This is a genomic window from Kitasatospora sp. NPDC001119 (assembly GCF_053598475.1).
The window spans coordinates 1-55,403 of record NZ_JBSFKI010000047.1; the positions used below are offsets into that span (position 1 = coordinate 1).

The window sequence follows — 55,403 nt, forward strand, 5'->3', positions numbered from 1 at the left end:
GGGTGTCCGTCCCGCCGGCCGCGATGCCGCGGGCGGCGGTGGCCGCGGTGCGCAGCCGGCGGCTGATCCGGTCGGCGACGAGCACGCCGGCCAGCCCTCTCGCACCGCCCGGCCCGCGCCGAACCGCCGCGTTGAGCCCGTCGACCAGCGCCAGGCCCCGGCCCAGCGTCCGGCCGAGCAGCGGCAGCCGCTCCAACCACGCCCGCAGCAGGTCCAGCAAGACCAGCAGGGACCACGCCTCCGCTGAGCGCACTGGTAGCGGCTCGCGAATGCTAGGCGATGACCCGTCAGAATCCCACTATCCTGGAGGCCATGCTGACGGTGTCCAGCATGGCGCGAATGCGCGGCTGGCACTTCGAACGTTGATAGGACGATGACGAGGCGTGCAAGAGAAGCGGGTAGTGCTGGGCCGCAATGAGTGGCTGATCGGCAGGCGCATCGGTGACCCCAGCGGCTTCGCTGAGGTCTTCGAGGCCACCGCCGAGGACGGCACCTCGGCCGCCGTGAAGTTCATCCCGAAGGGCAGGAAGATCGCCGAACGGGAGCTACTTTTCGCCGACATCGAGGCCAGCAACGTCGTCCCGGTGATCGACAAGGGCGACGTCGCTGAGTGGCAGTTCGCCAAGGACGGCCCAGCCGCTGCGTGGGTGATCGCTATGCCTCTGGCCGAGACATCGCTCGAAGCCCACCTTAAGGCGGCAGGTCGCACGGTCCCCCTTGCCGAGGCCATCTCCATCCTGCTGGACATCGCGCTGGCGCTTTCCGACCTTGCTGAAGGTGTGGTGCACCGCGACCTCAAACCGGCCAACGTCTTGCTGCTGGACGGACGCTGGTGCCTGGCAGACTTCGGCCTTGCACGCTACGCCGATGCCACAACAGGCACGATGGATACCTGGAAGGGGGCCGGGACTCCGTGGTACCAGGCCCCCGAAGTCTGGAACTACGGTCACCAGACGGTGGCCATTGATGTGTACTCCTTCGGCGTCATCGCGTTCCAGCTGTTCAGTGGCCACCTCCCTTTTCCCGGGCCGACGTTCGAAGACCTCCGCCGCCAGCACGTCCACGAGACACCGCCCGTGCTCCAGGGCGTACCGTCGATCCTGGTTGCCCTCGTCACGGAGTGCCTCCACAAGCTGCCCGAGCTCCGGCCAACCCCTGCCGAGCTTCTTGACCTGTTGACCCGGGCGGGCGGGCCGGCTGTTGAAGGCGGCAGGGCCGCGCTCGCCGCCGCGAACCTGGCTGAGGTGACTCAACGGGCCGAGCAAGGTCGACTGTCTGCCAAGTGGCACGCGGAGGCGGAACGGCGGGAGCAGATCCTCGCAGTCGGCGAAGCCGACCTGACCAGGATCTCGGAGAGCCTGCTGCGGGAGATTGCGCACCAGGCCCCGGCCGGAACGGTCCAGGACCTGGGCCAGGACGGGTGGATCTTCACCCTTGGCCGGGCGAAGCTCGGGTTCTCCGCCGCCCGCCCTGCCAGCGACTGGGCCGGCACTTCGTCCCCACCGTTCGACGTCATCGCCTACGCCGCCGTTCAGCTTAAGGTGCCCGACTTCCACCCCGGGCCCCACCCGGCGTTTGCCAACCCGGGCGGAGTAGGTGCTTACGGGTATAAGGGACGCTCCCACTCCCTGTGGTACTGCAACGCCCGTGGCGGGCGCTACCGGTGGTTCGAGACCGCCTTCATGAGCTCCCCGCTGATCAACCAGCATCCGCTGACGGAGCCGTACGCACTCCGGCCGGACGCGGACGCCCGCAGAGCTTTCGAGACCACGGACCTTCATCAGGTCGCTGTCCCGTTCAGGCCGCTGGACGCCACCGACCTAGATGCGTTCGTCGACCGCTGGGCGACGTTGCTCGCAGCAGCGTACGAGGGGACGTTGACCTTCCCCCGGCAGTTGCCCGAACCGGGCGCGGACAGCAGCTGGAAGTAGAGCGGGAGCATCAACGGCCGCAGGGGCGATTGATCACCGCGGTCGCTGATCAGCAGGTTCACCACCAGCTCGCCGGCGCGACGTCTACCGGGCCCGGGGCGGACCGGGCCGAGATCCTGCGCACCGTCGCCGCTCGGAACGGTGCGTCCTGGCTCGCCGGCCGACCGTGCCTGGACGACGCGGTGCTGGCCCAGCAGTACGTCGCCGAACACGTCAGCACGGTGTTCGCCGAGCGCCGTCAGTTCACGGCCGAGGTGGTCCAGCCCGAGCAGCCGTACGTGGAGGAGCGCCGCCAGCTGACCCTCGCCGAGTTGGCCGCGAGATCGACCGTGACCAGCTCCAGCAGCGCGGCGGACAGCCCACCCGCATCGCCCGGCCCACGCCGAACCGCCGCGCCGAGCCCGTCGACCAGGCCCAGGCCCAGTCCCCGATCCAGCGTCCGGTCGAGCAGCGGCAGCCGCTTCAACCGCGCCCGCAGCAGATCCAGCAGGACCAGAAGGGACCGCGCCTTTGGTAGCCAGCACCTACTGCTTACTCGTGGGTGGCTCGTTCGATGCGCGCAGACGCCGGTGTCAGACGCTAAAAATCCGTAGTTAGAGGCCCTTAGCATGCGTTCTGCGCGACGCACGGCGCCTTCTGCGGAGCGTTCCAGGGTAGTAACGCCGGACGGCCTTGCTTCCTTGCCATCAGGGCCCTGGGGAAGGAGGCAAGATCGATGCCCAACGAGCCCCGCCCTGACAAGGAAGACGAAGTTGAGGAACACGACAGGACCGGCCCGCGGACCGAAGAACCTTGGACTCGCCCGACTTCAGAACTGGTTGATTACTGAGCGGAATCGATCTGGCCTCACGCTTCACGCTCTGTCTCGAAGGACCGGCTACTCAGTCAGCACGCTCTCGCGTACCTGCCACGGCGACAAGGTGCCGACCATCTGGGTCGTCATGTCATTCGCTGCGGGCTGCGGCTCTGACCAGGATGAGACGTTCAGGCTCTGGGCGAGGGCAGAGGTGTACCAGGGCGGGGGGTGCCAGACTCCCAGGCCGGAACTGATCAGCACCGCCGCTGAACTTCGAGAGGGGCTGCGGCGGCTCCATCGGCTTGCCGGCAGCCCACCTCCTCGGTTCCTGGAGCTGCGGGCACAGGAGATGGGGCTCTCGCTTCCACGAAGCACGCTCAGCGACCTGCTCGGCGGCGTGAGCGCCCCGCGGGAATCTACAGTGCTTGCCTTGATCCGTGTCCTCGGTCACAGCGAGAAGCAAACCAGCAAGTGGCTGGAAGCCTGGCAGCGATCACGCCAGATCCGACGTCCCCCAAGGGCCCTACTGGACATGCCTCCCCAGATCTCAGGTCTCGCACAGTATCGAGTTGAAGATCTCTACCGAGAACTGATGACGCTGGGCGCCTCAGTTGACGAAGCGACTCGTGCTCTTGAAAGCAGCATTCGAGACGTAGGGGAGCGGTTTCACTGGGCCGTTGCTTTCGGCAGCTCCCCGCGTTGACATTCGGGTAGCTGATGTCCGCCGATATGTCTATCGGCAATGCGGCTACCGGGACGTTTCTTCGAATCTCAGGGCGCGCTCGGCCGAGTCGAGTAGATCAGCATATGTTAGTACTTGAATCCGGCTAAGGTGCGAGTTGTATGAGCGAATCGTTTGGTCGATTTGCTCCCTAGTGGCACGATCTGTCATCGCCCTCTCCTGGAAGCCGATTACGACCGTTCCGCGAGCGCGTCGATAGTCGTAGTTGAGGCCAAGCTCATTATTGTGCAGAGTTCTAAGGGCTGCCCCCATCTCGTCAATTGTGCGAAGGTAGTTCATGCACTGGCTGACCGCTTCATGGACAGCACTTGTCACGATTAGATGATTTTCCCTTGCGCGCCGAACGAGCGGGGCTTCGGGGCCCTTGAGTTCAATGATGTGCAGGCTTCCATCCGAACATACCAGAGGAAAATCATGCTCGTCCAGGTTCATTAGATCACGTCTGGCAGCCACTCCAGTGTACTGGCCTCCGAATAGCCAGTAGTGGCCTCCCATCGCCTTATGCATGGCGGTTTCATTGGCATCTGGTTGGAGGGCGAGATCGCGTAGCTCTGCGACCAGCATGCGGCGGCGACGGACTACTGCCATCTCGGCCGCTGCTAGTCCTGTTGGCGTTGAGGTGAAGCCGGTCATGACATCGGCAATGTCATCTCGATGCGAGAGGGCCTCACCAAAGGAGGCAGGGGACATGCCACCCTGATCCTGGGCGTAACTTAGCGAAGAGGCTCTGCTGACAATATCTGAAAGGAAATCTTCGACTCCCATATCCCAACAAGGCTCTTCCGGCATGGAATCGCCATCGGGCGTGGAGGTGACGTAGCATATCCCGTCGTAGATCCTATCTTTCAATAGTCGCCCGAAGAAGCCAGCAAAGCGGTCTCGGTAGGATATTCCGTTCATCTTTGATGGGAATCCGGCCATAGCTGACGTGGCCTTCATCGGCCTTCTCGACTCCGGGCAGTCCTCAAGGACAAAGAGGAGGCCGAGATGCGGCTGAAGATCCTTCAGGCCAGACCTCTCGTACTGGCGCCTGACATCCAGAGCCTGTTCGGTGATCTCCTGGATTCGGTTCCTGAAATTGTTCCCGAAGGATGGCCCTGCGGCTGATTTGATATATATGGCCGCGAGCGGGAATCCATCGCGAGAAATGATGACATCCCAGCCGCCGCTGACGCCCCCGTAGAGCCCGGGAAGGCCGAGCTTCGGTCCACTTTCGATCCATTGTGGTGGAACTCCGCGAGCCACAAGATCGGCGACGAGGCACTGCGTTATCTGCCGGAGCGCATGCCCCTGTTTCACGTAGGCATCTCGGCTCCACTCCAGGCGCCTTGCTTGCCAGACGTCCTTGAGGGCGCTTACGACCGAGTCCAGCATGAGCCGCTCCTGTGTTCTCCGAAGGCTGCTTGAAGGCTATCGCTCTGGTCGGACAGCGGTGGCCCTGGCAGTGGCCGGAGCCCGTCAGGGGTATGGCCGCACGGCCGACCATTGATGGTCTGGGCTGGCGGGCAGCTCGAAAAGCAGCAGGAAAGGCGGAGAGTGCCGACGGTCGGGATGCTGGGGACTCAACTGAAATGGCAGCATCCGCATGGGCCGAGGTCGGTCCCGCAGAGGGCGGGTGTCCGGCCGGCCTCCGGAGGGCGCTCGGCGTGGTCCGGGTAAGCCCGAGTGGTCACCCTGACGCATGGTCCACAGGAGCAGGGGCCGTCACAATCGGTTAGGAGTGTGGCGGCCCCGACTCCGCCCGGCAAGGCTGACTTGCCGTCAGCTATCGGCGTCGCCATTTCACACTTATTTCACATTGAGGGCGAGGACGAGCGAGTAGCAGCGAGAGCTTGCGATAGACGTTTTCACAGGTCAGAGGCCCTAAAATGGCCTCCTGGCCAAGTGGCCCACGGAGGCCGATCTAGAGGTCGTAGTAGAGCTCGAACTCGTGCGGTCTGCACCGCTTATCTGGCTATGCAGCGGCCATGGAGGCGCGGAGCGCCGCATGGCCCTCGTGGGCGAAGTCATCGTGGCCGGCGGCGGCAGCTGTGATGGCGATGGCGGCGGCGTCCCCGATCCCGCACCACCGGATGAGGCGTTGTTCGTCCTCCGAGGGCTGTCGGCCGTACCCGTTGTAGAAGGCGACGGAGAGGTCGGACCGAGTACGCAGGGTGCGCTGGGTGATTCGGAGGAAGTCCCGGCCGGCGGCCTCGTAACGGCTGGTCTCGAAGTCGATCACGACGATCCGCAGTCGCCCGCGTTCGTCGGTGTCGGCGAGGAGGTTGCGGGCGGTGAGGTCCAGGTGGGAGGGCTGGGACTTCTGTGGGGGCAGGGTCTCCAACTGGTCGATGGCGGCCAGGGCGAAGTCGAGTTCGTCGGTGGTGAGGGGGTGGGTCGGGCCGGTGAGCTGGGCGCGCAGGTAGGCGGCGCGCTGGCGGCCGAAGTCCGTGATCGTCTGCGGCGGGCCGGCTTCGTGGAGACGGCGCAGGAGTTGGCCGGTCTGCCGGTAGGCGTCCTGTTCCTGGGCGGTGGTGAGGGTGGCGAGGTCGAGGCGGATGCCGGGTAGCGCGGTCATGAGCAGGACTCGGGCGTCCTCGTCGGCGTCGACCAGTTGGGGTGCCGCGGTTTCGAGGGCCGGTGTCCAGGTGCGCAGCGCGTGCAGCTCGCGGGTGAAGCAGTCCGGGCTGCTGTTCGTCTTGAGGACGAGGTGCTGGCCTCCCGGGCGGCGCAGGAGGCGGACGGTTGCGGTGGTGCCGGGCCAGCTGAGGTCGGCAACGACCTCGGCTGGCCCGGTGAGGCGCGTTATCGCCTCGGAGACGGTGGTGGTCACAGGGTGCCGATGGTCTTCACCGCCTGGTCGGCGACCTGGCGGGGGGTGAGGTGGGTGGTGTCGATGACCTCGGCGTCGGCGGCGAGCCAGCCGTCGTACGCCTCGGTGTAGACCGGCAGCTTGCGGCGGCGGAAGACCCGGACCTTCTCGCTGCGCGTCTCGTCGTCGGGGAACTCGACGCTGGCGTCGATACGGGCGCTGACGGTGTCGGGGTCGGCGTGGAGCAGGAGGTGCTGGAGCGGGATGCTGGCAGCTCGGATGGCACCGTGGATCTCGGCGGCGTAGTCCTGGCGCAGCAGGGACATCGGGATGATCACCGGGTGGCCGTCGTTCTCGCGGTGGCAGTGGACGGCGAACTGGGCGACGAGGGGGCGCCAGGCCGGGTTGTCCTGGAAGTCCTTGTACTTGCCGGGGAAGACCTGGCGCAGGAGGAATCCGACCTCCTCGGCGTCGAAGAGGACGGCGCCGGGCAGTTCCTGCTGCAGGGTGGTGGCGAGGGTGGTCTTGCCGCCGCCGAAGGGGCCGTTGAGCCAGATGATCACTGGGTCTCGCTTTCGTCGCTGGGTGGTGGTGTTCGGGCCAACTGCGGGAGCTGGCCAGGGGTTACGACGTGCGGGTGCTGCTGTCAGGGTTGCACCCGGCGGGCAGGACGGGCACACGCCGCTGGAGGAGGGCGAGGCGGAACCGGTCGGCGTGGACGAGCCAGAGCCGGTCGAGCTCGGGCACCAGGTCGGTGGGGACGTCGAGGTCGACGGTCAGCGGCCCTGGCTCGAGGTCGATGGTGGCGTGGGCGTAGCTGCCGGAGCGGCTGCTGCGCGGGCGCAAGTGGACAGCGAGCAGGCCGCGTTCGGGACCGTCGACGGTGAGGGTGAAGGGCTGGCCAGGGTGGACGGCGGCGGGAGCGTGGACGGTCAGCGGGGGCTGGTCGGCAGGGTGGCTGTGGGCGGGCCCGCAGCGCGGGCAGGTGACGGTGATGCGGTCGCGGGGGCAGAGCACGCTGGTGAGGTGCTCCGCGGTCAGCGGCATCGCGCAGCGCGGGCACGGCGGAGCCGGCGTCGTGCGGAGGATTCGGTGGGTGGCGCGCAGCGCGGTGAGCTGGCGGCCGAACGCGCCGCCGCGGGTGCGGGTGAGCAGGCCGAGGGCGTGCTCGGCCCACTGGTGGGCGAGGCGTTCCAGCTCCTCGTGGTCGAGGATTCCGCTGGGGGCGGCGCGCCGCAGGAGGGTCTGGGCGCCCCTGCGCGCTTCGCTCATGGACCGTAGGCACTGTTCGAGGCCCGGGTCGGGACGGTGGGCGAGGGAGTCGCCGAGGGCGCCCTCGAACAGGGCGGCCTCGGCGGTGCGCTGCGTCCAGTCGGCGAGTTTCCGGTCCCGCTCGGGGGTGGGGACGGTGGGTGGGCGGGGGTGGCTGGTGCGGGGCGCGGGGGGTGCGGGTCGGTCGCTGTGCACCGGGTGGGGGTGGTGGTCGGGGTCGCCGAGGAGGATCGCGGCCCCTCCGGTGAGCCCGCGTTCGGCGGCGCGGCGGTTGGCGTCCATGGTGACGGTGCCGAGGTCGGCCCCGGTGTGGAGGAGGTCGGCGGCTGCGTACGGGTCCTCGGTGGTGGTGTCGGCGTCGCCGCGCAGCAGCCCGAACACGGCGGCCGGGTGTCCGTCGACGGCGTCCAGGGCGAGGTTCACGGTGGTGGGGTACTGCTCGTCGGGGCCGAGGGTGATGGCGTTGCAGATGTAGAGGCCGAGGACTTCGGTGTGCAGGTCGTGGGGGTGGTGGACGGTGATGCCGCTGGAGGGGGCGGTCTTGCACCGGGTGGGGGTGCAGCCGCCGGGGACGAGCTGGCCGCTGTGGGTGTGTTCGGCGTCGCCGGGCAGGCCGCACAGGACGGCGGTGCCGAGGTGGGCGTGGGCGGCGGAGCCGTGTGCGTCGATCAGGAGGGTGCGCCAGGGGGAGCTGATCGCGTCGGCGGTGGTGAGCCGGGGCGCGTCGGGCCGGTGGAGGTGGTGGGAGCGGCCGGTGGTGCCGTCGATCAGCGCGGATGCCCCGTCCGGGGTCGAGGCGGCGGCGAGGATCTTGGCGAGGAGGAAGACGGCGGCGGGCGTGTCGCGTCCGGTGAGCAGTCCGAGGCGGGTGCCGTTGCGGGTCCAGGTGTCGAGGGCGGGCAGCAGGTCGGCGAGGGTCAGGTGGGCGGGATCGGCGGTGAGCAGGACGCTGCCGCCGGCCGGGCCGGGGTCGGCGAGGGCCTGGGTGAGGGTCGGGTAGTGGTGGTGGGGGCGGCCGAGCGCGGTGGCGGCGAGTCGGCCCAGGCGCGGGTCCGGGCCGGTGGACACGACGCGGGCGCACGCCCGGGCCGGGCGCGGGAGCGGCCCGGCGGCGGGCCCGTAGTCCGTGAGGATGGCGGCGATCCGCTCGTCGCGCTCTCGCTCGCCGGTGGGCAGGAGGGGGACGGTCGCGTCGGTGAGCAGGGCCTGGGCGTGGTCGAGGCCGCTTGCCCAGGCGTAGCCGTCCGGCAGACGTGGAGGGGCGTTCACCGTGTCTCCAGCCGGGTGGTCAGGGCGCGCAGGCGGTAGCGGACCGGTCCTCCCGCGAGCGGGAGGGTCTGGGCGAGTTCCTCGGCGGCGGCCATCCCGGCGGCGTGCTGCTCGGTGCCGGCCAGCTGCTGGTAGGGCCAGGCCCGGGCGGCGAGCGTGGCCAGGGCCTGGGCGGGGGTGCGGTGGTCGTCGTACTCGGCGAGGAGGGTGTCGGTGGTGGCCAGACCACGGGCACCGAGGTGGGTGGTGACGAGGTGGTCGGTGCCCTTGCCGGTGATCAGCGGCGCTGGCCGGCCGTGGAAGGCCGCCGTGCGGTAGACGGCGTCCAGGTCGGCGGCCGGGTCGTCGCCGCGGGCGTGAAGGAGCAGGCGCACGAACACGCCGCCGGGGCGCAGCACCCGCAGGGCCTGGTCGGTGGCGGCGAGCGGGTCGTCGGTGAACAGCAGCGCCTCGTGCTCGACGACGACGTCGGCGCTGGCGTCCGGCAGGGGGATGGAGAGCGCCGTCCCGAGGAACAACCGCACCCGGGGCAGGTTCCGGGCCGTCAGGAGGGCGGCCATGTCCGGGGACGGTTCGAGCGCCGTGTAGGTCGAGGTCCCGGAGGCGAGGTGGGCAGTGATGCGCCCGGTGCCGGCGCCGAGTTCGAGGATGTCGCGTCCGGCGAGGTGTTCGGCGGCGAAGGCGCGCAGGGCATCGGCGAGAGCGGGCGCGACGGCGCGGTGGTCGTCGTACGCCGTGGCGAGGCCCGCGCCGTACAGCACGTCGGGTCCGGGGGCGGTGAGGGTGGCGTCGAGGAGGGGGACGAGGTGGCGTTCGAGGTCGTGCCAGGGCCAGGCGGCCTCGGCGCCGAGCAGCAGGGCCGAACTCTGGCGGAGGCGACCGAGCAGGTGGACCAGGGCGGTCACCGAGCGGGAGAGCCCGGCGGGGGTGGTCGGGTCGGCCCGCAGGGAGGCGGTGAGCAGCGTGGTGGCGGCGTGGCCGAGGTAGCGGGCGCTTGCGGCGTCGGGCCAGGGGCGCGGCTGGCGGCGGGCGAGCATCGAGGCCAGGCGGGTCAGGGCGTGGCGTGCGGTGTCCAGGTGCAGTGCCGCGGACAGCCGGTCGTCGGCGCCGTGGGCGTCTGCGGTGCGGGTGAGGGCGGCGGCGGCCTCGGTCAGCAGGGCGGTGGCGTGCCGGGCGGCCGAGGCGCGGGTGGCGGCAGTCCACGGCGGCAGGTACTCGGCGCCGGGCGGCGCGGGCTGCGGCATCCAGGCGCCGGGGTGCCCTGCCGCGTGGGCCGCCTCGGTGCCGGCCGGGACGAGCCGCCACTGGGTGACGCGCCCGTCCCGGTCGCCGGAGGCCAGGGTGTGCGCGCCGGTGGGCTGCGCCCAGGTGGCGCCGCAGGTGGTGAGACGGGTGGTAACGGCGTCGGCGGGCAGGCCGGTGGCGAGGTAGCGGGTGCGCAGGCTCTGGTGGTCGTCGTGTTCGGCGTGGCCGGGCGGCGGCGCGACGGCCTTGACCGGTTCGGGCGGTGTCGGGCGGCCCGGGCCTGCGGGCAGGGTGACGCCGAGGTCGGCGAGGTGCTGTTCGAAGGCGTCGGCGCCGCCGGGCTCGCGGAAGTGGTGGGCGTGCAGCCCGACCGTGCGGGCGGTGTCGGTGTTGATGTCGGAGTCGTCGGTGAAGGCGACCTGGTGGGGGGCGAGGCCCATGGTGGCGAGGGCGTGTTCGTAGGCGCGCGGGGACGGCTTGGTCAGGCCGGTGGCGGCCGAGTTGAGGACGTGGTCGAAGAGGTCGTCGAGCCGGTGGTGGGCGAGGTCGCTGTCGAGGATCGTGGTGTTGTTGGTGAGCAGGGCGGTGGTCAGGCCGGCGGCGCGGGCGCGGCGCAGCAGGGTGACCATCGGTGCGTTGGGCTCGCCGCGGTCGGCGTTCCACAGGGCGAAGGCCCGGTCGGCGCTCTCGGCGCCGAGGCCGGCGGCCATGCGCTCGCGCACTCCTGCGGTCCACTGCCCCCAGGTGAGCGCCCCGGTGTGGGCGGCGTCGCTGTGGCGGCTGGAGGTGTAGGCGCTGAGGGTGCGCGGCGGCAGGTCGAGTTCGGCTTCGGCGGTGTTCGCGCCCTGGCGGCGCCAGAAGCGCACGACGCCGTCGAGGTCGACGAGGATGCCGCGGATGCGGGGCTCGGCGGCGGGGCGGTTCATCGGCTCCTCCGGATGGTGCGCAGCAGGTTGGTCGCGGTGGGGTCGGCGGCGAACTGGGCGATGGTCAGGTCGGTGTCGTAGTGCTCGTTGAGGCGGGCGAGCAGGGCGAGGGCGCCCAGCGAGTCGCCGCCGGCCGCGTAGAAGTCGCCGCCGTCCGGGGCAGGGGTGCCGGTGGCGTCGTGCCACCAGGTCGCCAGCGGCTCGGGCAGCACGGCATGGGCCGTCCCCGGCGGGCTGTCGGACTCGGAGGGTTCGGTGGCGAGGGCCCGGCGGTCGATCTTGCCGCTGGCGGTGCGCGGGAGGTGGGGCCGGCAGGTGATGCGGGCGGGGACGGCGGCGGGAGGCAGGTGCTCGGCGAGGTGGCGGCGCAACGCGGCCGGGGCGAGGCCGGTGGCCGTTTCGGCGTGGAGGGCGATCTGCTGCCGGTCGCGGTCGAGGACGGCGCACGCGGCCAGGACCTCGGGGTGGTCCATGGCGCGGGCCTCGATCTCGCCGGGTTCGAATCTCACGCCGCGGAGGTTGAGCTGGTGGTCGGTGCGGCCGAGGAAGGTGTACTGGCCGTCCGCCAGGCGGCGCACGCGGTCGCCGGTGCGGTAGGCGCGCACCGCCCGGCCGGTGGCGGGGTCGGTGACGGTGAGGAACGCGGCGGCACTCTCCTCGGGCCGGTGAAGGTAGCCGTCCGCGAGTCCGGTCCCGGCGAGGTGGAGTTCGCCCGCTTCGCCGTCCGGCACCGGCCGGCCCTCGGGGTCGAGGACGATCGGGACGACGCCGGGCAGGGGCCGGCCGATCGGCACCGGGGCGGCGTGCGGGTCGACGTCGGGCGCCAGGAACGCCTCGATGCCGGCCTCGGTGGGCCCGTAGGCGTTGGCGATCCGCCGACCGGGCGCGAACCAGGCGGCGAGCGGGCGGACGTGGAGGGCTTCGCCACCCAGGACGACCAGCCGAAGGTCGGGCAGAGCGCTGGCCGGGGTGGGGGTGGCGGCGAGCTGGCTGGGGGTGCACGTCAGCGCGGTGATCCGCTGCTCGGCGAGGAACCGCACGAGGGCGGGGCCGGGGGTTCGGGCGGCGGCCGGGGCGGTCAGCAGGGTCGCGCCGGTGGCCAGGGCGCACAGTACCTCCCACAGCACGGCGTCGAACGCCGGGGAGGTGAGCTGGGCGATCCGGTCAGACTGGGTGAGTCCGGCGGCGGCCGGCATCTCCCGGGCACGCTCGGCGAGGGCGCGGTGGGAGAGGACGACGGGCTTGGGGGTGCCAGTGGAGCCGGAGGTGTGGAACAGGCACGCCGTCGCCTCGTCCGGAACGCACGGCAGGCCACCCGAGCTGCGGGCGTCGGCGGCGACGGAGGGCAGAGCGGGCGCCCAGTGCGGGCTGGTGCCGTCCGGGGTGATCACCGCGCGGGCCCGGCAGCCGGCCGCGAGACGGGCCAGGCGGGCGGGCGGGTGCCCGGCGTCGACCGGCACCGCCACCGCACCGGCCCGCCACGCCCCGAGCAGAGCGGTCACCCAGCCGGTGCCGGGGGCCACGGCGAGCAGCAGCGGCCCCCCGGCGAACCCGGTGTCCAGCAGTGCGGCGGCGACGCCACGGGTCTCGGTGTCCAGGCGCGCCCACGTCCACGAAGCGACGCCCGGGCTGTCGACGGCCACGGCGTCGGGCCGGGCCTCGGCGGCGGCGGTGATCAGGCGGGTGAGGGCGCTCATCGCTTCGCCCCCACCCGGTCGAGTTCGCGGCGGGCGGTGCGCAGCATGTCCAGGGTGCGGACGAGGTCCGGGTGCGGGACGGACAGGTTGACGCGGATGCGCGGCTCGCCGGGGTAGAGGGCGTTCCAGGAGGCGAGGGTGCCGCCGAACAGCAGGCTGGGGTTGAGCTTGAGGTCGAAGCGCCGTCCGACCGTGTTGACCCAGCCCACCAGGTCCTGAGGGGTGGGCAGGTCGACGTTCAGGCGCGGCAGGAGCGAGTACCCGGCGATGGGCCGCATGTGGGCGGCGACCTGCAGCAGCCCGGCACCGTGGTGGGTGAGCAGGCCGAATGCCTCGGCGAAATGGCCGGCCATGCGGTCCAGGTGGCCGGTGATCGCCCGGCAGGTGGACTCGGTCGGGCACGTGGACACCCGGTGGCGCTTGTACTGGGCGCGGACCCAGGCGTGGCGCCGGGCGAAGGTGCCCGGGTCGCTGTCGTGGGCGGCCTCGGCCATCAGCAGGACGGTGAGGTAGAGCAGGACGAACTGGCCGGCCATCGGGTTGGCGCTGGCGACGCGATCGAACACGTCGTCGCGCGCGGCGGCGATCAGGGCGGTGTCCCCGCTGATGAGCAGTCCGGCCCGAAGTCCGGGCAGGGACAGGTCCTTGGACGGGGTCATCAGGACGGCGGTGTCGGTGAGTCGGCCGGCCAGCGCGGTGCGGGCGTGGTCGGCGACCAGGTGCCGCCCGCTGCTGTGCCCGCCGGCCTGGAAGACCAGGTCGAGTACACGGAAATCGGCCTGGACGGCGGGCGGGCGGAAGCCGGTGCCGGTGACGCCGTTGGGAAGGATCTCGACGACGGCGGTGTGACTGGCTCCGCCGCCGGACCAGTGAACGGCGCCGTCGTCGCGGTAGCGGCCGGCGACGGCGAGCGGGTGGCGGCGCGGTGTCTGCTCGAACGCGAAGTAGCACGGCGCGGGCAGGACCATGCTGGCGCCGCACGCCGTCAGGTACCGGGAGACCAGCCCGATCCCTTCGCTCGCTCCCGCGCAGAACATCACCTGGTCCTCGTCGACCGGGACGCCGAGGTACTCGCCGGCCAGGGTGGCGGCGAGGGCGCGGTCGTGCTCGTCGTGGACGGTGCCGTACTCGTGCATCCGCCCGTCGCGCAGGCACGCCCGCAGGACCTGCTGCAGGTGCCGGGCGGTCGCCGTCGAGATCGGGTAGAGGTTGTATCCGTAGCCGATCTGCGCGCAGGAGCGGGCCACCCCGTCGCGCAGATCGCGGTACACCGCGACGCACGAGGCGTCGGCCGTTAGGTCAGGTGCGGGCAGCGCCATCACATCCCCCATTCCCCGCAGCCGAGCAGCGCGGTGACCTCGGCCAGGGCAGCGGAGGCTGACTCGTCGGGGCGGGCGGCGAACGGGTAGCGCTCGCCGGTGCGCAGGACGGCGACGTCGGCGGCGATGTCGGCAGGCTCGCGGGCACCGGTGAGGGCCTGGTCGATGAGCTGGGCGAGGAAGGGCATGTCCGCGGGCGAGAGGCCGCACCACACGGCCTCGGCCAGGCCCAGGCGCAGCGCCGGGTGGCCGAGCGGCAGGTCCTCCAGCCAGTTGACGCGGACTCCGGCCGCGTACAGGCGCTCGGCGGCGACCCGGGCGGCCAGGCGCGGGGTGGTGGTGACCCACAGCTGGTGGGTGTGCGTGTAGCCGAAGTCCGCGCCGGCGACGTCCCAGTCGGCCGAGGCGAGGTGCTCGCCGAGCGAGCGGGCACAGGCGACGACGGCGTGCGCGTAGTCGCCGGCGCGGTCGGCGAAGCCCGCGAGGGATAGGCCCAGCGCCGCGACGGAGCCGAAGTGGTGGCTGGAGATCAGCTGCGGCTGTACCTGCTGCCACGCTGCCGCGATGCCGCTCCGGTTGGTGGCCAGGATGCCCTTCTGCGGGCCCGGGAACGACTTGTGGGTGGACGCGGACAGGCTGTCCGCCCCGCAGTCGAGCGGGTTCGGGACGGCGGCGCCGAGGACCAGGCCGAGCAGGTGGGAGATGTCGGCGTGCACCAGGGTCCCGGGCGACGCCTTCTTCACCGTGTCGGTGATCGACGCGATGTCGTAGGGCACGAGGGCGTGGCACTGGTCGATGTAGAGCAGCGCCGGGCGCTGCGTGGAGCACAGCTCGGCGAGCTGCCCGAGGTCGAGGCGGTGCGGGTCGGGACCGGTGACGGTCAGGACGTGCTGGCCGAGGCGGCGGGCGATGTCGGCGGTGGCGTAGTGCCCGCCCTGACGCGGGGACAGAACCGCGACGGGCGCTCCGGCCGGGTAGCAGGCCAGCGTCATCTCCATGGCCTGCAGGCCGGACAGCGGGCGGATGTTGACGTGGGCGGCGCCGAGCATCCGCTGCAGCAGCGGGACGGCGAGTCCGGTCTCCAGCCACTGCGCGTCGCGGGCGCCCGGGAAGCGCCACTCGCCGAAGTCGGGGTGCTGGTCGAACATGTACCGGCCGGCGAGGTCGCAGGCCAGAGGCAGCCGGGCGATGGGCCACATCGCGTTCTCGGCGGGTACCAGGTTGATCACCTGACGGGCCGCGCGCTCGTGCCCGGCGAGGACGGTGAGGGCGGTGGTGAGCAGCTGCGCGCCGCTCGGGTCGCCGGTTCCGGAGCCGAGGTCCGGGCCGGTGCTGGTGGTGAGGGTCATGCCGTGCTCCAGGCGTGGGTGGCGGACGGGTCAGACGGTGGGGCGGGTGGTGAACAGGCCGCGCAGGAGCAGGCGCGGGGCGGCGGGGTCGTCGACGAAGGGGGCGCGGCCGTGGCAGAGCTTGTCGTTGGCCAGGATCAGGGCCTGCCCGGCGGCGAGGGTGAAGGTGGTGCGGTGCCAGGAGCTGTCGGCGGCGGCGTCGGCCAGCGCGGCGAGGGCGCGGTCCAGGTGCTTCTGCCGTCCCGGGGCGGTGGGGTGGTAGGAGTCGGTGGCGGTGAGGCTGTAGCGGGTGATCAGGTTGCCCGCCGGGTCGCGGCCGAACGCCGGGCCGGCAGTGGACAGGCCGTCGACGAAGGTGGAGGTGCGCACCAGAGCGCGCTCGTGGGTGAGCTGGGTAGCGGCCTCGGGGTCCGCTGCCTGCAGTTCGGCGAACGCCTGGACGGCGTTGAACAGCTGGGTCTGGCCGCCCGAGCGGCCCGGGCGCACGCAGATCATGACAGTGGTGGCGACCTGGCCGAGGTGCTGGAGGGTGGCGTCGCAGTGCAGGTTCTGCCCGGCCCGGTCCTGGAAGGGGTGGGCGGGGTCGGCGGTGGCGGTGAGGCGGCTGACCCCGCCCTGGGTGTGGGTGCTGCCCCGGTACTGGGGCGGGCTGAACGCCGCACCGAGGTTCAACGCGTCGGCCAGCGAGGAGAGGTCGGCCTCGGCCGGGACGGTGTCGGGGACGTGGACGACGGCGTAGCCGCGGGTGCGGTAGTCCTCGGCGATCCGCTGGCGGGCGACGGGCTGGGGGATGCCCCAGCTGCTGACGACGATCGGCTCGGCGGGGGCCAGGGTGAAGCCGGGCAGCTGGAGAGGGGCGGCGCTGCGGGCCGGGGTGCGGCGGGTGATGGCGGGAGCGGGCACGGTGGCCTCCGGTCGGACGCGGTGTCAGATGATGGCGGGAGCGCTGGTGGTCAGGGCCGGGGTGTCGGCGAGCAGGCGGGCCACGGCGGCATGGTGGGCCGGATCGTTGCGGTCGGGCGCGGGCCGGGCCTCGGCGATCAGGCGCAGGAGCGGCCGCAGGTGGCGTTCGAGGTCGAAGCGGGGCGCAGCCAGGTCGAGCGCGGCGAGGTGGCCGGTGCGGGCGGGGCCGTCGTCGGTGGCGGCCAGCAGCGCGAGGGCGAGCGCCTTCGGGTCGGCCGGATCGGCGACGGGGCCGATGCCGAGGGCGGCGACCACCTCGCCGGTGGCGCCGTGCGGGTCGGCGACGACCGGCAGCCGGTACAGGGCTGCATCGCGAAGGCGCAGCCGGTGGCAGGTCTGGGACTCCGCCGTGTGCGCACCGGTGATCGCGAGGCAGCGGGCGCCGTTGAGCATCCGGTCACGGCCGTGGTGCCCGAGCGGCCCATTGGGCAGCTGCACCAGGCCGTCCAGATCCATCGCGTGCACCTGGGCACGGAAGGCGGGGCCGGGCTCGTACAGCAGGCGCAGCGTCAGCTCCCGGCCGAGGCCGCGGGCGTGGTCCAGGGCGGGCAGCAGCGGGGAGGGGTGGCAGTACTCCCACGCGCCGCCGCTCCACACGACGTCCACCGGCGGCCCGGCCGGGGTTGCTGCAGCGGCTTGGGCGGAGTGCCGGTTGTGGCCGATCGGCACCAGGCTGAGCAGGTGGTTCAGGGCAGGACCGGCACGGTGGTGGGCGGCGGACAGACGGCCGGTGGCCACCAGCGCGCCGAGGGTGGAGGCGCGCTCGGCCTCGGAACGCACCAGGAGGTGGTCGGCGAGCATCAGCTGCAGCCGCCAGCGCGCGACCGTGTCCGCGTACAGGTCCTGTCCGTCCGGGCCGGCCAGCGCGTCGTAGTGCAGATGCTCGATCGGCGGGGCATTCTCCGCGACCAGGAGCAGGCCGGCGGCGTGGGCGGCGAGCAGCAGCCGGGTGTCGAGAAGGTCGGTGGTGACCAGCACCCGGTGCCCGGCGAGGAGTTCCTCCCACGGCCGGGTGGTGACCGTGACGCCAGGGTGAGTGAAGCCGGAGGGGCGCGGGACGGCGATGGTGATCCGGTGTCCGGCGTCGGCAAGGACCTGGGCCGTCTCCCACAGGCGGATACCGATCCCGCCGAGCTCGTCGTCGACCGGGTAGGGGCCGGAATGGATGAGGACAGTCGTCACAGGACGCTCCCGGTGATCGTCGAGGCGACGTTGGGCCAGGTGCCCAGGTCGGTGAACGGGCCGACGTCGAGCGCCGGCGCGCCGAGAAGCGGGGCGATGCCCTCAGGCCCCGGCGGCTGGCGGAGCGTCGCACGGTGCAGCACATCGAGTACGGCCCGGCCGTGTTCGTGGGCGAAGGCGTAGGCGAACCAGACGGCGTTGAAGCGGTCGGCCTGTTCGAGGCCGGGCTTGTCCGCGAAGTCCGCGACCTGCGGCCACTCGTGGCCGCAGGTGCCCTCCAGACGCAGCGCCCCATCCACGGCCAGCCGCTGCGGGTCGTTCTCGGCGGCCATGAGGATCGCCGCCCGGTGCCCGGTGTGCACGAGGTCGAGGAGGTTCCCGACCGCGTGCGGGGCCGGCTGGGCGAGGATCTGGTCGGGCAGTAGGACGGCGGTTGCGGGGCCCCACCAGGCTTCGCAGCTCAGCACCGCGCCGGTCGACTCCGGCAGCTCCGCATCCTGCGAGCAGAGCGCGAGCGGCAGGCCGAGGTCAGCGCAACGGGCCGTCAGATGGCGGGCGGTGGCCTCCCGGCCGGGGCCGAGCACGGCGACCAGCCGAAGCCGGTCGGCGTGTGGGGCGAGCAGGTCCAGGGTGTGGTCGAGGGCGACCCGGCCCGGCCCGGTGGGGACGAGTTCCTTCGCGATCGGCAGGCCGAGTCGGCTTCCGGTGCCCGCGCACGGCAGCACCACTGTGTCGCGCCCGCCGCTCACCGCGCACCGCCGGCGACGGTGTGCAGGGCGTCGGCGACGGTTCGGGCGCCGGCCAGGACGTCGTCCTCGGTGATGACCAGCGGCGGCGCGATCGTCAGGACCGGCCCGAACGAGCGCACCAGGACACCGGCCTGCTGGGCGAGCGTGGCCACGTCCTGTGCCACCTCCACAGACACGGTCTCCACCCCGATCAGCAACCCGCGGCCACGGACCTGCCGCACCGGTGAACAGCCGGACAAGTCCTTCGACAGGTACTCCAGGACAGTCGAGCCGACGCTGCGGGCGCGGGCCGGCAGGTCCTCGCCCTCGACGATGTCCAGGACCGCGAGCGCCGCCGCGCACGCCGTCGCGTGGCCGCCGGTGGTGTGCCCGTGCCGCAGCCCGCCCAGGTACGGGTCGTCAGCGAACGCCTCGTAGAGGCCCTGGCGTACCGTGACGGCGGCCAGCGGCACGTACCCCCCGGTCAGGCCCTTGGAGGTGACCACGATGTCCGGACCGGTGCCGGCGGCGAGGTCGTGCTGGAAGCCGAGCATGTACCCGGTGCGACCGATCCCGGTGGCGACCTCGTCGACGATCAGCAGAATGCCGTGCCGGTCGCACAGCGCCCGCAGCGCGGCCAGGGCGCCGTCCGGCGGGACGACGACCCCGCCGACGCTCAACACCGGCTCGACGAGGACCGCCGCCACCCGGTGCGCGCCCACCGCCGCGAGCTGCGCCTCCCACTCGGCGGAGCCGGGAATCCGGCACTCGTGACCGCCCGCGCCAGCCGTGCAGTTCGCGCACCGGGGAGTGGCCAGGTGCAGGAAGCCGTCCGGAAGCGGCCCGGCGCCGTCGCGGCGGAACTCCGCCCCGGTGGCGGCGATCCCGGCGGTGGTGGCCCCGTGGTATCCATCCGCCCAGGAGGCGACGACGGAGCGTTCCTTGTCGCCGGTGATCCAGTGGCACATCCGGGCGATCTTGAGGGCAGCTTCGATGCCCTCGGAGCCGGAGTTGCAGAACAGGGTGCGCGAGAGGCCCGGCGGGCAGAAGGCGGCGATCCGCTCGGCGAGCAGCGCCGCAGGCTCGGTCGTCACCTCCGCCAGGTCCCACGTCATCAGCTGCCGGGCCTGGCGGGCGATCGCGTCGACGACGCGCTGCTCGCCGTAGCCGACGATGGCGTTCAGGGTGCCGGCACGCAGGTCGAGGTAGCTGCGGCCGGTGTCGTCGGTGACGCGGCAGCCCTCGCCGCTGGTCAGGACGAGGCGAGGGGTGGCGACGCGGATCGGGCTCCACGGGTGCCACAGGTGGCCCGTATCGGCGCGGCGCACCGGGCCGGGCAGGGGGGTGGGCATGACGGATCGCCTCCGGGTGAGGTCGTGGGGGCAGGGAGCGGCGCGCCGGTCAGCGCGTGGTGCGGCGGGGAAGGGCGAGGATCGCGTCGCCGAGTTCGCGGGCCACGTCGGTCACGTCCCGCCCGGTGGTGTCCACGGTGATCAGGCGGCGGTGGCGGCGGCCCATCACGGCGAGCGCCTGGTGGAAGCGGTCGGCGAACGGCTCGTCCTGCGCACTGCGCAGGTCACGGACGTCGATGTGGTCGCGGCCGTGCAGGCGCTCGGCACGGGTCTTGATGTCGGCGGTCACGTGGACCGCGAGGTCGAACGGGGCGAACATCTGCGGCCAGCGCAGGGCCGCGCGGGCCGCGAGGTACGGGCCGCCGGCGATTCCGAAGGCGACGATCCGGTCCACGTAGGCATCTTGGATCAAGACCTCGCAGCCCTCGGCTGCCAGCGGCCGTACCCTCGCCAGCAGGTTGTCCAGAGCGAACCCGGCGAACAGGTACGCGGTCGTGGTGAGCGCGCTGTCCGGCTGGCGGGCCATGGACAGCCAGCGAAGGGGCCGGTTCAGCGGATGGCGCCGGGTGAGCATCCCACGGTGCCGAGCCGCCATCACCCCGCGATCGGCGAGGTCTCGCACCACGGCCTCGACCAGCGTGGTCTTGCCGGCCAGGTCGATGCCATCAACCATCACAAGCAGCATCGAGTCTCCTCGTTACATCGTGGGCAAGGTTGTGGTTGCCGGGCGGGGGGATGCCACCCAAGCTCACGCCGTGTTCCTGGCGCTTTCGGTCGCGATCCACGGCGCGGTGAAACCCGGTTCGAGGCCGAGCCCTCCGTGGGCAGGCCCGAGGGCACGCAGCAGCAGCCGCTCTCCCGTGAACGCGGCGCGGCCGTGCAGGACGCGGTGGTTGTCGAGGAGGAGCGCCTGCCCGGCGGCCAAGCGCACCGAGACGGTGTGCCGAGCGATCGCGGTGCGCAAGGCGGGCATCTGGACCTGTGTCTCTGGTGAGAAGCGGGCTAGCTCGTCCTGGCGCAGGCGGATACGCCATCGCTTCGATGGCAGGTCTTCCAGGACGGGGGCGAACAGCCCGTCCGCGCCGCCGAAGTAGGCTGCGCGCGGCGCAGACAGGGCTGCCAGCGCGGCGGGCCGGAAGCCGGCCAGCTCGCCGAGCACGGCACGCCCGTCGACGAGGATGCTCTCGCCTCCAGCACGGCCTGGCTGGAGGCAGGCGAGTATGACCAGGCGAGGGGGGCAGGGCAGTTGGGCACTCTCCGTGTGGGCCGCGAGATCGCTTCGGCCCAGCCCGGCCAGGCCAACACGTCGGCCCTGGCGGCCGGTGTCGCGGATCGTGGTCAGCCCGTCCGGGCCGCTGTCGCGGTGCGGGCGCAGTTCGGCCAGCAGCAGGTGCGCGACTTCCAACACGTCGTCGCGGCGGTGCAAGCCCGTCAGGCCGGCCGCGCCGCGTTCCCGGAGCACCTCCCCGATTCGCTCCCGGAACTCACCGGAGCTGGCCGCCGCGGAGTCCGGCGCGAAGAAGTCCACTCCGGGGGTGTTCGAAGGCATGGGGATCTCCCTTGGGCGTAGATGGGATGGGGAGACCACAACAGTCGTCGGCATCGCCACCGCCGTACAGTGACAAACTGTCAACCCGTGATCACGGGAACAGGGCGCTTCGGTTCGGCTCGGGGCTGCTACGTTCGGGATGCCTGCGTCTGGCCGCACATCATGGAGGACGGCGTGATCCAGCTCGAACAGCCTTACGTCCCAGTGAAGTTCCCCATCTCGATCAAGGGTGTGGTCCTCGACAGCCAGCGGCGCGTGCTGCTGCTGAAAAACGAGAGGCAGGAGTGGGAGCTGCCCGGAGGCAAGCTCGAAGGCGACGAGACCCCCGCCGAGCGGGTGGAGACCGAAATCCAAGAGGAGAGCGGCTGGACGGCCAACGCCAGCGCTCTGCTCGATACGTGGATGTACGAGCCGCTGCCCGGCCGGAAGGTCTTCATCGTCACCTACGGCTGCACCGCCACCGGTGCTGACACGCCCCCCGTTGTCAGCCACGAACACAAGGAGGCCGGACTCTTCCACCGGCACGAGGTCGACGCGCTCGTCATGCCCCAGGGCTACAAGGACTCCATTGCCCGCTGGTACGAACTCCTCGACCGGGACTGAGCCGTGGAGCCCGCGCCACGCGACGGCATCCAATGGCATTGGACCACGCCCCGAGCCCAGGAGATCCTGCGCCGGCGAAGCCTGGCGGGAATCCTTGCCTTCTACCGTGAACTCCACGGCCTGCCCCAGCAGGAACTCGCGGACCTGCTCGGCTACTCCACCAGCTACGTGTCCCGGGTGGAGACCGGCTCGCGCACCATCACCGACATCGGCGCCCTGCGACACATCGCCGACCAGCTCCGCCTCCCGCCCCATTGCTTCGGCATCACCGACGACGCAGATGGAGACCACCACGCCATGATCCAGTTCGCGGAGAGCGTCCTGCGTCTGGCCGAGATCGCCCGCCAGGCCGGCCAGGCCAGCGCCGCCGTCGACGAACTGTGGCCTCTGGTGGCGCGGTTGGAGGCCCGGGTCGAAGACGGCCGCACCGAAACTGACGTGCTGCGGCTGCTCGCCCGCGCCCGCGTCGGCCTCGGCGTCGCCCTCGGTCACGTCCTGCCTGACGAGCGCCTGGCCACTGCTGCCCGCTGGACCGGCAAAGGACTGGCTGTCGCCCGACGCCTCGGCGATCCGACCCTGCACACCTACGCCCTGCGCCACCACGGCAACGAACTCCGCAAGGCCCGTCTCCTGGGAGCCGCGGTTGACCGGCTCGCCCAGGCCCGGGATGCCGCCCGCACACCTGGCGAGCGAGCAGAAGCCGTGATCCTTCTGGCCCGCGCCGCCGGCAACGCCGGTGACCGGGCCGCGTTCGACGACGCGGTCACCGAAGGCTTCCGGTTGCTGGACGTGGCCCCGACGACGTCCCTGTTCTCCGATTTCAGCCACCACGAGGTCCACGTACGGGGGCTCGCCGCCACCGGCCGTGTCCAAGAGGCTGTTCGCGTCCTGGAACGCGCACCCGCGCCTCGACTTCACACGACCACGCAGTGGCGCATCATCTCCGCGATCACCGCCGGGCAGGTCCTGACGCTTCGGGGCGACCACCGGGCCGCCCGAGAGCACCTGGCCGAGGCAGTGCGGGGAGCGGTGGCGCACCGGCTGCCGCACCAGATCCAGCGAGTGGTGCGCGCCAGCCGAGACTTGCCGGACGTCCGCGAGGAGGCCGGGGTGGCCTTGACTCAGTTGAAGGCGGCGATAGCAGCCTGACCGGCGGCCACTCTGCGAAGGTGCCGCAGGACCTGCCCACCTGGCGGCGATCACAGTCTCGTGCCGCAGCTGCCAAGCCTGCGGGGCAACGGAAACCTCACAATGAATTACGTGGTTCACCATGGTGCAGCCTCCGTCTCGGCCCGTGGATGTGGGGTCTTGGCCCTAGAGTGGTTGGGCCGACTCGACACGCGAACATCGGGTCGACCCCGGTGACTTCGGCTTAGCCTCTAGACGGAAACGGCGGGTTCCGGCTCGCGGTTGATGGCGGTCACGGGGTGCTCGCCTGGGTGATTCGGGCGTCGAGGCGTTCCATGTCCCGCAGGCTGGCCAGCGCGGCGTACCCGTCGAGGCTGGCGCCGTACCAGGCGAGCGCGGCCTGCTTCGCCCCGGAGCGTTCGGCGTCCTGGCCGAGGAACTCGGTGGTGAGGGCGCGCCAGTGGCCGTGGCCGATCTCGTCAAATCTCTGGCGTGCCTTGGTGAGGGCGGTGACGGCGAGGTCGTGCCGTCCGGCCAGGGAGTGGGCCTCGCCGAGGAAGGCCAGGGCCCGCGCGGCGTTGAGCGGGTCGGGTGGTTCGAGCAGGGCCAGGCTCGCGTGGGCTTCCGAGAGCAGGGCCACGCCGTCGTCGGGCTGGCCGAGGCGGGCGGCGGCCGAGCCGAGCAGGATGTCCGCCAGCGCCGCGCCGCGTAGGTCTTCGAGGTCGTCGTAGACGCGGGTGGCCTCACCGAGGTGGGGCCTCGCGGCGTCGTACTGCCCGCCGGCCCACAGGCAGGACCCGATGCCCATCGTGCACTGGGCGACCCCGCCGCGGTCCTGGTCGGCGCTTGCCAGGTCGCGGGCGTCCGCGTAGCGTCGGCCGGCCTCGTCGAGGCGGCCGGTTCCCTTGAGCGCGAGGGCCAGGGTGGTGGTCATCTCGCGGATCGCCATCTGGTCGCCCCAGAGCACGGCCGAGCGTAAGCCCTGCTCGTTGGCGGCGACGCTCAGGTCCAGCCGCCGCAGCCGGTGGAAGAGCGGCCACAGGTCGTGGACCAGGGTGACGAGCGCCCGGTGCTCGCCGAGTTCGCGGGCGGCGTCGAGAGCGGGTTGGACGGCGGGCGCGATGGCCTCCAGCCAGGCGAGCGCGCTGCGATCAGAGGCGAAACGGGGCGGTTCGCTGGGCAGGTGGCGGTACTGGCGGGGCAGCACGCGGTGGTGCGGGGTGAGCCGCTGGACGGTGGCGTGCGCGGTGGCGATCAGGACGTCCAGGTAGCGCTGGACGACCATGGTCCGGATCACGGTGGAGTCGGTGCGGGCGGCAGCGGCCCGCATCTGCTCGGCGACGGCGGGCCGCAGCTGGTACACCTCGCCCCGGCCAGCGATTCGTCCGGTGTGTTCCAGCAGGTGCCGGGCGGCCAGCTCTTGGAGCAGCTGAGCGGTCTGGACAATCGGCGTCGCGGTCGCGGCGGCGGCGGTGAGCGCGTCGACGTCGGGCGCTGGCACCAGGGCCAGGAGCCGCAGGAGCCGGGCCGCGGGCTCGGGCAGCGACTCGTAGACGACAGCGGTCGCCACCGCGACGGCCTCCGAAGGCGTGGGCGCGGCCAGCGCCGGGTGTTCGCCGAGCGGCCGGGCCGGGTCGAGGGCGGCTTCCCCAGCAGCGAGGCCGACCGCCAGCGGCATACCGCCGCAGGCCGAGGCGAGCGCGGCAGCGGCCTGCGGCTCGGCGTGGACGCGCTGCGCGCCGACGATCCGCCCCAGCAGCAGGAGAGAGTGCTCGGGCGAGAGCGGGTCCAGGCGGTGGTGGCGTGCGCCGTGGGCGGCGAGGGCGGGCAGCGGGGCGGCGCTGGTGACGACGACGGCGCAGTGCGCGCTGGCGGGTACCAGCGGGAGGACCTGCTCGGCCGAGTCGGTGTCCTCCAGAACCAGCAGCAGGCGGCGGGTGGCGCTCACGGAGCGCCACAGCGCGAGCAGTTCGGTGGTGTCCCACGGCAGCGTCTCGGTCTCTCCGAGGCCCAGTGCCCGCAGCAGGGACCGGGTCACTTCGGCGATCGGGGCCGGGCGGCCGGCGCCGCGCAGGCGGGCCACGAGCTGACCGTCCGGGAACCGGTCGGCGGCCCGGTGCCCCCAGCGGGCGGCCAGGGTCCGCTTGCCGATGCCGTCCGGGCCGCTGATCACCGCCACCGGTGCGGTGCCCGGCGGCGGTGCGGCCAGCGCCGTGTCCAGGAAGCCAAGCGCCCCCACTCGGTCGGTGAACACGCCAGTCACGGCCGGGAGCTGCCGCGGGACGGGCCAGACCCGGTCGGGGTGGATGTGGATGCCGCCGTTGATGTCCCGCGCCTGCACGGCGGTGCGGACCCGAGAGCCCTCGATGCGGTTCATGGTGGTCCTGACGCTGGGTGGAAAGGGTGACAGGGGGCCTCGCGAGACGGTCCCCGCAGTAGCCTCGGAACGGGGCGGGGCGGGGCGGCTGCGCGGCTACGGCCGGAGGTCGGGCATCAACTCGCGTGCTGCGCGGGCGGGCCGGTGGTCGCGGAGAGCCGGGTGTCCGGCCAGCCGTCGCCCAGGGCGCTCAGCGGCACGATGCCGGCGAGGACGGCGAGGGCCGCCGCCTGCTGCCGGGAGCGGACGCCCAGGGTGCGCAGGATGCTCTGGGTGTAGGTCCGGACGGTGCTCGTGCTCAGGCGAAGCCGCTTCGCGGTCGCCGCCGGTTCCTCGCCGGAGACCAGGCCGGCGAGCACCCTCTGCTGCTGGGCGGGCAGGGGCAGGCCGGTCGGGTGGGACACGGGCACGTCCTCGGGACGCACCAACCCCCAGGCCGCGCCGAGAGCGGCGGCGCGGTGGCGGTGCCGGGTGCCGAGCCGGGCCGTCAGCGCCTGGATGGCGGGGTTGACCTCCTTGGCGGCGAGGCCCGTGGCGCGGCTGACCGGGTCGATCAGGTGGCCACCGGCGACCTGGCGCAGCAGCAGGACGTCGGCCTCGGACAGGTCCGGCCGGTCGGGGAGGGAAATGGGCATGGCGAAGCTCCTTGTGGCGCAGGTGAGGGCAGGGTGGGGTGTGCTGCTACTGGACGGGCCGGGGCCGGTCGAGGGCGGCCAACAGCCTCGGGCCGCTGCGGCGGGCAGCCTCGGTGCCGATGGTGAGGATCACGTCGTCGGCGTGGGCGAGGGAGGCGGCCACGTCCTCGGCGCCCATCCCGCAGGGTCCGGGCTCGGGGATCACGAGTGTGCCGCTGTCCCGGCCGCCGGCACCGTCGCTGGCGCTGGCGAGTGCAGCGATGCCGTCGATCTGGAGCTGGGAGCGGGCCGGGGTGGACAGGACGGGCAGCAGCACCGTGCGGTCGGCGGCGGCCAGGGCCGCGGTGATCCGGTCGGCGAGCGCGGCGGTGCGCAGGTGACCGACCGGCTCGTACACCGCGATCACCGCCCCCTCGGTGAGCATCTGCGCCCCCTGGAGGTCGGCGGCGATCTCCTCCGGGTGCTGTGCGCGGGACTCCAGCACGGTGACGCGGCGGACCGTGCCCAGGCGGGTCAGCGACCTTTCGGCCCCGGTGAACGCCCCAAGCCCGTCGACGAGGTCGGAGGGGGACACCCCGAGGGCCCATCCGGCCGCGAACCCCGCCGCGACGCCGAGGGCGGACGTGCGGCCCGCGACGGGCACGGCGAGCGAGACCCGCTCGCTGCCGGCCTGGATGGTGAGGTGGTGGTCCTCCCCGCTCCAGAGCAGACGGAGGATCTGCACGTCCATGCCCTGGCCCCGGCCCACCGTCACCACCCGCGGGCCCGGGGCCCGGCGCAGGCGCTCCAGCAGCTCGTCGCAGCCCGGCTGTCCGGCCCACACCACCACGCTCTCGCTGCGGCGGGCCAGTGCCTCGATGTCGTCCAGCGCCTCCTCGCGGGTCGCGAACATCGGCGGTGCCGTGTCCACGGAGGTGACCAGCGTGACCGCCGGGCGTAGGCCCGAGCCCAAGGTGCGGTGACGCCAGCCCGGCGGGGCGGCCTCGTGAAGTGCGGTGTCGGGGCACAGGTCCACCACCAGGACGTCGCCGCTGCCGTCGTAGCCGGGTGCGTCGCCGTGCGGGGCGGCGGTCAGAATCCAGCCCGGGTCGCGGACGGTCAGCGCACAGGTCAGGGCGGCGGCGGCCATCGCGGTGGAGTGGCTGCCCACGACGGCCACGACGGTGGGCGCGGTCCCGGCCAACAGCTCCACCGCGCGGGAATAGCCCATGCTCGGAAGACCGTGGCCGGCCGCACGATCGAGGATCTCGTGCACCGCCGCGTCGTCTCCGCCCCAGACCAGCGACGTCGTCACGCCCGGCACCACGGGCTGCAGCACGGCGCCGGCGCGGGCGAGGCGCTGGAGCAGCTCGTCGTCGCGGCCGCCCTGCCGCGGTGCCACGGTCACCCGCGCACCGCGCCGGGCCAGGTAGCACGCGAGCCCGGCCATGCCGGGGCTGCGCGGATCAGGGATGTGAGGGGCCACCAGGACATCGGGGAGCGGATGCGGACGCCGGCGGCCCCGAACGGCGTGCTCCTTCGGCGCCGCGCTCACGCTGCCACCGCCACGACGTGGCCCTGGTCCGCGAGTTCGATCAGCCGACCCACGATCATGCCCAGGTCCGCCCCCTTGGCAGCGGCCACGGCGAGCATCGACTTGTCCGGCGAGCCGACCAGAACGAGGGTCTGGCCGTACCGGTCCTCGATCACGCTGTAGCCCCACGGGACTTCGCGGGACGTGAGATCGCCGACGATACCGACGCCTTCGGTGCTCACCGCGCTCAGCGCAGCCATGGCGGCGGCCCAACGGTCGGCCGTCTCGGAGGTGAGCCCAGGGGAGGCCGCGAGGATGAGTCCCTCGGGGCTGACGTGAATGGCGGCCCGAATGCCAGTCGTGCCGGTGACCAGATCGGTTAGGGGCTGACAGTGGGGTGAACTCACGGTGTTGCTCCTTCGCCAGGCTGTGCGGGGAGATGGCCGAGACGCCGGGGCTGTCGTCTCCGAGTCGCTCTTGACGCCCTCGGGCCTGCGCGCGGTGACGCCCCGGACCGCAGCCGCTGTTAGGGCGGTCGGCCCGCCGCTCCAACCGGGGTGCTCGTCCATCGCCTGGACCAGCCACGCGGACGGCGCTCTTCTGGCGCGACGGGGGAATCCTGCTCGTGTCCGGACGACTTCGGCTAGTAACCACGCGCTGACACGAGCCGACACAGGTCGACATCAGCCGACATGAGAGCTGACATTTCGTCGCTGACCCTCCCGCGTCAGGCTGGGATCGGAGATCGTTGTTTCGAGGCCGTTCCATCGATCCCCGTAACGGAGTTGTCATGGCGTCAGACCAAGAGATCTCCCTGTTCCAGGTCCTGGTGCAACAGCGTGGACTGGGCGAGTACCTCGTCTTCCTCCGGCAGCTACAAACCGCCGCCGTCGAGGTGGCGCGCCTCGAACACAACCCCGCGCTGGCGAAGGTCACCATCGGAGAGCGTCAGTTCAGTCGGTGGACGCGCGGACAGCACGGCAGCGGGCCACGGCCACTGACGGCGCGGGTCCTGGAGCACCTGTTCCAGCGAAGCGCCCGGGATCTGTTCGGACCTGTCCGCGCCGCGGGCGAGCGCAGTTCGCTTGCTCCTGCCGCACAATGCATAGAGCCGAGCGTCGGCTCGGACGCTCACACCCAGGACCTGCTGATGACAGCCGCCAGCCAATCGGCTTCCTTCGCCGCCTACGCGGAACAGAGCAACGTCGGCCCGCACAGCCTTGAACAGCTGCAGGCCGACATCAACAGGATCGTCGCCACCTACCCCAACCGGCCGGTCGTCCCCCTGTTCGAGGAGGTCGTCTCCTTGAGGGACCGTTGCTTCGAGTTTCTGGAAGGCCGGCAGCCTCCGGGTTACACCAGCGACCTCTACCTGGCAGCCGCGGTGCTCTGCGGAATCCTCGCCAACGCGAGTTTCGACCTCGGTGCCTACCGTGCAGCAGAAACCCAGGCCAGGACCGCGTTCGTCTGCGCGGAGCAGGCTGGCCATAACGGGTTGCGATCGTGGATCAGGGGCACCCAAGCGATGATCTGCTACTGGGAGGATCGCCCGCACGACGCAATTCGCCTGGTGCATTTGGGCGAGCAGTACATCCCGGAGAGCGGAACGGCTCACATCCGCCTCTCCAGCATCGCCGCGAGGGCGCACTCCCGTCTCGGGCAGCAGCACGACGCCGTGGAAGCCCTGCGCCAGGCCGACGCGTATCGGGAGCAGGCGACCAATGACGACATCCCGGGTGGGATGCTCGCGTTCCCGCTGGCCAAACAACGGTTCTACGCTTCCACCACGCACCTTTGGCTTGGGGGCGACGCGAACAACAGGGAGGCGGCGGCCATGGCCGAAGAGTCCGTCGCTCTCTATGAGTCCGACCCGCCGGAGACCCGGCGGCTCGGCGAGATGTCGCTTGCCCGGATGGACCTGGCCCTCGCCGAGCTGGCAGGCGACGAGATAGAAGGGGCGGCCCACCAAATCGACGCGGTGATTGCTGTCGCGAGCAAGCGCCCCACGGAGAGCGTCAGCCGACGTCTCGATCAGTTCGCGCGACGGCTGGCTGTGAGCCCGGCCCGCACCTCGCCCATCGGGCTGTCCCTCCAAGATGGGATCATGCAACACCGAAGGGTCCGCAACGAACTACCAGCTGGGGGTCGCGGTTGAGCACGATCACGGTTCTGCACCCGGGACAGATGGGTGCTGCCATAGCTGCCCAGGCCGTTGCCGCCGGGCACCAGGTTCTGTGGCTGCCGGAAGGCCGCAGTGAGAGCAGTCGTCGCCGAGCCGCTGAGGCGGGCCTGCTTCCTGCCGATGATCTGGCGACCGCGCTTGAGCAAAGCGAGATCGTCATCTCGGTCTGCCCGCCGGCAGCCGCCGAGGAAGTCGCGGCCGAAGTTGCCGCCGTACCTTCCTATACCGGCCTTTATGTGGATGCGAACGCGATCAGCCCGACGCGGGCCGGGAGCATCGCCCATATCCTCTCTGAGGCGGGTGCAACGTTCCTCGACGGCTCCATCATCGGCCCGCCACCAGCCGCTTCGACCACCGCGCGCCTCTATCTCGCAGGCGACCCGGTAGCGGCTCGCCGGGTGGCCGCGATCTTCGACGGCACACTGGTCGCTGCACGCTGCCTCGACCGGGACGCCGGTGCGGCCTCGGCGCTCAAACTGGCCTTCGCCAGCTACCAGAAGGCCGCCAGGACATTGGTCGGAGTTGCGCACGCGCTCGCCGATCAGCACGGAGTGACCGCCGAGTTGATCGACGAAGGCCGCGCAATGGCCGGGCCGCTGCTGGCGGATCGGGATTACCTCCGCACGGTTGCGCCACGAGCATGGCGGTGGGCACCCGAGATGCGGGATGTGGCCGACACTCTGGTGGACTCGGGGTTGCCCGCCGACCTCGCACACGCGGCTGCCGTTGTTCTCACCAGGTGGAGCAGCCTGAAAGATCGAGACGATCTCACGGTCGAAGACGTCCTCGACGCTCTCCGACCGACCGAGTGATCATTTGACCGTTCACTCCGGGGGCACGGTTGGTACTCCTGGGCAGACGAACACCAGGGCGACGGCGCTCACCACGCTCCCGCCGCACCGGTTCGGGAGCGTGGTGCCACTTCTTGCTCAGGCGCAAAACCGCGCGGGCTGCTGGTCAGACGCCGTGGAAAGCGACGATGAAGCGCAGCTGCCTGTTACGCAGCGGGGCCAGGGCCATGATGCGGACGGGGACCTCGTCCCCGCCGCCGTGAGGGATTCGCATGTGCCTGATGTCGCCGTCAGGGTGCTCGTAGAAGTCGTGTCGGTCCCACAGCTCCTGGGCTTCCGGGCAGCCCTCCAGGATGTCCGCGACGAGCTTCTTGAGCTGCTCGTTGTCGGGGTACTGGGCGGCGGCGGTGCGGATCTGGGCGAGAAAGGGGACGGCCCAGGATTCCTTCCAGTTGACCAGCTGCTCGCGGGCGCCGGGGTAGAGGAAGGCCCATCTCATGATGTTGCGCTCGTAGACCCAGGGGTACATCTCCCGGGACGGGTTGTTGTGCGCGACCACGTTCCAGGCGACGTCCGATATGTACGCGGGGTGCGGGAGCATCTTGTCGAGAAGACGCTGATGACGCTCTGCGAAATTCCTCAGGTGCTACTCAAGTTGCCTCCAAACCTGCTCAGTTGATCTCCCCACCCTTCGTGTGACCCTGCCCGGCGTGTCGGGATAGTTCGTGGCCGGGTGGAAAGCCTGCGTGCGCATGGAGTTCGGCCTGTTCGGGGGCCTTGATGCTCACCAGGGAGGAAGACGTGGACGCGCACGCGCTGCGTCGGCAGGGATGGTCGATCTCGGCGATCGCCCGGCATTTGGGGCGGGATCGCAAGACGATCCGCGCCTACCTGGCCGGGGAACGCGTCGCCGGTGTCCGGGCCCCTGCTCTGGATGAGTTCGTGCTGTTCCTGCCCTACTGCCGGCAACGACTGGCGGATGATCCGCACCTGTGGGCGACCACGCTGTTCGACGAGATCATCGATCTGGGTTACCGCGGCGGTTACTCGACATTTACCCGGGCCCTGCGCAAACACCAGGTCAGGCCGCACTGCGGGCCGTGCCACCGCGGTGCCAGGCGGGACAGCTCGATCATCGAGCACCCGCCGGGCGAGGAGGTCCAGTTCGACTGGCTGGAGCTGCCCGACCCACCCGAGCACTGGGGCGTCGGGGCGAACGCCCACTTGTTGGTCGGTGCACTCGCGCACTCGGGACGATGGCGCGGGGTGCTGGCCGAGAGCGAGGACTTCCCGCACCTGGTCGAGGCGCTGGACCAGGTCCTGCGGAGGCTGCATGGCACCGGACGGCGCTGGCGGTTCGACCGCATGGCGACGGTCTGCCACCCGGCCAGCGGGAAGCTGACCGCCGCGTTCACGGGCGTCGCGAAGTACTACGGGGTGGGTGTCGACATCTGCCCGCCGAGGCGGGGCAACCGCAAGGGCGTGGTCGAGAAGGCCAACCACTCGGCCGCGCAACGCTGGTGGCGCACGGTCCCGGACGGCATCAGCATCGAGGCCGCGCAGAACGGGATCGACAAACTCGCCGTCCGGATGGACGGCCGCCGTCGCGCGATCGAGGGCGTCCGCACCACGGTCGGCGACCTCGCCGACGCCGAGCCGCTGCTTGAACTGCCCCTCGCCCCGTTCCCGGCCCAGGCCACCGCCGACCGCGTCGTGACCGCGCAGGCCCTGGTCCCGTTCCGCGGCAACTTCTACTCGGTCCCGCCGGGCCTGCCGGGCGCGGTTGTCTCGGTCCGTTGGCGTCTGGACGAGCCGTTCCTGTCGGTCGCGACCGCGGGCGGGGCGGTCATCGCCCGCCACGAGATGGCCCCACGGGGTTGCGGCCAGACCGTCCGCGACGCCGGGCACGTCGTCGCCCTGGAGCGGGCGGTGCTGGAGGCATTCAGCGACGCCCCGCCCTGTCGCGGCAAGGTCCGCCGGCCGCTCTCGCCCCAGGCCCTGGCCGAGGCCGAGGCCCTCCGAGGCCAGGGCAGCGCGGCCGATCCCGCGGCCCGGGTCGTCATCGACCTGTCCACCTACGCCGACGTCGCCGCCCGACTGCGGACGGCACCCGGCAACGAGGAGAAGGAGAAAGAGAGTTGAGTGATCCTGTCCCGATGAGCGAGGCGCGCCGCTACCAGCAGTTGCGGGCCCACCTGTCCTACCTGAAGCTGAACAACGCGGTCGAGGCCCTGCCCCGGGTCCTCGACCAGGCCCGCGCCGAGCGGATGTCCCTGACCACGGCGCTGGAGCGGCTGCTGGAGATCGAGGTCGAGGCGACCGAGGCCCGCAAGCTGGTCTCCCGGATGCGCTTCGCCTGCCTGCCCGAGCCCTGGACGCTGAACGACTTCGACTTCGCCGCCCAGCCCGGAGTCGACGAGAAGCTGATCCGCGACCTGGCCACCCTGCGGTTCCTCGACAACACCTCCAACGTCCTGTTCGTCGGACCGCCGGGCGTCGGCAAGACCATGCTGGCCATCGCGCTCGCCCGTTCGGCGGTCGAGGCCGGTCACCGGGTCTACTTCACCACCGCCGCCGAACTCGCCGCCAAGTGCCACAAGGCCGCGATCGAGGGCCGCTGGTCGACCTGCATGCGCTTCTTCGCCGGACCCAGGCTCCTCGTGATCGACGAACTCGGCTACCTCCCGCTGCCCGGGGACGGGGCCTCCGCCCTGTTTCAGGTGATCAACCAGCGGTATCTGAAGTCCAGCACCATCCTGACGACCAACGTCGGCATCGCCGACTGGGCCGGAGCCTTCGGGGACGCCACCGTCGCCGCGGCCATGCTCGACCGTCTCCTGCACCGCGCCGCCGTCGTCGGCATCGACGGGCCGTCCTACCGGATGCGCTCGCACCAGGACCACGCCGAGACCCTTCGTCGGGGAGTGAACGCCCGTGTCTCCTGAAGCCGACCCGCTCACCGACGCCGCCGGCCGCCTGCCCCGCTACTGCCGCCACTGCGACACGGAGTTCGACCCCACCCCCGGCACACGGCAGATCTTCTGCTCGCCGCGATGCGCCGACCTCGCCCGCCGCCCCGCGCCGCCTCCGCCGGTGGTCAAGAACTGCCCGAACTGCGGAAGCGAGTTCACCCACGAGGCCCGGGTCCGCCAGGTCTACTGCTCGCCGCTCTGCCGCCGCGACGCGGAGAAGACCCGCGACCGCGAGCGCGACGAACGACGGGCCCGCCGACTCGGCGAACCCCTGCTCAACCGGCCCGCGATCGCCGCCGGCCCCGCCAAGCCCACTCTCCCGCCGGCGCCTCGCCCACGAGCCGGCGACACGCTCGCGCCCACCGCGATCCGCAACTGCCCGCACTGCGACCAGCCCATCACCATCGTCGCGCTGCTGGCCACCCCGGAAGCCGCCCGCCCGACCATCCCGCAACCAACCAACGACGTCGTCCCCCTGCGCAGGGTCTGACCCGTCAATCGTCAAGGGGGGGAGCCCACGCTGCGGGCTCCCCCCTTGACGCTGCAGTCGTCGTCAGATGAAGTCCTTCAGTCCCAGCAGGCGTTCGAGCTCGGCGACGGCTTCGGCGGCCGCATGAGTCTCCAGCACCTCCTCGGCCGGATGGGCATAGGGACTCCCGCGCCAGACGACATAGCCGCCCTCCGGGGCCACCGTCACGAACGCCGGCGCCGGCTCCCCGTCTCCCATCCACCAGCGCGGCCCCGTGCTGAAACACAGTCGGCCCATGCTGGTGAACGGAAAGAAGCGCGCGAGCCCACCACCCCGAGCCGCCGAGACCAGAGTAACCAAGCCCACGTGCTCATCACGGCCATATGCCTGGTCAATACCTGCCGAACTGTCCAGCTCGAAGTCCCAGGCCGCTTCCAGCGATTCCTCCATCAGGCCATGCTCCCGTCGATCCGATCAGCAGAAAAGGGCCAAACGCCCACCCCCACTCCCCAGACCGTTCAAGCCTCAAAGAACTGAGGAGCTGGAGCAACACCGGCCAGATTCAGAGAGCCTCATCAACGCTGCATGTCCGCGTCCATGGCCGCCATGGCGTCGGGCTCCGTGTCTCGCGGGGCGGGGGCGCGCCCAGTGGCGTGGTGGTACAAGGCGAGGCGTTCCGCATCATTGAGCCGGAATGTGAATGCAAGACGGTCGAGAATTGCGTCGGAGAATTGTGCCGGCTCTCCGTTTTCCAGTTTCGAGTACCACTTGACGCTGATGCCGGCAAGTTTGGCGACCTCGGTTTTGGTGAGTTCCCGAGTGCGGCGACCTGGGGTCGTGACCAGACCTGGGATGGAGTTGGGATCTGTCCGCTCGCGCCAGCACTGGATCATGGCGGCGAGCGTTTGATCGCGAGCCGCGAGGCGCTCGAAGTCGGTGCTCATGGCAACCGAGTCTAGGCATCGTCGAGACGCGGAACGGCCTCGATCGGTGTGTGGGGAAAGCCACAGAAGCGCAATTGTGACCATTTAGTTTAAAGCTCAATATTCCTTCCTTTCGGAATGATGAAGTGTCATTTGATCAAGTGGACTGCTGAGGCAATCTGACGAGTCGTCAATGCACCGACGGTGCCCCTGAGGTGGCGACGCTCGGGATGTTGCGGAAAATATCCGGAAGATTACTCTGGGTGATCTATGTGTGTGGTTCGGAACTGAGAGTTCGCGAACTCACGGTTCCGGAACTCGGACTTCTGGAAGTCCGAGTTCCAGTGGGGGGCTGGCATGGTGGAAGCCGCCGGGCACCGAACGGGTAGCTCGGCGACCTGCCCCACGAAGGAGAGCCCTCATGTCCCGCTCAGCCCTGGTTATCGGAGGCAGCCGAGGCATTGGCCTTGCTGTCGCGCAGCGGCTCGCCGCGGACGGCGCCACCGTGGCCGTCGCCTCCCGCAGCGGGCTCGCCCCGGAGGGCCTCCTCGGTGTGCAGTGCGACGTGACCTCCGCCGAGTCGGTCGACGCCGCGTTCACCGCAGTCGAGGCGGCCCAGGGGCCGGTGGAGATCCTCGTCGTCAACGCCGGCATCACCCGGGACGCGCTGCTGCTGCGCATGTCCGAGGACGACTTCGACGCCACTCTCCAGACGAATCTCGCCGGCGCCTACCGGGCCGCCAAGCGTGCCTCCCGCGGAATGCTCCGCGCGAAGCGCGGCCGACTGATCTTCATCTCCTCCGCTGTCGCGATGACCGGCGAGAGCGGGCAGGCCAACTACGCCGCTTCCAAGGCCGGCCTCGTGGGCTTCGCCCGGTCCCTGGCCCGCGAACTCGGCCCGCGCGGCATCACCAGCAACGTCGTCGCCCCCGGCCTGACCGAAACGGACATGACCGCAGTCCTCTCCGAGACCCAGCGTGGAGCCCTGCTCCAGCGGGTGCCGCTCGGCCGCATGGCCCAGCCGGAGGAGATCGCTGCCGCAGTGTCCTTCCTGGCGAGTGACTCCGCCGCCTACCTGACCGGGGCGATCATCCCCGTAGACGGTGGCGCCGGCATGGGTCACTGACCGCTCGTCGGGCCTGGGCGCACGAGGCAACGCCCAGGCCCGGTGCACCCCCCGCTGCTCGCGCGCCCGGCGCGCCCACGGCTCTAGCTGCGACGACCTTGTACTGGACCCGTGACGGGACCTGCGGCCTTGGTCGGGCCATCGGCCTCACATGCCTATGCCGACCGGAGAACGGACTTGGCCGGCCGGTCCCGGCACCACAGACCTGCGAGACTCCCTTGCTTTCTGCTGCAACACCAGCGCCATCGACGCCGCGCCAGCAATCAGGCCCGGCGGCCAGCACTCACGCCCGAGTCCTTACCGTTCTCCGCGCGGTCACCCAGGGAAGCGGCGTCCAGGGCGTGCTCGACCTCACCAGGTCCACCGGCATCCCTGACTCCACAGTCCATCGCATTCTGCAGGCCGGCGTGGAGACCCGTACGGTCGACCAGGTCAGTCGAGGCCGCTACCGGCCGGGCCCCGCCATGATCGAGATGGCGCTGCAGGCCATGACCTCCGCCCCGGTCGCGGCCGACGTCCAGCAGATGCTCGACGACCTCCAACGGAGTACCGGTGGGGTCGTAATTCTGTCCACGGTCACCGGGTTCGGTGGCCTGCGTCGCCTGTGTACCGACTACACCCTCGGTGACCGTGACCCGGAGACCCTCAGGGCTCTGACCTACACGATCGGCTCCATGCCGCGCTCGCTGCGCGTCGGCGCAACGGGGCGCGTGATCCTGGCTCACCTGCCGACCCACATGCAGGAGGCGGTGCTCGCTGAGGAGCTGCCCCAGCCCCAGACGCCGGGTGCGATCCGTGATGAGGCTGGTCTGCTTGCCTCCCTTGCCGATATCTGTCGGCGCGGCTTCGCGATCGGCCGCCAGGAGGCGTTGGTCGGATGGGATGCCATCGCGGCACCTGTCATGTGGGGGTCGACGGTGATGGGATCAATCGGCCTGGGAATGCCTGCCGAGGAGATGCCGAGCGACCTGCGAGAACTGATCCAGCGAACATGTGATGCCGCGCGCGCAATGAGCCTTATTTCCGGTGGGCAGATCGCCGCATAAGCGGGCGCCGAGCTTTCGTCATGCTCGAATTGGCGGCCGACAGGAGAACCTGTCGGCCGCCAATTCATTTCCGGGCGTGCGATCCGGAGGGCGTCCGGGCGCTGCTCGATGCGGTACGGGCATGCCGGAATGAGTGATTCATTGGGTCGGGGGGTGTCTGATATTCACCGGCCAAGATCATTTCCCGTCAGGCGGGAAATGAGGGTTACTACTCGCGTAGATGGCTTGAAATTCTTGACCGGAATCAAGTGGCGATCATAGGGTCTCATTGATGTCGCGGGCGGCCCGGAATTTCCGGTTCAGCCTTTGGCCCGGGGTTGCAGCAGCAACGGTGGCCGGTGGCTGGGAAGGCCGAGACCGTGAAGCCGGGGCCCGAAGGCCGGCCGGGCACTCATGGGGCGGCGAGGGGCATGGGGCGGTACGCGCACGAGTCCTCCCCCCCCCATGGGGAGTTAAGGACTGGATGTGTGGCTCCGGAGGCCCTAAGGTTCTCACCCCGCCGCGGAGGTGACAGGTGGGCAGAGAGAGGGGGAGTCGATGCAGTAGGACATGTCCGGAAACGAGAACCGGCGCCCTGGAGCTACCAACTCCTGGACGCCGGGCCAGCGCCCCGAAGGTCGCTGATTCACTACCGCGCGAGCGGCGGGACTTCTTTTGCACGAGAGGCCGCCGCGCGCGTTTCCTACGAAACACGGAGTATCGCATGACTGCCCTGCCCGGGGGAACCCAGTACGTGGAGCCCAACCCAAGCCAGCAGCGGCTCGGGGCCAAGCTCGCGGGCATGATTCCCGGCGCGGTCGCCGTCCGCGTCAGCCTCACCCACCCCAGCCGTCAGTGGCCCCACCCCTACACCGTGGCGGTCGACGGACGCGGCGAGCGGCTCATGCTGAGCGGCAGCACCACCAAGGTCGCCGCCCGCTGGGTGCTGCGGTCCTGGCCGGAGGCGGACTGGACGCGCCCGCACACGCTGGACCTCGCCACCGGCCAGCTCGCCGTCACCTCGGTCCGGAGCCGCTGACATGGCGCGAATACGAGCGATCAAGCCCGAGACCTGGGTGAGCGAGACGCTCGCCGAGGTGGCCATCCCCGCTGTGATCACCTTTCTCGGCATGGCGAATCACGCCGACGACCACGGCAGGCACCGCGACCAAGCCGCGATCGTCTACGGCCTCGTCTGGCCGATGCGCGAGGAGATCACCCGCGCTGACGTCGAGGACCACCTCCAGCAGCTCGCCTCTGCTGGCGCGATCTGCCGCTACACCGGCTGCGACGGCCGCCGGTACTTCCACTACCCGACGTGGCGCAAGCACCAGAAGATCGACAAGCCGTCGCTGAGCCGCCTTCCCGCGTGCCCGCACTGCGAGCCGGAGCGGTGCGGCGTCTGCAAGGGCCCCTGCATTCAGCAGGCCGCCCTCGCCGGCACCCCGGGGTCCGGAGTCGAGGCCGCCGCGAGTGCTCCCCGAGTGTTCGGCGAAGCGTCGGCGAACACTCCGGCAGCCCTCAAGCAGCCGCGCGAGCACTTCCCGGCGCCCGCCGCGCAGACGGCGCCGGGCACGGCCGAAGCTGTCACCCTGGTCGTCGAGGCCGAGGTCAAGCCGGTTCCGGCTCCCCGGAAAACCGCAGGTCAGACGGTATTCGTCGAAGCCTCCCCGACGGTTCGCCGAGCCCACCCGGAGTCCTCGACGCCTGGATCTAGGATCTTGGATCCTGGATCTTCTTTCCCTACGGGGCGCGAGGCGCCCGACGCGGACGCCGTCTCAGCCGGTCAGCTGATCGGCGAGTACGTCACGGCCTGCGCCGAGCGTCCGCCGGGCAGCGTGCTCGGCCACCTCGGCAAGGTCGTCAAGACCCTGCTGGACGAGGGCATCGCCGCTGAGCACGTCCGGGCCGGGCTGCAGCGGTTCGCCGAGATCCAGGGCCACCCGTCCCGGCTGCCGAGCCTGGTCAACGACGCCATGAACGCACGAGGCACCGGTTTGGCGCGGCCGGGATTCCGGCCTAACGTGCCCGCTCACCAGGCGTGGACCAACCCGGTCGACGCCGTCGCCGCCTACGCCGAGGAGCTGTGATGCGCACCCACCGCGACCCGCAGACCCTCGCCGACGCGCCTTCGGTGCTCGACCGGATGGCCCGCATCCTCGCCTCCCGGGGCATCGACCAGCACGTGGTCGACGCCCTCCCGGACGAGGCGGAGCCGTACTCGGCGGAGGAGGTCCTGTCTGCCGGGCTGCCGCCGCGCTACCGCGAGGCGGTCGCCACGAACCCGCAGGTCCTGGCCTGGGTGCGGCAGGTCGCCGCCGAGGCCACCGCCCCGAGCCTCGGTGCCCGCCGGCAGGTCGTCACCGGCCCCAGCCTGCTGATGGCCGGAGTCGTCGGCGCCGGGAAGACCCACGAGGCGTACGGCGCCGTCCGCCGCCTGGTCGAGGCCGGCATCGGAGTCCGCTGGCGCGCCACCACCGCAGCGGACCTCTACGCCGAACTCCGCCCTAGCTCGGACACCGACGCCGAGCGGGCCCTCGCCGCCTACAGCCGGGTGCCGCTGCTGATCCTCGACGACCTCGGCGCCGCCAAGAGCTCCGAGTTCGTCGAAGAGCAGACCTACCGGCTGATCAACCGCCGCTACAACCACATGCTCCCGACCCTGATCACCAGCAACCTGCCGATCAAGGACCTCCGCACCTGCCTCGGTGACCGCGTCACCTCCCGGCTCGCCCAGATGACCACCCGGGTCAGCTTCGAGCCGGTCGACCGCAGACGCCTCCAGCGCGCCGCCTGAGCCGCCGCCGCGCCCGGCCGCCCCACGGCGAGCCGCCCACCCTTCACCGACCCAGCGCCCTCTCCGCCGACGCCGACCCCGCGCGCGGAGAGCGATCGGAGCAACCCCAAATGACCACCACGACCCGCCCTGTCCGCCACCGCGCCCTCGGCGACCAGACCTGGCAGGACCAGGCCGTCTGCACCCCGACCGAGTACACCCCCGTCGACCCCGAGGTGTTCTTCCCCGGTCCGGAGGACACGGCCGCGATCACCACCGCGAAGGCGCTGTGCGCCCAGTGCCCGGTCGCCCGCGCCTGCCTGGACGCCGCGCTGGAGACGGGCGACACCCACGGCATCCGGGGCGGCCTCACCGAGGAGGAGCGCGAACCGCTGCACAGCAGGCTCGTCGACCGCCTGGACTACAGCCGGGTCAACGCCGTGCTGGCCGGACGGGACATCCACATCACCCGTGCCGAGCGGCGCGCCGTCGTCCTCGCCGGGTACCGGCAGGACGTGCCGGTCGAGCGCCTCGCCTGGCTCCTCAAGATCAGCCCGGAGCACGCCCTCAAGCTCTACCGGGAGACCCGCCGCGCGATCCGCCACCGGCAGATCGCCGAACAGGCCGCCCGCACCGCCTCGGCCGGGCAGGGCGCCGCCGAGCAGCTGCACCGCGACGACTTCGGGACGGCCGCGTGAGCACCACCACCGCTACCACCCCGAACTCCGCGCACGTCACCGGCTGGGACCGGGCCGTCGTCATCGCCCTGGGCGGCGCGGGCTGCGCGCTCAGCTACGACGCGCTGCAGCAGATGGCCGTGGCCATCCACGTGCGGGGCCTGCTCACCCTCGTGTTCCCGCTCGTCATCGACGGCTTCATCGCCTACGGGGTGCGCGCCCTGCTCGTGATGCGCGACGCCCCGCTGCGGGCCCGCGCCTACGTCTGGCTGCTCTTCGGCGCGGCCACCGGGGCGAGTCTGTGGGCCAACGCCCTGCATGCCGTGCGGCTCAACGAGCAGAGCACCACCGCCGGCCTGCGGCTCGGCGACTCGGTGGTCGCGGTGCTCTCCACGATCGCCCCGCTCGCCCTGGCCGGCGCCGTCCACCTCTACATCCTCATCGCCCGCGGACCGGTCAGCCCCGCCGACCGGGACGGTCAGGGTGACCGAGGGACCGAGGCCGACCGAGGTCAGGTCACTCCTGACCTGACCTCGGTCACCCCTGGCCTCGGTCAGGTCAGCGTCGAGGCCGGACTGACCGAGCGGCTGGCAGCGCTGACCGGCGGTCAGGACAGCGGAGTTCGCCCCGGTGCGGGGCGGCCGGTCAGCCGCCCGGTCACCGCGCCGGGAGACCAGCCGAGGCTGACCCAGGTCAGCGCGGTCAGTCTGACCAAGCCCTCTGACCTGGGCGGTCACCCGGCCAACGGCCGACAGGTCACTGACCGACCGGCGGACACCAGGCCGGTCACCGCCGCGACGGTCAGCCCCGCCGAGGTCACCGGTCAGCCGGTCAGTGTTCCGGTCACCGACCCGCCGGTCACTGACCGGGACAGCGACCGCCGTCCTGACCTGGACACCGAGGACCTGCTGGCTATCGCCCGGCAGGCCGCGCCGGAGAACGGCAGGCTGACCCGCAAGGCGGTCGCCGAGGCGATCCGAGGTCAGAAGATCCCCCTGTCCAGCGCCACGCTGACCGAACTGATGGCCCAGCTCCGGCCCCAGCCCGGTCAGCCGGTCACCGCCGACCGGACCTGACCGACACCCGAGCGCCGGGGTGACCGACCAGGTCACCCCGGCCGGTCACCCGCCGCACCACCGCCGAACGGGAGTACCCCACCATGCGCACCACCCCCGCCACCTGGGCCGAGGCGGACTCCTGGCTTGCCGTCCTCACCCAGCACGGCCACCTCCACCGCGTCGAGACCGGCCCGGACGGTACCCGAAGCATCCAGCGCGGCCGACACTCCCGCCCCTGGACCCTCCACCACCCCGTCCTCGCACTCGACTTCGTCGAAGACCTCCTCCTCGACATCCGCCAGCGCGACACCGAGGCCAGCCGATGACCGCACCCGGCCACGACAGCACCACACAGGTACGGGAGAACGACCCCAACACCGCCCCTGGCGGAGCAAGTTGTGGGGTAAGCGATGCTTACCCCGCCCGCGCCCCGAAGGGGGCGCGGGCACCCCGATCGTCGGCAGACCCAGGGGGGCCTGCCGACAACCGGGGAGTCGACTCGGGGGAGCCGACCGGGACAGACACGCCGACCGCGCCCGCTCCCGAGCGCGCCGCCTCCCGACGCCGCCGCCCCCGCCACGCCACCCAGCGCCGCACCTGCGTGAGCCTGCGTTTCAGCGAACCGGAGTGGGCCGCCGTCCGGAAGGCCGCCGACCACGCCGACCTCGCCCCCGGCGGCTTCTGCGCCGCCGCCACCCTGGCCGCTGCCACCAGCACCGACCCGGGCGCCGCCATCGCCGACTACCGGCGCGGCATCCAGGAACTCATGGAGTCCAACCGCCAGCTCGCCGCCATCGGCAACAACGTCAACCAGGTGGCCCACTTCCTCAACGCCGGCGGCCAACCGGCCACCGACCTCCGCCAGCTCCTGCGCCGCGTCGAAGCCTCCATCGCCGCGGTCGACGACGCCGTCGCCTGGATGGTCCGCCGGTGATCCCCAAGATCCGCACCGGCACCGGTGGCACCTACGGCCTCATCCGCTACCTCTACGGACCGGGCCGCCGCGACGAACACACCGACCAGCACCTCGTCGCCTCGTGGAACGACTTCGCCCCCGACCCCGGACGCAACCCACACCACACCATCGCCCAACTCGCCGCCCAACTCGACCAGCCCGTCAAAGCCATCGCAGACCGCGCCCCCGCCGACACCATCTGGCACTGCTCGGTTCGCGCCGACCCCGGCGACCGTCACCTCGACGACAACGACTGGGCGAACATCGCCCGCCGCATCGTCCACGCCACCGGCATCGCCCCCGAAGGCGACACCACCGCCTGCCGCTGGGTCGCCGTCCGCCACGCCGACGACCACATCCACATCGCCGCCACCCTCGTCCGCCAGGACGGCCGCCTCGCCAACCTCTCCTTCGACCGGCGCAAGGCCCAGGCCGAGGCCCGCCTCATCGAGAAGGAGTACGGCCTGCGCCGGCTCAACCCCGGCGACGGCACCGCCGCCAAGAACCCCACCAGCGCCGAGCGCTTCAAGGCCGAACGCACCGGCCGCACCGAGACCCCGCGCGAAACCCTGCGCGACGCTGTCCGCCAGGCCGTCGCCGGAGCCGACAGCGAGGAGGAGTTCTTCACCCGCCTGCGCGAGGCCGGCCTGCGGGTGAAGCTCCGCCACCTGCCCTCCGGTGACCTCACCGGCTACAACGTCGCCCTGCCCGGCGACCGCAACCGCACCGGCGAGCCCATCTGGTTCTCCGGGTCCAAACTCGCACCCGACCTCTCCCTGCCTCGCATCCGCCTTCGCCTCGACAGCGCATCCACCACCGGCACCACGAAACCGGGCAGCCACCGGGCCCGCACCGGACGCTCCACTCCCGCGCGGCGCCGCCGGGACGCCGCCGGCGCCGCCGAGCGTGCCGCCGCCGTTCTCGACCAGGACGATGACGATGCCGCCGCTGCTCACCTCGTCGGTGCCGGGGAGATCCTCGACGCCCTCGCCCAGACCTCCCCGGCCGCCACCCGCGCCGAACTGCGGGAAGCCGCCCGCGCCTTCGAGCGCGCCACCCGCAGCCAGGTCCGCGCCGAGAACGCCGACATCCGGGCCCTGCGCTCGGCCGCCCGCGGAATCGTCCATGCCGGCAGCGCGCTCGGCCGGGGCGAGGACGGCGGCGCCACCGCCATGGTCCTGTCCACCTTCGTCCTGGTCACCCTGGCGGCTGCCCGCTGGCACTCCGCCCGGGGTCACGCCCAGCAGGCCGCCGCCTCCCGCCAGGCCGCCGAGCACCTGCGCTCCGCCTACCAGCAGGCCGCCGCCACCCCCATGCGAACGATGCGCGAGATCGGCCGCGCCCTCCCGGACGGCGAGCGCCGCCGCCACGACACCACCATCCACACCGTCCTCGGCACCGCCGGGAGCCCCAAGGGCCCGGCCCGCGAGCACGACGCCCTGGCCGCCGTCCTCGCGGAAGCGGAGAAGGCCGGCCACGACCCCAAGGTCCTCCTGGAGAAGGCCGTCGACCGGCGAGAGCTGGAAACCGCCCGCAACACCACCGACGTCATCGTCTGGCGCATCCGCCGCCTCGCCGACCTGCCCGCCAACCCCGAACACCCTCGTACGTCCCCCAGCCCCCGGACACGGACCGGACCGGCACAGGCGCGCACCGCGCAGCCGGCACCGGCCCAGCCCGCGACCGACCCGCGCCGCCCGGCACCGCGCCGCTGAACCGGCAGCCTGCCGAGCAGCCATCACGGAACCCCTCGACACCCGGTTCCACCAGGTGTTACGCAAGTACCCGAGCACCACGAACGGAGAGCCCGTGACCAGAACCACCGAGAACACCACCACCGCCCCGGCCCCGATCACCACCCCGGTCCCGGCCGGCTCCGACCCGCTCCTGCAGCTGGAGTACGAGACCCAGACCCCCAGCGGCCCGGAGGCCGTCCGCGGTCTGCTCCACCCGACCGAACTCGCGCTGTGCGGCATACCGGTGACGTGTTCCGCCTGCCGGGCCCGCCGAGACTGGCTGCTGCTCAACCACCGTCGCAACGTGTGGGTCCGCTGCCGCTGCGGGAACGAGTGGCTGGAACCGGAGATCACCCGCAAGGACTTCGACGCGATGATCGCCAACCCGGCCTGGACCCACCACTCCGACACCGACGCCGCGAGGGTGGCCCTCGGCTTCGACGGCACCTTCGCTGGCGTCTACCTGGATTAGGCCGGGCAGCGCGAAGGACCGCCACCCACGTCGGTGGCGGTCCTTCGCGCTTTGGATCAGTGTCCCGAATCGAGAGGTGCTGTCGGGGGGAGTCTGCGGGCAGTGGCCAGTCGGTGAAGGCTGAGCCGGACGGCGGCCAGGCGCAGGCCGAGGCCGGCGGCGAGTTCCTCAGGGCTAAGGCCGGGCCTACGCTGCAGGTGGTCGAGGACGGCGCGGTCGGTCCGGTTCTCGGCGGTGCGGATGGTGCGGTAGGCCGCCAGCGTGCCACCCCCGAGGGCGAACAGCCCTGCGGCGCACACCCCGTGGGCGCCGGTCACCGCAGCGCTGATCGCTGTGGCGGCGCCGATCACAGCGGTGGAGCACCAGGCGGTCAGCGCGGCGGGGCCGCGGACCAGGCGGTCGGGCATCGGCAGGTACTCCCCTTCAAGCTCGGTGGCGAGTGGCGCGGGTCAGCCGGACGCGGGCTCGGAGGGCTTGCCGAGCAGGTCGCTGCGGCGGCCCTGGCCAGGGGGCGTCCAGTCCTGGAAGGTGGACGGCTTCCAACGGGGGCGGTCCGGGACGCTGGTGTCGTCGGGATCGGGCAGGGTGCCCCTGTTCTTGCGGTTGCGGGCGGCGCCGACACTGATGCCCAGGTGCGCGGCGACCTCGGCGTAGCCCCAGAGCTGCTGGTCGTCGGCCATGCGCGTGTCCTAATCCTCGGTGTTCCGGTGATGAGCGTACGCGCCGCCGGTCGGGTGGGTGCACGGCGAGGCCGCCCCGGCTGGTCAGCGCGGGGCGGCCTTGTGCGGTGCTGTTCAGGAGTCGACGAGGCGGTTGGCGAGTTCGAGGGCGGCGGTGGCGACGGCGAGGGCGGAACACAGGCCGGTGACCTCGTCCAGGGTGGGGCGCACCAGACGGGGCCAGTCGTCGCTGGCAGCGGGCCAGGTGGCAAGGCGGACGTCGGCGGTGGCGAGGCCGAGGCGGGCGGTGACGTCCCAGCCCGCCTCGGGGGCCTTCTCCCACCGCAGCAGGATGCGGCCGAAGGGGAGTCTCGTGGTGGTGGCGGGGAGCCAGAGGACCTCGATCGGCTGGCCGGGGTCGGTGGGGACGCGGCGGACGAGCGCTCCGCTCGCCCAGTGGGGTACGGGGTGCAGCGCGAGCCGGTCGAGCGGCTGCGTGCGGGTGCGGCGGTGGGTGGTCGGGATGCGGGTCTCCTTCGGGCGGGCGGTGGTTCAGGCCCAGGCGAGTTCGTCGCGGACGGCGGCGGGCAGGTAGCTCTCCTGGCCGTCTTCGGCGAGGTAGGCGATGCCGTCGTGGACGACGACGTCCGTGCCGATGTAGTGGGCGAAGGCCCAGTCCGGGTTGACGGCGAGACGGACACGCAGGTTCGGGTCGACGGTCTGGAGCTGGGCGATCAGGTGGGCGACGGTCAGGTACTGGGGCATTGCGGGTCTCCGAGCAGAGAGGCGGTGGTGGGTATGGGCGGCGGTCACGGGAGGTCGAGGCGGAGCCGGTCGCGCAGGACGGCCGGGCCCTTCGGGTGGGGCTTGGGGTGGGTGGCGAGGTGCCGCTTGCGGGACTCGTCGACGTAGCCCTTGCCGGTGCCTTTGAACTCCCAGTCGCCGCAGGTGCAGACGGCCTGGGAGTAGGAGCGCCCGGGGCAGTCGGGGTGGAGCGGCTTGCCGGAGCTGGCGTGCTTGTGCTCGGGCGGGCAGAGGCTGTGGTCGGCGTGGTGGTTGGTCAGCGGGGCGCGGTGGACGGTCATTCAGACCCTCTCGGTGGGCGGAATCGTCGGGGCGGGCATGGAGCCTCGGGGATCGACGAGGACGGGTTCGTCGGCGGGCCACGGGTCGCAGCACTCCCAGGGGAAGCCCCGGGTGAGGACCACGGTCCCGTGCGGGCCCTCGACCTCGGGCAGGCCGCAGACGCCACATCCGCACGTCGGGTCGTACGGTCCGGGGTCGGCCGGGTAGGGGCCACAGGCGAAGTAGTCCGTGCGGCGCAGGCGCCCTGGAGCGGCGAGTGCGAAGGCGGAGACGATCAGGTCGCCGGGGCGGACCTCGTCCGCGCGGACGACCCGCAAGGCCGGGCTGGCAAGGAAGCGGCGGGCAGCGCGGTGTTCAGTGGTGGCGGTGACGATGAGCGGGTACAGGGCGACGTGCCGGGTGTTCGCGGCGTGTCCCTTCGCTGACCTGCGGTTTTCGGCGACACCGATACTTTGACATGCAGCGTCCCGAAGTTGGTAGTCCTTTTTTCGGGACCAGTGCTCTGCCGTTGTGACCGTTCGCGATAGTTGGCGGTTGTTCACGACAGATGGCGGGGCGCTGAGACGACTGCCGGAGCTGCGTGTGACTGTGCACGGTAGACGGCCATCTTTCAGAGTTGATGGCCAAGGCTTCCGTGCTACTTGGTCTGCCTGAGCACCTCACCCGGCCAGCACCCGACGCTGCCCGGAGTCCCGGTTCAAGGGCTTTCGCCCGGCGGTACCGGGAACCACGTGAAATGGGCCGCTGCTGAGCCTGACCGATGCCATCATGAACGTCGTGACGTAGCCGTCCCGGACAGCGGCGACACCCGGGTGCTCGGCGCGCCGTGGAACCGGTGGAAGTTCGAGGGTGGAAGCGAAGTCCTGTCCCGGTACGTGCCCGGCGCGAGCGTGCATCAGTACCGCAGGGATCGTTGTGGCTTGACGGACGACAGTGAATGATCTTGAAAGCATCGGGCGAACTGCTGCGCTCGACCTGACTCGTTCATTTTTGAGGAGCACTCGTGACCACCGACAAGAACGCACCCGCCACAGAGACCGCCGACAACGGCGGCATTGAGCAGATCCCCGCGACCGTGGTCCAGGTGACTCAGCCAGCTGCGGTCGTCGACGCCCGCGACGCGCTGCTGCGGGCCATTGGCCGCGAAGCCGAACACGTCGCAGCCAACAACCCCGGCCATGCTTCCCCAGCCCTCGAAGCACTCGCCCGCGCGTACACGCTGGTGACTTCCGGAACCGTCATCCCCTCGACGACCGATCGGAACTCCGTCGCCGCCTCCGGCAGGAACTTCGACTTCGTCGGCCCGGCCGTCACGGACCCGCTACTGGGCAGCGGCGTCACCATCGGGGTCCGGTAGCGAGGGCGGACACCGGCACACGGGCGTGACCGACAGGTCGGGTCATGGCCAGCGGCAGCATCCGCCTCGCGGGCTACGCGCTGCCGCGAGGCGGATCCGGCCCTGTGCTGCTTCATGGGGTCAGGGGTTGGCGACCTCGACGGCGTACAGGCCGCGGAGCCGGCCGTCGCCGGCGTCGTACTGGGAGGGGTAGAGCAGTTGGACGTGGACGGGCAGCGGGGTGCCGGGCTCGATGGTGTGGGAGCCGTCGTTGGGTGAGCCCAGGACGACGGTTCCCTCCAGGCCGTCCTTGATGACCCGGTACCACTGGCTCTGCGCGGGGTTGACGCGGGTGCGCGCGGGGACGTCGAAGGCGATCTCCCAGGCCGTCACGCGGTGTTCGTTGGCGGCCAGCATGAGGTTGTAGCTGACGAGCCAGCCCTTGGCGTTCTCGGGCCAGGTCTGGTCCCACTGCCCGGCGATCTCCTGATCGACGCTGATCAGGGGCAGTTCGGCGGTGGTGGTGACCTGGGCGGACTGCTGGGCCGCGGTGTTGGCACGGGTGTCCGAGGTGATCCGGCTCGTGACGGTGAAGTCACCCTCGTAGTGCGATTCGACGGTTCCCCGCAAAGTGATCACCGCCTTGCTGCCCTTGGGCAGGCTGAGCGGCTGGCGGAGTTCGCCGTCGGCGGCCCCCGCGCCGCACACCGCGCCGTTCTCCCCGCGGCACGTCACCTCCACGTCGACCAGCTGGACGGGCACCTCTGCGCGCACGACGGCGTCGGGGGCGTCGTTGGGCCCGTAGTTCTGGACACCGACGGTGTAGGAGATCCGGTGGCCGCCCTGAGCGGTCAGCGGGCCGCTCATCTCCAGCGGCATGGCGACGGGCAGGGCGACGGTGAGGTTGCGGATGCGGTGGGCTGCGGTGGCGCCGCCGGTGCCTGCCGCGAACCCGAGCTTGAACGTCGCGGGCATCTGCACCTGGCCCGGCCCGGACGCCAAGTCCAGATTGTCGATCACCACCGCGCCGTTGGGGTCCGAGGCGCTGGAGCGCCGCACCGTCAGGCGCCCGCCGATGACGGTCACCTGCAGATGGGCCCCCACCTCCCAGCCGCCCCGGAACCCGCCCGGCACCTCGACACCGGTCAGCCAGGCGAAGCCCGTGAGCAGGTCCCCGGAGCCGCGCACACCTACAGTGTTGGGGCTGCGGCCGGGACCGCCGGGGCCGGTGGAGGGGGCGGCGAAGTTCCCGTGGTTGTCGAAGCCGACCCCCACATAGCCGGCCGTGATACCGGGAAGGTTGACCAAGCTGTCCTTGATGAAGGAGTAGCCCAGCGCCCCGCCGCGCGCCCCCGGCTCCGTGGTGCGGCTCCCGTCGATCAGGTAGAGGCTGAACCCGTCCCCCAGGCCCTGGGCCCCGCCGCCCTCGCACGAGTAGTCGAAGTCGATGCTCACCCCGAGCGAGGAGGAGAACGGCTGGTCCAGGAACGCCGTACCCGCCTTCGACGCGGTGTTCGGCGTCAGCTCCAGCGCGCCCTCGTTCATCCGCGCGCTGCCCAGCAGCCGCCAGTGCGGATTCGCCGGGGAAGTGCCGGTGAACGACTCGGTGATGGGGAACTGCACCTGCTGCTGCACGGCGTCGGGCGACTGACCCGTCATGAAGGACTCCTCTTCGCTGGACCAGCACCTTCTCAACAGCCCGCTGTAGACGCGAACCGAAGGGACCTTGACGGCCCCCGGCGCTGACCATGCCCAAACCTCGGCGTCGTACGCATAAAAACCTACACAAAGTGACGAGATATCACCTTCAGGTACGGCGCAGGCGGACAGGCCAAACATTCGTGACGCCGGTGACTTCGGACTCCGCCCTTCCCAGACGCCGCCAAGACCAGTGGCCAGGTAGCGGGAAAAACCCTGGCCATCCGCAGCGCACAGTCACTGCGTCTTCGCGGTTGTGTCGAGCTGTCACTTCGCTGCGCTCTCGCCAATCGCCTGCGGCAACGGTCGTCTTCGTGATCCCCGTTCGTGTGAACCGAGGCGGATGTCAGACGTCTGGCGGCGATCCCCCGCGATCATGAAGGTCCGCATACCGACTGACAGGACGGGCATCCATGACGACGACATCGCAGCGGTGGAGATTCACGGGTGCGGCCATCGCGGTGGCCGTGCTCGCTGGTGGGCTCGGCACCTCGCCCGCGCACGCCGGAACCGGCAAGCAGGGGTTGCTCTGGCGGCAGTTCGACGAGCCGGGCTGGTACGAGTTCGACCTGCCCAAGGGCGTGGACTCGTTCACGGTCACGATGATCGGCGGAGGGGGCGGCGGCGGAGGCGCCGGGCGGGAGGGCACCGGCACCGGTGGCGGAGGGGGCGGTGGCGGAGGCGCCGGCATCGCCGACTGCACCGTCACCAAGTTCCCGGCCGACCTCAGGACGATCGGGGTTCGCGTCGGCGGCGGTGGCGGCGGAGGGCAGAAGGGCGGACGGCAGGGCGAGTTCGCGGGCGGCGGCGGCAAGGGAGGGGCGGAAGGCGGAGGCGGAGGCGTCCCGGGCAACCGGAACAACGGCGGCGGCGCAGGGGGCGGAGGCGGCGGCGGGAGCTCAGCGGCCTTCTTCGTCCTGGGCAAGGCCAGCGGCGATGTCGTCAGCGTCGGCGCAGCGGGTGGCGGCGGAGGCGGCGGTGGGGGCGCTGGCTGGGCACCGGGCGAGGGCCCGGCGCGCGGCGGCAGTGGCGGTTCCGGACACGGCGGAGCCCGCGGCGGCCAAGGCGGCAGCGACGCCAGGAAGACCCCGATCGGAGGCCACGCCGGCGCAGGCGGCAGCGCCCAGTGCGACAACAACACGGACGTCACCACGACAGGGACGGTGGCCAACGGCACGAATGGGGGCGACGCCGACAAGTACACGGCCGGAACGGCGGGCGTGCGCCCCTGGTTCCCCGGCCTCCCCGACGGCCTCATCCCGAAGAGAGCGGGCCGGGGCGCGGCCGGCGGCTCCGGCGGCACGTCGACCACCGACGGCGCGACGGCGCGCGGTGGGTGCGTGATCGTGACCTGGAACTACCCGTCCTCGTAGACGCTCAGCCCCGGGCGGCGGTCCCGCCACGCAGCTGACCTGGGTGGCCAACCGCCGTACCCGTCCACTGGTCGTCGATCCGCCAACAGTCGTGAACAGGTCTCGCCAACCGCGACGAACAGAAACGCCGTGACCTGCAAGGATTCCGGAGGCAGTCCGCCAACTATCGCGAACGGTCACAGCCGTGGGCGAACCGGACGGGAATGGATCAGGGGCGCGGGGTGCTGAACCGAGGTTGCGGCGCGGAGCCGTACAGGGTCGGAGGGGGACGAAGGCGTTGGTGCCGAACAGAGGCCGGGACATGGCGGCGCTGGAGCGCAAGATCCGCAGCGCGGGCCGGGCGTGGACGATGGGCGATGTCGCGATGATCGCCGAGGGCCAGTGGGCCGTCGCCGCGGGCCGGGTCGAGCGTGAGCAGACCGTGGCGGTCGAGGAGCGGCTGGCGGACGGCCGGCGGGTGGAGCTGACCCTGGAGGAACTGGCCCGCGTGGTGGGCACCGACCCCGGCGCCCACCACGACAGGGCCGACGACTGACCGCCGCCTACCTTCGGTTCGCCACCAGCGGGGCCGGGGCGGCAGCCGGCGGGGCGGGCCGGTCGACAGACGGACCGAGGGGGCCAGGCACCCGCGAGGTGCGAGCGGTGGCGGCCCGGACTCGTTCGGCGTCCAGGCCGCCTTCGGCGTTGAACGCGTGCTCACGGGCGTCGACAACGTGGCGGATCATCTGGACGGCCGTGTTGCTCTCGGCGTAGGCCGTCCGCAGGGCGCTCGCCGATGCGGTGATCCGGTCAAGGTCGTAGAAGGCCGGAACATGGCCGGGCCGGGTGAGGGCGTGGAGCCGATCCTGGTGCACGGCGATGGAGTTGGACACGACGAAGAGGTGGGCCCGGTGGTGCATGGCCGAGCGCAGCATCGGGTCCACGGCGGCCAGGCGGGATGCGGACTTCTCCAGATCGGCGATCGGCCGCCCCCAGGCTTTCTCGATCATCGCGTCCGCGCAGTCGAGGGCGGTGGCGTCGGGCACGGTGTTCTCCGGTGTGGTGGTGGGGCGTCAGCGGGCGGAACGGGCGACCGGCACGGGAGCCGTCAGAGCGCCTTCGGCCCGGCCCGGTGGTTCGGCTACGGAATCCGTTCCGGTTCCGCAGCTCGCGAAGTCACCGGCCGCGCGAGGGGTGGGAGGCCGCCGTGACAGCTGTGGGGACACGCGGCGGCGGTACCGGAGGGTGACTGAACAGGGAGGAGGGGGCGGCACTGCGCCGCAGTGCCGCCGCGGTCCGTGCGGACTGCGCGGGGGAGTTGAGGGTGCGCTCGGCGGCCGGCACCACCGGGGCCAGGGCGGTGGTGTGCCGGCTGTCCCACTGCTGGAGGGCGGTGTGGACCGGGCCGAGGGCTTCTCCGGCGTCGGTGAGGACGTACGGGGCGCCGTGCCGGTCGCCGGTGCGGGCGACGAGCCCGTCCGCCTGCATGCGGTTCAGCCGGGTTGCGGCGAACTGCTCGGAGGTGCCGAGGCGTTCGGCCAGCTGGGGCAGGCGCATGCTCCCGTGCTCCGCGAATAGGCGGACCGTCTCGGTGGTACCGGGCAGCTGCAGGCGCTGCAGGGCGTCCTCGATCCGGTCGTACCGGCCCTGCGGGGTGTGATCGATGTGGTCGGACGACCACTGGGCGAGAGTGCGGTAGACCGGGCCGAGCGTGCGGGCGGAGGACGAGAGCCGGTAGGGCGAGGCACGGTCGAACGCGCCGTCGCGGGTCACCAGGCCAGCCTCGGACATCGACGCCAACCGCTTGCTGACGTACGACGGGGACAGCGCCGTGACGTGCTGGGCGACGTCGGCAACCCGCATCTCCGGGCCGTACTTGGCGATCGTGTGGACGACATGGGTGGTCCACTTCGGCGCGATCCGGTGCAGGACGGTCTCGACGCGCTGCGCGTCGGCGGTGCTCATGGGGGTGATCTGGGCGGACATGGCCGGGAGTTCCTTGCTCAACGGGTACGGGCGGAGACGGAGGGGTGTGCCGCTCCTGGCGATGGCACTGCCTGGGCGGGGCCCGCCGCAGCGGGGGCGGTGCCGCGGTAGAGGGCGGCGACCTGGCGAAGCCGCTCCGTGCGGGCGGCGGCGTTGGCTGCTTCGCCCTCGGCGGTGAGCGAGAGCATGTGCCCCATCCGGGATGCGGAGGTGCTGGCGTCGGCGGTGACGAGACCGGCGCCGATCAGCCGCTCGACTGTCTCGGCCTCGATTGGGGCGCCGAGCCCGGAGCCCCGGATCACGTCCTTGTCGCCGTGCACGCTCTCGCGCAGCCACAGGTCCCCGTGCTCCATCGCCTGCAACGCTGCCCGGGCGAAGCCCTGTTCGTCGTCCCAGGCGGCCGTGGCGGGGCGCGCTTGCTGGTCGGCCGGGGCCGTGGCGCCGTTGGTGTGCGCGGAGTCGCGCCGGAGTTGCGGCGTGGCGGTCGGCCGGTCGGCCTCGGCGCCGCGCTCGTAGGCGCTGAGGACCTTGTCGAGCTGCCCGTAGGCCGCTCCCCTGCGGGCGGTGAGCAACTCGACCTGGAGCCCTGCGGACTGGATGATGCCGTTGACGCCGCGCATGCTCGCGTGGTCGCCGCGGGCGATCGGCTGCAGGCGCTCGATCACCGTCTTCGCCTGCTCGGTGAGGTCCTGGTGGAGCCGGTCGACGTCTCGGGCGCACGAGGCGACCATCGAGGCGAGGTGGGCCAGCGGGCTCTGGTACGGGTGCCGTCCGGACAGCTCCCCGGCATCGCCTGCGCCGAGCCGTTCGTAGACGAGGTGGGCGCCGGGGTGGGTGTGCGGGTTGTGCGGGTTCACGGGGCCGCCTCCATCCGGGTGAGGAGGGAGCGGACCAGGGTGGGCAGGCTGTCGGGGCCCTCGTCGTCGAGGCGTACGGCGCTGACCGATTCGTTCAGGAGGCGGTGGGCGTCCTCGGTCAGGGCGCCGATGATCTCCGTGCACGCTTCCGTGAACTCCGCGCGGGCGAGCAGGGCCTGGCCCAGGAGCTGGAGGTAGAGGCCGGGCGGCAGGGCCGCCTCGGCGGCGAGGGCGGCGATGGCCTGCCGGTCCTGCGGGGCGTAGTCCGCCAGGTCGAAGTCGGAAGTGCTGTCGTCGGCCGGGTGGCCGGCCTCGGCGACCAGGGCGTCGACGACCTGGGTGAGGTCGGCGAGCGACTCCGTCAGCCAGCCCAGGGCGGAGACGTAGGAGGCGAGGGTGAACAGGGAGGCCGGGGTGGCCGACCGCCGCGTTTCCAGCAGGTTCTCCAGCCGGTCGGCGAGTGCAGTGATCACCTTCGGCCCGGTGGCGAGCGGCCCGAGGACGGGGTGGAGGTGCGAACGCGCGGGCGGGGCGGCATGCCGAGCGGTGGTGAGGCCGGAGACGGCCTCGGCGGCTTCGACGAGCCATACGGCGAGGTCGGCGTGCGTGGGGGTGGAGGTAGGGGTGGTCATCATCGGGCCCTTCGGGCGGCGGCGCTCGGTGCGAAGCCGGGGGAAGCGGTGGTGTAGGCGGGGCTGGCGCTGCCGGCCTGTACGGGGCGTACGGATTGGGCGCGGGCGGCTCGCACGCGGGCTTCCTCGGCCGGGCCGAGGCCGGTCGGCAGGTTGAGCCCGGTGCGACCCAGGCGGTTCTGGGCGGAGCGGTACACCTGGTAGTCGAGCCGGGGTCCGGCGGCCACGAGGTGCACCTCGCGCCGGTGCTGGGACTCGGGCGGGGAGGTGCGGAACTGCACGACCAGGCGGTGGCTCGCGAACTGGTCGCCGACGCCGAGGTAGACCTTGTGGCAGCCCTCCAGCCGCCCTTCGAGGCGCTTGGCGACCCGCTCGCCGTGGACGAGGTCCTGCAAGTGCAGCAGCGCCTGGTCGCGGACGGCGTCGGGGAGCTGGCGCAGGTCGGAGATCGCGTCCGGGTGGGCGGAGAACGCGAACTTGGCGCGGCTCACAGCGAGCGCCCCCGGTCGGGCTGCGCGAGGGCGGCTGCCGCGGGTGCGGCGGCCACGATCTCGGCGACGCCGGGAGCGGTCGGGGCGGCGCTGCGGGCGAGCGCGGCGCGGGTGCGCAGCGCGTCGGCTCCGTTGCGGTACTCGGGTGGCTCGGGCAGCGGGGTGTTCCGCGCGGCCAGCCACGCCTCGGCGCCGGCCCGGTCGGGGAAGGCGCCCTCGCGGATGGTGTAGGTGTTCTGCTCGGCGTCGGAGTGCTCGATGAAGAGCCGGACGGGCAGTTCGGCGGCGTTCCTGTCCGTGACCAGGGTCCATGCCTCGCCCGGACTCTCGCGGGCGGCCGTGAGGTCGATGAGGTCGTAGCGTTCGCCGGCGCTGTGGATCTGGTTCTCGATGCGGTAGGTGAGTTCGTCGGCGCCGATGAGGTCGCCGTCCACGGTCATCGCTGCGGGCGGGCAGCCGCGTTCGGCGAGCCACTTCTGTGCGAACGCCACGTTGGCGTGCGCGGCGCCGTCCAGTGCGAAGGTGCCCTCGGCCTGGTCGCGCCGGACGTCGAACGTGAAGAGGTCCGGCAGGCTCCGTCCCGGGCCCCACGCGGCCCCGTTGTCGAAGGCGAGCAGGTAGCTGCGATCGCCGACGTCGTGCCGGGCCAGGAAGTCGAGGTCGCTCTCCCCGGCGATGTCCCGCAGGAGGCCGGAGCGCTCGTCGGCGGGCGACAGGCCGCCGAGGTCGAAGTCGGCGGTCATGCGGCGAGTCCCAGCTGGTCGGGGGTGGACAGGA

59 protein-coding genes (1 of these 59 running past the window's edge) are annotated in these 55,403 nt (G+C 71.6%); 23 read left to right on the forward strand and 36 right to left on the reverse strand.

Annotation, left to right across the window (positions count from 1 at the left end):
• Window positions 1-220: hypothetical protein (locus ACWDD9_RS37520; protein WP_449814062.1), on the reverse strand; the 220-nt coding region annotated here is incomplete at its 3' end.
• Window positions 221-383: 163 nt separating this feature from the next.
• Here ACWDD9_RS37520 and ACWDD9_RS37525 point away from each other — a divergent pair.
• On the forward strand, window positions 384-1,931 hold the full coding sequence (locus tag ACWDD9_RS37525) for a serine/threonine-protein kinase (RefSeq protein ID WP_449814063.1): 1,548 nt from the start codon (window positions 384-386) through the stop codon (window positions 1,929-1,931).
• 238 nt (window positions 1,932-2,169) lie between these two features.
• Here ACWDD9_RS37525 and ACWDD9_RS37530 read toward each other — a convergent pair whose 3' ends face one another.
• Window positions 2,170-2,397 (reverse strand): hypothetical protein, encoded by a 228-nt coding sequence (locus ACWDD9_RS37530; protein WP_449814064.1) that lies wholly within the window; start codon window positions 2,395-2,397, stop codon window positions 2,170-2,172.
• A 142-nt stretch (window positions 2,398-2,539) separates the two neighbouring features.
• Here ACWDD9_RS37530 and ACWDD9_RS37535 point away from each other — a divergent pair, with 142 nt between their 5' ends.
• Window positions 2,540-3,430: a helix-turn-helix domain-containing protein gene (locus ACWDD9_RS37535; RefSeq protein ID WP_449814065.1), complete on the forward strand. Its 891-nt coding sequence runs from the start codon at window positions 2,540-2,542 to the stop codon at window positions 3,428-3,430.
• A 45-nt stretch (window positions 3,431-3,475) separates the two neighbouring features.
• Here the strand turns inward: ACWDD9_RS37535 and ACWDD9_RS37540 are convergent, their stop codons facing one another.
• From ACWDD9_RS37540 to ACWDD9_RS37605, 14 genes are all read right to left on the reverse strand, one after another.
• A complete protein-coding gene (locus ACWDD9_RS37540; protein ID WP_449814066.1) occupies window positions 3,476-4,843 on the reverse strand; it encodes a Shedu anti-phage system protein SduA domain-containing protein in 1,368 nt (455 codons plus the stop codon).
• A gap of 580 nt (window positions 4,844-5,423) precedes the next feature.
• A complete protein-coding gene (locus ACWDD9_RS37545) occupies window positions 5,424-6,281 on the reverse strand; it encodes an aminoglycoside phosphotransferase family protein (protein ID WP_449814067.1) in 858 nt (285 codons plus the stop codon).
• Window positions 6,278-6,823, reverse strand: a complete 546-nt coding sequence (locus ACWDD9_RS37550; RefSeq protein ID WP_449814068.1) for an AAA family ATPase — start codon at window positions 6,821-6,823, stop codon at window positions 6,278-6,280. The genes ACWDD9_RS37545 and ACWDD9_RS37550 overlap by 4 nt, the downstream gene beginning before the upstream one ends.
• Window positions 6,824-6,884: 61 nt before the next feature.
• Complete coding sequence (locus ACWDD9_RS37555) at window positions 6,885-8,801, reverse strand: hypothetical protein (protein ID WP_449814069.1); 1,917 nt, start codon at window positions 8,799-8,801, stop codon at window positions 6,885-6,887.
• Complete coding sequence (locus tag ACWDD9_RS37560) at window positions 8,798-10,972, reverse strand: HAD-IA family hydrolase (RefSeq protein WP_449814070.1); 2,175 nt, start codon at window positions 10,970-10,972, stop codon at window positions 8,798-8,800. Before ACWDD9_RS37560 ends, ACWDD9_RS37555 begins: the two co-directional genes overlap by 4 nt.
• Complete coding sequence (locus ACWDD9_RS37565; RefSeq protein ID WP_449814071.1) at window positions 10,969-12,669, reverse strand: amino acid adenylation domain-containing protein; 1,701 nt, start codon at window positions 12,667-12,669, stop codon at window positions 10,969-10,971. Before ACWDD9_RS37565 ends, ACWDD9_RS37560 begins: the two co-directional genes overlap by 4 nt.
• On the reverse strand, window positions 12,666-14,000 hold the full coding sequence (locus tag ACWDD9_RS37570; protein ID WP_449814072.1) for a hypothetical protein: 1,335 nt from the start codon (window positions 13,998-14,000) through the stop codon (window positions 12,666-12,668). Before ACWDD9_RS37570 ends, ACWDD9_RS37565 begins: the two co-directional genes overlap by 4 nt.
• Entirely contained in the window at window positions 13,988-15,337 is a 1,350-nt protein-coding gene (locus ACWDD9_RS37575; protein ID WP_449814073.1) for a hypothetical protein, read from the reverse strand. The genes ACWDD9_RS37570 and ACWDD9_RS37575 overlap by 13 nt, the downstream gene beginning before the upstream one ends.
• 30 nt (window positions 15,338-15,367) lie before the next feature.
• Window positions 15,368-16,240 (reverse strand): TauD/TfdA family dioxygenase, encoded by an 873-nt coding sequence (locus ACWDD9_RS37580; protein ID WP_449814074.1) that lies wholly within the window; start codon window positions 16,238-16,240, stop codon window positions 15,368-15,370.
• 24 nt (window positions 16,241-16,264) lie between these two features.
• On the reverse strand, window positions 16,265-17,482 hold the full coding sequence (locus ACWDD9_RS37585) for a hypothetical protein (RefSeq protein WP_449814075.1): 1,218 nt from the start codon (window positions 17,480-17,482) through the stop codon (window positions 16,265-16,267).
• Window positions 17,479-18,231, reverse strand: coding sequence for a hypothetical protein (locus ACWDD9_RS37590; protein ID WP_449814076.1), 753 nt, complete (start codon window positions 18,229-18,231; stop codon window positions 17,479-17,481). The genes ACWDD9_RS37585 and ACWDD9_RS37590 overlap by 4 nt, the downstream gene beginning before the upstream one ends.
• A complete protein-coding gene (locus ACWDD9_RS37595) occupies window positions 18,228-19,562 on the reverse strand; it encodes an aminotransferase family protein (protein WP_449814077.1) in 1,335 nt (444 codons plus the stop codon). Before ACWDD9_RS37595 ends, ACWDD9_RS37590 begins: the two co-directional genes overlap by 4 nt.
• Window positions 19,563-19,611: 49 nt before the next feature.
• A complete protein-coding gene (locus tag ACWDD9_RS37600) occupies window positions 19,612-20,247 on the reverse strand; it encodes a hypothetical protein (protein WP_449814078.1) in 636 nt (211 codons plus the stop codon).
• A gap of 63 nt (window positions 20,248-20,310) precedes the next feature.
• On the reverse strand, window positions 20,311-21,111 hold the full coding sequence (locus ACWDD9_RS37605) for a TauD/TfdA family dioxygenase (RefSeq protein ID WP_449814079.1): 801 nt from the start codon (window positions 21,109-21,111) through the stop codon (window positions 20,311-20,313).
• A gap of 174 nt (window positions 21,112-21,285) precedes the next feature.
• Here ACWDD9_RS37605 and ACWDD9_RS37610 point away from each other — a divergent pair, with 174 nt between their 5' ends.
• Both ACWDD9_RS37610 and ACWDD9_RS37615 read left to right on the forward strand, forming a co-directional pair.
• Window positions 21,286-21,714: an NUDIX hydrolase gene (locus tag ACWDD9_RS37610; RefSeq protein ID WP_449814080.1), complete on the forward strand. Its 429-nt coding sequence runs from the start codon at window positions 21,286-21,288 to the stop codon at window positions 21,712-21,714.
• 3 nt (window positions 21,715-21,717) lie between these two features.
• Window positions 21,718-22,863: a helix-turn-helix domain-containing protein gene (locus ACWDD9_RS37615; RefSeq protein WP_449814081.1), complete on the forward strand. Its 1,146-nt coding sequence runs from the start codon at window positions 21,718-21,720 to the stop codon at window positions 22,861-22,863.
• Window positions 22,864-23,134: 271 nt separating this feature from the next.
• Here the strand turns inward: ACWDD9_RS37615 and ACWDD9_RS37620 are convergent, their stop codons facing one another.
• The 4 genes from ACWDD9_RS37620 to ACWDD9_RS37635 all read right to left on the reverse strand — a co-directional run bounded on the left by ACWDD9_RS37620 (window position 23,135) and on the right by ACWDD9_RS37635 (window position 27,774).
• Window positions 23,135-25,219, reverse strand: coding sequence for a tetratricopeptide repeat protein (locus ACWDD9_RS37620; protein WP_449814082.1), 2,085 nt, complete (start codon window positions 25,217-25,219; stop codon window positions 23,135-23,137).
• Between the two features lie 116 nt (window positions 25,220-25,335).
• Window positions 25,336-25,854 (reverse strand): helix-turn-helix transcriptional regulator, encoded by a 519-nt coding sequence (locus tag ACWDD9_RS37625; RefSeq protein WP_449814083.1) that lies wholly within the window; start codon window positions 25,852-25,854, stop codon window positions 25,336-25,338.
• A gap of 46 nt (window positions 25,855-25,900) precedes the next feature.
• Window positions 25,901-27,319, reverse strand: coding sequence for a hypothetical protein (locus tag ACWDD9_RS37630; RefSeq protein WP_449814084.1), 1,419 nt, complete (start codon window positions 27,317-27,319; stop codon window positions 25,901-25,903).
• A gap of 65 nt (window positions 27,320-27,384) precedes the next feature.
• A complete protein-coding gene (locus tag ACWDD9_RS37635; protein WP_449814085.1) occupies window positions 27,385-27,774 on the reverse strand; it encodes a roadblock/LC7 domain-containing protein in 390 nt (129 codons plus the stop codon).
• Window positions 27,775-28,157: 383 nt separating this feature from the next.
• Between ACWDD9_RS37635 and ACWDD9_RS37640 the strand changes: the two genes are divergently transcribed.
• Together ACWDD9_RS37640 and ACWDD9_RS37645 are read left to right on the forward strand one after the other, a co-directional pair.
• Window positions 28,158-29,522: a hypothetical protein gene (locus tag ACWDD9_RS37640; RefSeq protein ID WP_449814086.1), complete on the forward strand. Its 1,365-nt coding sequence runs from the start codon at window positions 28,158-28,160 to the stop codon at window positions 29,520-29,522.
• Window positions 29,519-30,361, forward strand: a complete 843-nt coding sequence (locus ACWDD9_RS37645; protein ID WP_375874587.1) for an NAD(P)-dependent oxidoreductase — start codon at window positions 29,519-29,521, stop codon at window positions 30,359-30,361. Before ACWDD9_RS37640 ends, ACWDD9_RS37645 begins: the two co-directional genes overlap by 4 nt.
• 145 nt (window positions 30,362-30,506) lie before the next feature.
• Here ACWDD9_RS37645 and ACWDD9_RS37650 read toward each other — a convergent pair whose 3' ends face one another.
• A complete protein-coding gene (locus ACWDD9_RS37650) occupies window positions 30,507-30,983 on the reverse strand; it encodes an MmyB family transcriptional regulator (protein ID WP_449814117.1) in 477 nt (158 codons plus the stop codon).
• Between the two features lie 158 nt (window positions 30,984-31,141).
• Here ACWDD9_RS37650 and ACWDD9_RS37655 point away from each other — a divergent pair, with 158 nt between their 5' ends.
• Genes ACWDD9_RS37655 through ACWDD9_RS37665 form a run of 3 tightly spaced genes read left to right on the forward strand, consistent with a single transcriptional unit; the run spans window position 31,142 to window position 33,802 of the window.
• Window positions 31,142-32,482: a Mu transposase domain-containing protein gene (locus ACWDD9_RS37655; protein WP_449814087.1), complete on the forward strand. Its 1,341-nt coding sequence runs from the start codon at window positions 31,142-31,144 to the stop codon at window positions 32,480-32,482.
• Complete coding sequence (istB, locus tag ACWDD9_RS37660; RefSeq protein WP_449814088.1) at window positions 32,479-33,285, forward strand: IS21-like element helper ATPase IstB; 807 nt, start codon at window positions 32,479-32,481, stop codon at window positions 33,283-33,285. Before ACWDD9_RS37655 ends, istB begins: the two co-directional genes overlap by 4 nt.
• A complete protein-coding gene (locus ACWDD9_RS37665) occupies window positions 33,275-33,802 on the forward strand; it encodes a hypothetical protein (protein WP_449814089.1) in 528 nt (175 codons plus the stop codon). Before istB ends, ACWDD9_RS37665 begins: the two co-directional genes overlap by 11 nt.
• Window positions 33,803-33,865: 63 nt before the next feature.
• On the opposite strand, the gene ACWDD9_RS37670 is transcribed toward ACWDD9_RS37665, so the two are convergent.
• Complete coding sequence (locus ACWDD9_RS37670; RefSeq protein ID WP_449814090.1) at window positions 33,866-34,231, reverse strand: hypothetical protein; 366 nt, start codon at window positions 34,229-34,231, stop codon at window positions 33,866-33,868.
• Between the two features lie 125 nt (window positions 34,232-34,356).
• Window positions 34,357-34,725 (reverse strand): helix-turn-helix domain-containing protein, encoded by a 369-nt coding sequence (locus ACWDD9_RS37675; protein ID WP_449814091.1) that lies wholly within the window; start codon window positions 34,723-34,725, stop codon window positions 34,357-34,359.
• A 400-nt stretch (window positions 34,726-35,125) separates the two neighbouring features.
• Here ACWDD9_RS37675 and fabG point away from each other — a divergent pair, with 400 nt between their 5' ends.
• From fabG to ACWDD9_RS37730, 11 genes are all read left to right on the forward strand, one after another.
• Entirely contained in the window at window positions 35,126-35,830 is a 705-nt protein-coding gene (gene fabG, locus ACWDD9_RS37680; protein ID WP_449814092.1) for a 3-oxoacyl-ACP reductase FabG, read from the forward strand.
• Between the two features lie 218 nt (window positions 35,831-36,048).
• The gene (locus tag ACWDD9_RS37685) at window positions 36,049-36,876 is read left to right on the forward strand and encodes an IclR family transcriptional regulator (protein ID WP_449814093.1); all 828 of its coding nucleotides are present in this window, start codon (window positions 36,049-36,051) and stop codon (window positions 36,874-36,876) included.
• A gap of 703 nt (window positions 36,877-37,579) precedes the next feature.
• On the forward strand, window positions 37,580-37,894 hold the full coding sequence (locus ACWDD9_RS37690; protein WP_375874583.1) for a transcriptional regulator: 315 nt from the start codon (window positions 37,580-37,582) through the stop codon (window positions 37,892-37,894).
• A 1-nt stretch (window position 37,895) separates the two neighbouring features.
• Window positions 37,896-38,945 (forward strand): hypothetical protein, encoded by a 1,050-nt coding sequence (locus ACWDD9_RS37695; protein ID WP_449814094.1) that lies wholly within the window; start codon window positions 37,896-37,898, stop codon window positions 38,943-38,945.
• Window positions 38,945-39,652 carry an ATP-binding protein gene (locus ACWDD9_RS37700; protein WP_449814095.1) on the forward strand — a complete coding sequence of 236 codons (708 nt, stop codon included), beginning with the start codon at window positions 38,945-38,947 and terminating at the stop codon, window positions 39,650-39,652. The genes ACWDD9_RS37695 and ACWDD9_RS37700 overlap by 1 nt, the downstream gene beginning before the upstream one ends.
• Before the next feature lie 110 nt (window positions 39,653-39,762).
• The gene (locus ACWDD9_RS37705) at window positions 39,763-40,329 is read left to right on the forward strand and encodes a WhiB family transcriptional regulator (RefSeq protein WP_449814096.1); all 567 of its coding nucleotides are present in this window, start codon (window positions 39,763-39,765) and stop codon (window positions 40,327-40,329) included.
• Entirely contained in the window at window positions 40,326-41,384 is a 1,059-nt protein-coding gene (locus ACWDD9_RS37710) for a DUF2637 domain-containing protein (RefSeq protein ID WP_449814097.1), read from the forward strand. The genes ACWDD9_RS37705 and ACWDD9_RS37710 overlap by 4 nt, the downstream gene beginning before the upstream one ends.
• An 83-nt stretch (window positions 41,385-41,467) precedes the next feature.
• On the forward strand, window positions 41,468-41,692 hold the full coding sequence (locus tag ACWDD9_RS37715) for a hypothetical protein (RefSeq protein ID WP_375874578.1): 225 nt from the start codon (window positions 41,468-41,470) through the stop codon (window positions 41,690-41,692).
• A gap of 275 nt (window positions 41,693-41,967) precedes the next feature.
• Window positions 41,968-42,300, forward strand: a complete 333-nt coding sequence (locus ACWDD9_RS37720) for a MobC family plasmid mobilization relaxosome protein (protein WP_449814098.1) — start codon at window positions 41,968-41,970, stop codon at window positions 42,298-42,300.
• On the forward strand, window positions 42,297-44,036 hold the full coding sequence (locus tag ACWDD9_RS37725; protein ID WP_449814099.1) for a relaxase/mobilization nuclease domain-containing protein: 1,740 nt from the start codon (window positions 42,297-42,299) through the stop codon (window positions 44,034-44,036). Before ACWDD9_RS37720 ends, ACWDD9_RS37725 begins: the two co-directional genes overlap by 4 nt.
• Window positions 44,037-44,130: 94 nt before the next feature.
• Window positions 44,131-44,529 carry a hypothetical protein gene (locus ACWDD9_RS37730; RefSeq protein ID WP_449814100.1) on the forward strand — a complete coding sequence of 133 codons (399 nt, stop codon included), beginning with the start codon at window positions 44,131-44,133 and terminating at the stop codon, window positions 44,527-44,529.
• 56 nt (window positions 44,530-44,585) lie between these two features.
• Here the strand turns inward: ACWDD9_RS37730 and ACWDD9_RS37735 are convergent, their stop codons facing one another.
• The 5 genes from ACWDD9_RS37735 to ACWDD9_RS37755 form a co-directional block, all read right to left on the reverse strand.
• Entirely contained in the window at window positions 44,586-44,936 is a 351-nt protein-coding gene (locus tag ACWDD9_RS37735; RefSeq protein ID WP_375874574.1) for a winged helix-turn-helix domain-containing protein, read from the reverse strand.
• A 42-nt stretch (window positions 44,937-44,978) separates the two neighbouring features.
• Window positions 44,979-45,209, reverse strand: coding sequence for a MarR family transcriptional regulator (locus ACWDD9_RS37740; protein ID WP_375874573.1), 231 nt, complete (start codon window positions 45,207-45,209; stop codon window positions 44,979-44,981).
• Window positions 45,210-45,740: 531 nt separating this feature from the next.
• Complete coding sequence (locus ACWDD9_RS37745; RefSeq protein ID WP_375874572.1) at window positions 45,741-45,953, reverse strand: hypothetical protein; 213 nt, start codon at window positions 45,951-45,953, stop codon at window positions 45,741-45,743.
• A 44-nt stretch (window positions 45,954-45,997) separates the two neighbouring features.
• The gene (locus ACWDD9_RS37750; protein ID WP_375874571.1) at window positions 45,998-46,273 is read right to left on the reverse strand and encodes a hypothetical protein; all 276 of its coding nucleotides are present in this window, start codon (window positions 46,271-46,273) and stop codon (window positions 45,998-46,000) included.
• Window positions 46,274-46,591, reverse strand: a complete 318-nt coding sequence (locus tag ACWDD9_RS37755; protein ID WP_375874570.1) for a hypothetical protein — start codon at window positions 46,589-46,591, stop codon at window positions 46,274-46,276.
• 686 nt (window positions 46,592-47,277) lie between these two features.
• On the opposite strand from ACWDD9_RS37755, the gene ACWDD9_RS37760 reads away from it, so the two are divergent.
• Entirely contained in the window at window positions 47,278-47,631 is a 354-nt protein-coding gene (locus tag ACWDD9_RS37760) for a hypothetical protein (protein WP_449814101.1), read from the forward strand.
• A 120-nt stretch (window positions 47,632-47,751) separates the two neighbouring features.
• Here ACWDD9_RS37760 and ACWDD9_RS37765 read toward each other — a convergent pair whose 3' ends face one another.
• Window positions 47,752-49,269: a hypothetical protein gene (locus tag ACWDD9_RS37765; RefSeq protein ID WP_449814102.1), complete on the reverse strand. Its 1,518-nt coding sequence runs from the start codon at window positions 49,267-49,269 to the stop codon at window positions 47,752-47,754.
• A gap of 452 nt (window positions 49,270-49,721) precedes the next feature.
• Here ACWDD9_RS37765 and ACWDD9_RS37770 point away from each other — a divergent pair, with 452 nt between their 5' ends.
• Window positions 49,722-50,681, forward strand: coding sequence for a hypothetical protein (locus ACWDD9_RS37770; RefSeq protein WP_449814103.1), 960 nt, complete (start codon window positions 49,722-49,724; stop codon window positions 50,679-50,681).
• Window positions 50,682-50,961: 280 nt separating this feature from the next.
• The gene (locus tag ACWDD9_RS37775) at window positions 50,962-51,216 is read left to right on the forward strand and encodes a hypothetical protein (protein ID WP_375876845.1); all 255 of its coding nucleotides are present in this window, start codon (window positions 50,962-50,964) and stop codon (window positions 51,214-51,216) included.
• 7 nt (window positions 51,217-51,223) lie between these two features.
• Here ACWDD9_RS37775 and ACWDD9_RS37780 read toward each other — a convergent pair whose 3' ends face one another.
• The 7 genes from ACWDD9_RS37780 to ACWDD9_RS37810 form a co-directional block, all read right to left on the reverse strand.
• The gene (locus tag ACWDD9_RS37780; protein ID WP_449814104.1) at window positions 51,224-51,706 is read right to left on the reverse strand and encodes a hypothetical protein; all 483 of its coding nucleotides are present in this window, start codon (window positions 51,704-51,706) and stop codon (window positions 51,224-51,226) included.
• A 130-nt stretch (window positions 51,707-51,836) separates the two neighbouring features.
• Window positions 51,837-52,646, reverse strand: a complete 810-nt coding sequence (locus ACWDD9_RS37785) for a winged helix-turn-helix transcriptional regulator (protein WP_449814105.1) — start codon at window positions 52,644-52,646, stop codon at window positions 51,837-51,839.
• Between the two features lie 17 nt (window positions 52,647-52,663).
• Window positions 52,664-53,503: a hypothetical protein gene (locus ACWDD9_RS37790; RefSeq protein WP_449814106.1), complete on the reverse strand. Its 840-nt coding sequence runs from the start codon at window positions 53,501-53,503 to the stop codon at window positions 52,664-52,666.
• Window positions 53,500-54,138, reverse strand: a complete 639-nt coding sequence (locus ACWDD9_RS37795; protein ID WP_449814107.1) for a hypothetical protein — start codon at window positions 54,136-54,138, stop codon at window positions 53,500-53,502. The genes ACWDD9_RS37790 and ACWDD9_RS37795 overlap by 4 nt, the downstream gene beginning before the upstream one ends.
• Window positions 54,135-54,626: a hypothetical protein gene (locus ACWDD9_RS37800; protein ID WP_449814108.1), complete on the reverse strand. Its 492-nt coding sequence runs from the start codon at window positions 54,624-54,626 to the stop codon at window positions 54,135-54,137. The genes ACWDD9_RS37795 and ACWDD9_RS37800 overlap by 4 nt, the downstream gene beginning before the upstream one ends.
• Complete coding sequence (locus ACWDD9_RS37805; protein WP_449814109.1) at window positions 54,623-55,369, reverse strand: glycosyl hydrolase; 747 nt, start codon at window positions 55,367-55,369, stop codon at window positions 54,623-54,625. Before ACWDD9_RS37805 ends, ACWDD9_RS37800 begins: the two co-directional genes overlap by 4 nt.
• On the reverse strand, window positions 55,366-55,403 hold the 3' end of the coding sequence (locus ACWDD9_RS37810) for a DUF4913 domain-containing protein (protein ID WP_449814110.1). Its footprint extends 553 nt past the window's final position; 38 of the gene's 591 nt are visible here — the last part of the coding sequence; the start codon falls outside the window, past its right edge; the stop codon is at window positions 55,366-55,368. The genes ACWDD9_RS37805 and ACWDD9_RS37810 overlap by 4 nt, the downstream gene beginning before the upstream one ends.

Excerpts from the sequence above, each read along its gene's own strand:
- ACWDD9_RS37695 (WP_449814094.1), top strand. The coding sequence starts at position 37,896 with ATGGCGCGAATACGAGCGATCAAGCCCGAGACCTGGGTGAGCGAGACG.
- ACWDD9_RS37670 (WP_449814090.1), bottom strand. The coding sequence starts at position 34,231 with ATGGAGGAATCGCTGGAAGCGGCCTGGGACTTCGAGCTGGACAGTTCG.
- fabG (WP_449814092.1), top strand. The coding sequence starts at position 35,126 with ATGTCCCGCTCAGCCCTGGTTATCGGAGGCAGCCGAGGCATTGGCCTT.
- ACWDD9_RS37535 (WP_449814065.1), top strand. The coding sequence starts at position 2,540 with ATGCGTTCTGCGCGACGCACGGCGCCTTCTGCGGAGCGTTCCAGGGTA.
- ACWDD9_RS37740 (WP_375874573.1), bottom strand. The coding sequence starts at position 45,209 with ATGGCCGACGACCAGCAGCTCTGGGGCTACGCCGAGGTCGCCGCGCAC.
- ACWDD9_RS37595 (WP_449814077.1), bottom strand. The coding sequence starts at position 19,562 with ATGCCCACCCCCCTGCCCGGCCCGGTGCGCCGCGCCGATACGGGCCAC.
- ACWDD9_RS37675 (WP_449814091.1), bottom strand. The coding sequence starts at position 34,725 with ATGAGCACCGACTTCGAGCGCCTCGCGGCTCGCGATCAAACGCTCGCC.
- ACWDD9_RS37540 (WP_449814066.1), bottom strand. The coding sequence starts at position 4,843 with ATGCTGGACTCGGTCGTAAGCGCCCTCAAGGACGTCTGGCAAGCAAGG.
- ACWDD9_RS37560 (WP_449814070.1), bottom strand. The coding sequence starts at position 10,972 with ATGAACCGCCCCGCCGCCGAGCCCCGCATCCGCGGCATCCTCGTCGAC.
- ACWDD9_RS37565 (WP_449814071.1), bottom strand. The coding sequence starts at position 12,669 with ATGAGCGCCCTCACCCGCCTGATCACCGCCGCCGCCGAGGCCCGGCCC.
- ACWDD9_RS37770 (WP_449814103.1), top strand. The coding sequence starts at position 49,722 with ATGACGACGACATCGCAGCGGTGGAGATTCACGGGTGCGGCCATCGCG.
- ACWDD9_RS37750 (WP_375874571.1), bottom strand. The coding sequence starts at position 46,273 with ATGACCGTCCACCGCGCCCCGCTGACCAACCACCACGCCGACCACAGC.
- ACWDD9_RS37785 (WP_449814105.1), bottom strand. The coding sequence starts at position 52,646 with ATGTCCGCCCAGATCACCCCCATGAGCACCGCCGACGCGCAGCGCGTC.
- ACWDD9_RS37705 (WP_449814096.1), top strand. The coding sequence starts at position 39,763 with ATGACCACCACGACCCGCCCTGTCCGCCACCGCGCCCTCGGCGACCAG.
- ACWDD9_RS37765 (WP_449814102.1), bottom strand. The coding sequence starts at position 49,269 with ATGACGGGTCAGTCGCCCGACGCCGTGCAGCAGCAGGTGCAGTTCCCC.
- ACWDD9_RS37640 (WP_449814086.1), top strand. The coding sequence starts at position 28,158 with ATGGCGTCAGACCAAGAGATCTCCCTGTTCCAGGTCCTGGTGCAACAG.
- ACWDD9_RS37575 (WP_449814073.1), bottom strand. The coding sequence starts at position 15,337 with ATGACCCTCACCACCAGCACCGGCCCGGACCTCGGCTCCGGAACCGGC.
- ACWDD9_RS37625 (WP_449814083.1), bottom strand. The coding sequence starts at position 25,854 with ATGCCCATTTCCCTCCCCGACCGGCCGGACCTGTCCGAGGCCGACGTC.
- ACWDD9_RS37700 (WP_449814095.1), top strand. The coding sequence starts at position 38,945 with ATGCGCACCCACCGCGACCCGCAGACCCTCGCCGACGCGCCTTCGGTG.
- ACWDD9_RS37805 (WP_449814109.1), bottom strand. The coding sequence starts at position 55,369 with ATGACCGCCGACTTCGACCTCGGCGGCCTGTCGCCCGCCGACGAGCGC.
- ACWDD9_RS37605 (WP_449814079.1), bottom strand. The coding sequence starts at position 21,111 with ATGCCTTCGAACACCCCCGGAGTGGACTTCTTCGCGCCGGACTCCGCG.
- ACWDD9_RS37690 (WP_375874583.1), top strand. The coding sequence starts at position 37,580 with ATGACTGCCCTGCCCGGGGGAACCCAGTACGTGGAGCCCAACCCAAGC.
- ACWDD9_RS37745 (WP_375874572.1), bottom strand. The coding sequence starts at position 45,953 with ATGCCCCAGTACCTGACCGTCGCCCACCTGATCGCCCAGCTCCAGACC.
- ACWDD9_RS37715 (WP_375874578.1), top strand. The coding sequence starts at position 41,468 with ATGCGCACCACCCCCGCCACCTGGGCCGAGGCGGACTCCTGGCTTGCC.
- ACWDD9_RS37620 (WP_449814082.1), bottom strand. The coding sequence starts at position 25,219 with ATGAACCGCATCGAGGGCTCTCGGGTCCGCACCGCCGTGCAGGCGCGG.
- ACWDD9_RS37600 (WP_449814078.1), bottom strand. The coding sequence starts at position 20,247 with ATGCTGCTTGTGATGGTTGATGGCATCGACCTGGCCGGCAAGACCACG.
- ACWDD9_RS37570 (WP_449814072.1), bottom strand. The coding sequence starts at position 14,000 with ATGGGGGATGTGATGGCGCTGCCCGCACCTGACCTAACGGCCGACGCC.
- ACWDD9_RS37735 (WP_375874574.1), bottom strand. The coding sequence starts at position 44,936 with ATGCCCGACCGCCTGGTCCGCGGCCCCGCCGCGCTGACCGCCTGGTGC.
- ACWDD9_RS37795 (WP_449814107.1), bottom strand. The coding sequence starts at position 54,138 with ATGATGACCACCCCTACCTCCACCCCCACGCACGCCGACCTCGCCGTA.